General features: G+C 42.8%; 54 protein-coding genes, 1 tRNA gene and 1 pseudogene (1 of these 56 only partly in view). 13 read left to right on the top strand and 43 right to left on the bottom strand.

What is annotated here, in order from left to right; translation table 11 throughout:
* Nucleotides 1-38: 38 nt before the first annotated feature.
* Nucleotides 39-335: pseudogene (locus Q0380_RS09335) on the bottom strand (7-cyano-7-deazaguanine synthase); the annotation flags it as partial.
* Between the two features lie 54 nt (nucleotides 336-389).
* On the opposite strand from Q0380_RS09335, the gene ybeY reads away from it, so the two are divergent.
* Nucleotides 390-1,019: an rRNA maturation RNase YbeY gene (ybeY, locus tag Q0380_RS09330; protein WP_298963018.1), complete on the top strand. Its 630-nt coding sequence runs from the start codon at nucleotides 390-392 to the stop codon at nucleotides 1,017-1,019.
* Nucleotides 1,020-1,234: 215 nt separating this feature from the next.
* Here ybeY and Q0380_RS09325 read toward each other — a convergent pair whose 3' ends face one another.
* From Q0380_RS09325 to mscL, 10 genes are all read right to left on the bottom strand, one after another.
* Nucleotides 1,235-2,041, bottom strand: a complete 807-nt coding sequence (locus tag Q0380_RS09325) for a hypothetical protein (RefSeq protein ID WP_298963015.1) — start codon at nucleotides 2,039-2,041, stop codon at nucleotides 1,235-1,237.
* Nucleotides 2,042-2,049: 8 nt separating this feature from the next.
* Nucleotides 2,050-2,697: a hypothetical protein gene (locus Q0380_RS09320; RefSeq protein ID WP_298963012.1), complete on the bottom strand. Its 648-nt coding sequence runs from the start codon at nucleotides 2,695-2,697 to the stop codon at nucleotides 2,050-2,052.
* A 731-nt stretch (nucleotides 2,698-3,428) separates the two neighbouring features.
* Nucleotides 3,429-3,581, bottom strand: a complete 153-nt coding sequence (locus Q0380_RS09315; protein ID WP_298963010.1) for a hypothetical protein — start codon at nucleotides 3,579-3,581, stop codon at nucleotides 3,429-3,431.
* Between the two features lie 280 nt (nucleotides 3,582-3,861).
* The gene (locus tag Q0380_RS09310; RefSeq protein WP_298963008.1) at nucleotides 3,862-4,785 is read right to left on the bottom strand and encodes a hypothetical protein; all 924 of its coding nucleotides are present in this window, start codon (nucleotides 4,783-4,785) and stop codon (nucleotides 3,862-3,864) included.
* Nucleotides 4,786-4,904: 119 nt separating this feature from the next.
* Nucleotides 4,905-7,718: a primosomal protein N' gene (gene priA / locus Q0380_RS09305; RefSeq protein ID WP_298963005.1), complete on the bottom strand. Its 2,814-nt coding sequence runs from the start codon at nucleotides 7,716-7,718 to the stop codon at nucleotides 4,905-4,907.
* Between the two features lie 4 nt (nucleotides 7,719-7,722).
* The gene (locus Q0380_RS09300) at nucleotides 7,723-8,205 is read right to left on the bottom strand and encodes a prepilin-type N-terminal cleavage/methylation domain-containing protein (RefSeq protein WP_297945110.1); all 483 of its coding nucleotides are present in this window, start codon (nucleotides 8,203-8,205) and stop codon (nucleotides 7,723-7,725) included.
* Between the two features lie 82 nt (nucleotides 8,206-8,287).
* Nucleotides 8,288-9,250, bottom strand: coding sequence for an archaetidylserine decarboxylase (gene asd, locus Q0380_RS09295; protein ID WP_298963504.1), 963 nt, complete (start codon nucleotides 9,248-9,250; stop codon nucleotides 8,288-8,290).
* A 108-nt stretch (nucleotides 9,251-9,358) separates the two neighbouring features.
* Nucleotides 9,359-10,486, bottom strand: a complete 1,128-nt coding sequence (locus tag Q0380_RS09290) for a metallophosphoesterase (protein ID WP_298963002.1) — start codon at nucleotides 10,484-10,486, stop codon at nucleotides 9,359-9,361.
* 3 nt (nucleotides 10,487-10,489) lie between these two features.
* Complete coding sequence (locus Q0380_RS09285) at nucleotides 10,490-11,128, bottom strand: Crp/Fnr family transcriptional regulator (protein ID WP_298063325.1); 639 nt, start codon at nucleotides 11,126-11,128, stop codon at nucleotides 10,490-10,492.
* 9 nt (nucleotides 11,129-11,137) lie between these two features.
* Nucleotides 11,138-11,542, bottom strand: a complete 405-nt coding sequence (gene mscL, locus Q0380_RS09280) for a large-conductance mechanosensitive channel protein MscL (protein ID WP_298962998.1) — start codon at nucleotides 11,540-11,542, stop codon at nucleotides 11,138-11,140.
* A 114-nt stretch (nucleotides 11,543-11,656) separates the two neighbouring features.
* On the opposite strand from mscL, the gene gltX reads away from it, so the two are divergent.
* The 4 genes from gltX (at nucleotide 11,657) to Q0380_RS09260 (ending at nucleotide 15,405) form a co-directional block, all read left to right on the top strand.
* Nucleotides 11,657-12,964: a glutamate--tRNA ligase gene (gene gltX, locus Q0380_RS09275; protein WP_298962995.1), complete on the top strand. Its 1,308-nt coding sequence runs from the start codon at nucleotides 11,657-11,659 to the stop codon at nucleotides 12,962-12,964.
* Nucleotides 12,958-13,254 carry a YggT family protein gene (locus Q0380_RS09270; RefSeq protein WP_177387724.1) on the top strand — a complete coding sequence of 99 codons (297 nt, stop codon included), beginning with the start codon at nucleotides 12,958-12,960 and terminating at the stop codon, nucleotides 13,252-13,254. Before gltX ends, Q0380_RS09270 begins: the two co-directional genes overlap by 7 nt.
* A complete protein-coding gene (locus tag Q0380_RS09265; RefSeq protein WP_298962993.1) occupies nucleotides 13,251-14,915 on the top strand; it encodes a lytic transglycosylase domain-containing protein in 1,665 nt (554 codons plus the stop codon). The genes Q0380_RS09270 and Q0380_RS09265 overlap by 4 nt, the downstream gene beginning before the upstream one ends.
* Before the next feature lie 247 nt (nucleotides 14,916-15,162).
* On the top strand, nucleotides 15,163-15,405 hold the full coding sequence (locus Q0380_RS09260; RefSeq protein WP_298962992.1) for a hypothetical protein: 243 nt from the start codon (nucleotides 15,163-15,165) through the stop codon (nucleotides 15,403-15,405).
* 386 nt (nucleotides 15,406-15,791) lie between these two features.
* Here the strand turns inward: Q0380_RS09260 and Q0380_RS09255 are convergent, their stop codons facing one another.
* Nucleotides 15,792-16,748: a hypothetical protein gene (locus tag Q0380_RS09255; RefSeq protein WP_298962990.1), complete on the bottom strand. Its 957-nt coding sequence runs from the start codon at nucleotides 16,746-16,748 to the stop codon at nucleotides 15,792-15,794.
* Between the two features lie 10 nt (nucleotides 16,749-16,758).
* Entirely contained in the window at nucleotides 16,759-17,280 is a 522-nt protein-coding gene (locus Q0380_RS09250) for a hypothetical protein (protein ID WP_298962986.1), read from the bottom strand.
* Between the two features lie 100 nt (nucleotides 17,281-17,380).
* Between Q0380_RS09250 and mobB the strand changes: the two genes are divergently transcribed.
* From mobB to dapE, 5 genes are all read left to right on the top strand, one after another.
* Entirely contained in the window at nucleotides 17,381-17,869 is a 489-nt protein-coding gene (gene mobB / locus Q0380_RS09245) for a molybdopterin-guanine dinucleotide biosynthesis protein B (protein WP_298962983.1), read from the top strand.
* A 9-nt stretch (nucleotides 17,870-17,878) separates the two neighbouring features.
* Nucleotides 17,879-18,727: a class 1 fructose-bisphosphatase gene (locus tag Q0380_RS09240; protein ID WP_298962981.1), complete on the top strand. Its 849-nt coding sequence runs from the start codon at nucleotides 17,879-17,881 to the stop codon at nucleotides 18,725-18,727.
* On the top strand, nucleotides 18,727-18,936 hold the full coding sequence (locus Q0380_RS09235; protein WP_298962979.1) for a hypothetical protein: 210 nt from the start codon (nucleotides 18,727-18,729) through the stop codon (nucleotides 18,934-18,936). The genes Q0380_RS09240 and Q0380_RS09235 overlap by 1 nt, the downstream gene beginning before the upstream one ends.
* Nucleotides 18,937-19,802: 866 nt before the next feature.
* Nucleotides 19,803-20,399: a LysE family translocator gene (locus Q0380_RS09230; RefSeq protein ID WP_298962977.1), complete on the top strand. Its 597-nt coding sequence runs from the start codon at nucleotides 19,803-19,805 to the stop codon at nucleotides 20,397-20,399.
* A gap of 15 nt (nucleotides 20,400-20,414) precedes the next feature.
* Entirely contained in the window at nucleotides 20,415-21,593 is a 1,179-nt protein-coding gene (dapE, locus tag Q0380_RS09225) for a succinyl-diaminopimelate desuccinylase (RefSeq protein ID WP_298962973.1), read from the top strand.
* A gap of 240 nt (nucleotides 21,594-21,833) precedes the next feature.
* Here the strand turns inward: dapE and Q0380_RS09220 are convergent, their stop codons facing one another.
* Nucleotides 21,834-21,992 (bottom strand): hypothetical protein, encoded by a 159-nt coding sequence (locus Q0380_RS09220; RefSeq protein WP_298962971.1) that lies wholly within the window; start codon nucleotides 21,990-21,992, stop codon nucleotides 21,834-21,836.
* A gap of 22 nt (nucleotides 21,993-22,014) precedes the next feature.
* Between Q0380_RS09220 and Q0380_RS09215 the strand changes: the two genes are divergently transcribed.
* Nucleotides 22,015-22,239 carry a hypothetical protein gene (locus Q0380_RS09215; RefSeq protein ID WP_298962969.1) on the top strand — a complete coding sequence of 75 codons (225 nt, stop codon included), beginning with the start codon at nucleotides 22,015-22,017 and terminating at the stop codon, nucleotides 22,237-22,239.
* A 417-nt stretch (nucleotides 22,240-22,656) separates the two neighbouring features.
* On the opposite strand, the gene Q0380_RS09210 is transcribed toward Q0380_RS09215, so the two are convergent.
* The 3 genes from Q0380_RS09210 to Q0380_RS09200 form a co-directional block, all read right to left on the bottom strand.
* A complete protein-coding gene (locus Q0380_RS09210) occupies nucleotides 22,657-23,220 on the bottom strand; it encodes a methylated-DNA--[protein]-cysteine S-methyltransferase (RefSeq protein ID WP_298962967.1) in 564 nt (187 codons plus the stop codon).
* A 144-nt stretch (nucleotides 23,221-23,364) separates the two neighbouring features.
* A complete protein-coding gene (locus Q0380_RS09205) occupies nucleotides 23,365-25,266 on the bottom strand; it encodes a hypothetical protein (RefSeq protein ID WP_298962965.1) in 1,902 nt (633 codons plus the stop codon).
* Nucleotides 25,267-25,291: 25 nt separating this feature from the next.
* Nucleotides 25,292-26,104 carry a M23 family metallopeptidase gene (locus tag Q0380_RS09200; RefSeq protein ID WP_298962964.1) on the bottom strand — a complete coding sequence of 271 codons (813 nt, stop codon included), beginning with the start codon at nucleotides 26,102-26,104 and terminating at the stop codon, nucleotides 25,292-25,294.
* Nucleotides 26,105-26,212: 108 nt separating this feature from the next.
* Here Q0380_RS09200 and Q0380_RS09195 point away from each other — a divergent pair, with 108 nt between their 5' ends.
* Both Q0380_RS09195 and Q0380_RS09190 read left to right on the top strand, forming a co-directional pair.
* Nucleotides 26,213-27,028 (top strand): lipid-binding SYLF domain-containing protein, encoded by an 816-nt coding sequence (locus tag Q0380_RS09195; RefSeq protein WP_005872227.1) that lies wholly within the window; start codon nucleotides 26,213-26,215, stop codon nucleotides 27,026-27,028.
* A gap of 254 nt (nucleotides 27,029-27,282) precedes the next feature.
* Nucleotides 27,283-27,358, top strand: a tRNA-Lys gene (locus tag Q0380_RS09190).
* 170 nt (nucleotides 27,359-27,528) lie between these two features.
* On the opposite strand, the gene Q0380_RS09185 is transcribed toward Q0380_RS09190, so the two are convergent.
* The 26 genes from Q0380_RS09185 to Q0380_RS09060 form a co-directional block, all read right to left on the bottom strand.
* The gene (locus tag Q0380_RS09185; protein ID WP_298962962.1) at nucleotides 27,529-28,188 is read right to left on the bottom strand and encodes a hypothetical protein; all 660 of its coding nucleotides are present in this window, start codon (nucleotides 28,186-28,188) and stop codon (nucleotides 27,529-27,531) included.
* 87 nt (nucleotides 28,189-28,275) lie between these two features.
* A complete protein-coding gene (locus Q0380_RS09180; protein WP_298962959.1) occupies nucleotides 28,276-29,049 on the bottom strand; it encodes a hypothetical protein in 774 nt (257 codons plus the stop codon).
* A 973-nt stretch (nucleotides 29,050-30,022) separates the two neighbouring features.
* A complete protein-coding gene (locus tag Q0380_RS09175) occupies nucleotides 30,023-31,333 on the bottom strand; it encodes a sugar transferase (protein WP_298962957.1) in 1,311 nt (436 codons plus the stop codon).
* Between the two features lies 1 nt (nucleotide 31,334).
* The gene (locus Q0380_RS09170) at nucleotides 31,335-32,699 is read right to left on the bottom strand and encodes a mannose-1-phosphate guanylyltransferase/mannose-6-phosphate isomerase (RefSeq protein WP_298962955.1); all 1,365 of its coding nucleotides are present in this window, start codon (nucleotides 32,697-32,699) and stop codon (nucleotides 31,335-31,337) included.
* Nucleotides 32,692-33,816 (bottom strand): glycosyltransferase family 4 protein, encoded by a 1,125-nt coding sequence (locus Q0380_RS09165; protein ID WP_298962953.1) that lies wholly within the window; start codon nucleotides 33,814-33,816, stop codon nucleotides 32,692-32,694. The genes Q0380_RS09170 and Q0380_RS09165 overlap by 8 nt, the downstream gene beginning before the upstream one ends.
* Complete coding sequence (locus Q0380_RS09160) at nucleotides 33,813-34,916, bottom strand: glycosyltransferase (protein WP_298962951.1); 1,104 nt, start codon at nucleotides 34,914-34,916, stop codon at nucleotides 33,813-33,815. Before Q0380_RS09160 ends, Q0380_RS09165 begins: the two co-directional genes overlap by 4 nt.
* Nucleotides 34,913-35,998 carry a glycosyltransferase gene (locus tag Q0380_RS09155; RefSeq protein ID WP_298962949.1) on the bottom strand — a complete coding sequence of 362 codons (1,086 nt, stop codon included), beginning with the start codon at nucleotides 35,996-35,998 and terminating at the stop codon, nucleotides 34,913-34,915. The genes Q0380_RS09160 and Q0380_RS09155 overlap by 4 nt, the downstream gene beginning before the upstream one ends.
* Nucleotides 35,995-38,076, bottom strand: coding sequence for an alginate lyase family protein (locus tag Q0380_RS09150; protein WP_298962947.1), 2,082 nt, complete (start codon nucleotides 38,074-38,076; stop codon nucleotides 35,995-35,997). The genes Q0380_RS09155 and Q0380_RS09150 overlap by 4 nt, the downstream gene beginning before the upstream one ends.
* Nucleotides 38,076-39,344, bottom strand: a complete 1,269-nt coding sequence (locus Q0380_RS09145; RefSeq protein ID WP_298962945.1) for a hypothetical protein — start codon at nucleotides 39,342-39,344, stop codon at nucleotides 38,076-38,078. Before Q0380_RS09145 ends, Q0380_RS09150 begins: the two co-directional genes overlap by 1 nt.
* Before the next feature lie 127 nt (nucleotides 39,345-39,471).
* Nucleotides 39,472-40,170 (bottom strand): class I SAM-dependent methyltransferase, encoded by a 699-nt coding sequence (locus Q0380_RS09140; RefSeq protein WP_298962943.1) that lies wholly within the window; start codon nucleotides 40,168-40,170, stop codon nucleotides 39,472-39,474.
* A 1-nt stretch (nucleotide 40,171) separates the two neighbouring features.
* Nucleotides 40,172-41,263 carry a hypothetical protein gene (locus Q0380_RS09135; protein WP_298962941.1) on the bottom strand — a complete coding sequence of 364 codons (1,092 nt, stop codon included), beginning with the start codon at nucleotides 41,261-41,263 and terminating at the stop codon, nucleotides 40,172-40,174.
* An 80-nt stretch (nucleotides 41,264-41,343) separates the two neighbouring features.
* On the bottom strand, nucleotides 41,344-42,297 hold the full coding sequence (locus Q0380_RS09130; RefSeq protein WP_298962939.1) for a glycosyltransferase: 954 nt from the start codon (nucleotides 42,295-42,297) through the stop codon (nucleotides 41,344-41,346).
* Complete coding sequence (locus Q0380_RS09125) at nucleotides 42,290-43,651, bottom strand: hypothetical protein (RefSeq protein ID WP_298962936.1); 1,362 nt, start codon at nucleotides 43,649-43,651, stop codon at nucleotides 42,290-42,292. Before Q0380_RS09125 ends, Q0380_RS09130 begins: the two co-directional genes overlap by 8 nt.
* The gene (locus Q0380_RS09120) at nucleotides 43,648-45,777 is read right to left on the bottom strand and encodes a bi-domain-containing oxidoreductase (protein ID WP_298962934.1); all 2,130 of its coding nucleotides are present in this window, start codon (nucleotides 45,775-45,777) and stop codon (nucleotides 43,648-43,650) included. Before Q0380_RS09120 ends, Q0380_RS09125 begins: the two co-directional genes overlap by 4 nt.
* Entirely contained in the window at nucleotides 45,774-46,745 is a 972-nt protein-coding gene (locus Q0380_RS09115; protein ID WP_298962932.1) for an acyltransferase, read from the bottom strand. The genes Q0380_RS09120 and Q0380_RS09115 overlap by 4 nt, the downstream gene beginning before the upstream one ends.
* A 123-nt stretch (nucleotides 46,746-46,868) precedes the next feature.
* Entirely contained in the window at nucleotides 46,869-48,059 is a 1,191-nt protein-coding gene (wecC, locus tag Q0380_RS09110) for a UDP-N-acetyl-D-mannosamine dehydrogenase (protein ID WP_298962930.1), read from the bottom strand.
* Nucleotides 48,056-49,192 carry a UDP-N-acetylglucosamine 2-epimerase (non-hydrolyzing) gene (wecB, locus tag Q0380_RS09105; RefSeq protein WP_298962928.1) on the bottom strand — a complete coding sequence of 379 codons (1,137 nt, stop codon included), beginning with the start codon at nucleotides 49,190-49,192 and terminating at the stop codon, nucleotides 48,056-48,058. The genes wecC and wecB overlap by 4 nt, the downstream gene beginning before the upstream one ends.
* Before the next feature lie 138 nt (nucleotides 49,193-49,330).
* Nucleotides 49,331-50,662: a lipopolysaccharide biosynthesis protein RfbH gene (rfbH, locus tag Q0380_RS09100; RefSeq protein ID WP_298962926.1), complete on the bottom strand. Its 1,332-nt coding sequence runs from the start codon at nucleotides 50,660-50,662 to the stop codon at nucleotides 49,331-49,333.
* The gene (locus tag Q0380_RS09095) at nucleotides 50,659-51,588 is read right to left on the bottom strand and encodes an NAD(P)-dependent oxidoreductase (RefSeq protein ID WP_298962924.1); all 930 of its coding nucleotides are present in this window, start codon (nucleotides 51,586-51,588) and stop codon (nucleotides 50,659-50,661) included. The genes rfbH and Q0380_RS09095 overlap by 4 nt, the downstream gene beginning before the upstream one ends.
* Complete coding sequence (locus Q0380_RS09090; RefSeq protein WP_298962921.1) at nucleotides 51,585-52,373, bottom strand: aldolase/citrate lyase family protein; 789 nt, start codon at nucleotides 52,371-52,373, stop codon at nucleotides 51,585-51,587. Before Q0380_RS09090 ends, Q0380_RS09095 begins: the two co-directional genes overlap by 4 nt.
* Nucleotides 52,370-53,050 carry a hypothetical protein gene (locus Q0380_RS09085; protein ID WP_298962919.1) on the bottom strand — a complete coding sequence of 227 codons (681 nt, stop codon included), beginning with the start codon at nucleotides 53,048-53,050 and terminating at the stop codon, nucleotides 52,370-52,372. The genes Q0380_RS09090 and Q0380_RS09085 overlap by 4 nt, the downstream gene beginning before the upstream one ends.
* Before the next feature lies 1 nt (nucleotide 53,051).
* On the bottom strand, nucleotides 53,052-54,845 hold the full coding sequence (locus tag Q0380_RS09080) for a thiamine pyrophosphate-binding protein (protein WP_298962916.1): 1,794 nt from the start codon (nucleotides 54,843-54,845) through the stop codon (nucleotides 53,052-53,054).
* Nucleotides 54,842-55,915, bottom strand: a complete 1,074-nt coding sequence (gene rfbG, locus Q0380_RS09075; protein WP_298963503.1) for a CDP-glucose 4,6-dehydratase — start codon at nucleotides 55,913-55,915, stop codon at nucleotides 54,842-54,844. The genes Q0380_RS09080 and rfbG overlap by 4 nt, the downstream gene beginning before the upstream one ends.
* 11 nt (nucleotides 55,916-55,926) lie before the next feature.
* Nucleotides 55,927-56,700 (bottom strand): glucose-1-phosphate cytidylyltransferase, encoded by a 774-nt coding sequence (gene rfbF, locus Q0380_RS09070; RefSeq protein ID WP_297897826.1) that lies wholly within the window; start codon nucleotides 56,698-56,700, stop codon nucleotides 55,927-55,929.
* An 11-nt stretch (nucleotides 56,701-56,711) separates the two neighbouring features.
* Complete coding sequence (locus tag Q0380_RS09065; protein ID WP_298962914.1) at nucleotides 56,712-57,644, bottom strand: glycosyltransferase family 2 protein; 933 nt, start codon at nucleotides 57,642-57,644, stop codon at nucleotides 56,712-56,714.
* 1 nt (nucleotide 57,645) lies between these two features.
* Nucleotides 57,646-57,671 carry the 3' end of a GtrA family protein gene (locus tag Q0380_RS09060; protein ID WP_298962911.1) on the bottom strand. The gene runs 340 nt beyond the window's last position, so only the last 26 of its 366 coding nucleotides appear in the window; the start codon falls outside the window, past its right edge — the gene reads right to left on this strand; the stop codon is at nucleotides 57,646-57,648.

Raw genomic sequence — 57,671 nt, 5'->3', positions numbered from 1 at the left:
GCATTAATAGAATTTGTCGCGATAGAATTTTGTCCGTCTAGGCGAGCATTCTTGGAATTTGCCGCGCTGCAAAGCTCCGCCGCGCCCTTCCTGATCGGCAATGCGCCGTCCGTAAGGGCGCTGCCGCCGATCTGCGCGATGAAGTGAGCGTCTAAAACGAACCTCTTTGCGACCCCCAAATCGTCGCAAATTTTACCGAAGCACTCGCGCTCCTTACCCATCGTGCGCTGATCGTAGTCAAAGTGCAGCGCCACGATCTCGTAACCTTCACGCTTCGCGATATAGGCGCAAGTCGCACTGTCCATGCCGCCGCTGATCACGCATAAAGCTCTCATTTTCGTCCTTTTTTTGCTAAAATTATACGAAAATTTTATAAAAGAGGGGTAAAAATGATACTTTGCGAGCAGCCCTATCCCGAAATTTTGGACGCAATCGCGGCGGAGCTGGGCGGCGGGAGCGTCGAGCTAATTTTCGTGCGCGGCGAGGAGATGCGACAGCTAAACGCGCAAACGCGCGGCATCGATAAGACGACCGACGTGCTGAGCTTCCCGCTCGATCCTGCGGCGTTTGCGGGCTTCGGCAAGGATTTGAGCGAAGAGAGCTCCGCGCATGAAAACAGCGGCGATAAAATTCTAAACGCTGCGAATTCCTCTAGTGAAAATACAAGCGCCGCGAATTCTGCGAGCGAAAATTCCAATACCATAAATTCCGAAAATTCCGAGGGCGAAAATCCTAACGATGAAAATTTAAAGAGTGAGAATTTTGGCGGCGAGAATTTCGCCCCCGTGCTGCTCGGCTCGGTCGTGATAAATTTAGACCTCGTAGAGCTGAAAGCCGCGCAGCTTGGGCACGGCAGGGATGACGAGAAGGCGCTACTTTTTACGCACGGTCTGCTGCACGTGCTAGGTTACGACCACGAGAGCGACGACGGGCAGATGCGCACCAAAGAGTGCGAGATCATCGAGAAATTCCGCCTTCCAAAAAGCCTGATCGTACGAACGGAGGGAGACGAGGAGTAAGCGCTGTATATCGAAAAGGGGCGAGCAAAAGCATGTGCGGCGACGCAAAATCCGAACAAAATTTTAAAAACGCAGATTGGGAAGCAAAAACTGCAAGCCCAAAACCGCAGCGATAAAAGGATCTTTTAGGGTAAATTCGCCATGATTTCCCAACCAAAATTTCGCATGCTCAAAATTTATCAATCGCAACTGGATGCATTTGTATGATTAACTACTTAATGGTAAATTTTTGTATTTAAATACAAATTTCTACAAACGGATGTTTGCGAAACTCCGTTCTTAAATTTACTAATTTTAATAGAAATCGCTTTAATGTTGCCTACTAAATTTATGGAATCGATAAAAAGCAGATAGTCTTCGTCTTTATATTTTATCGGTCCGAAATAAATAAGGGTGTCTCCTGCGATCTTGTTTCGATAATCCTCAAAATCTGCCCTGCTATGATATGAATCGTATGAGGGGTCTTTTATAATTTTACTGCACTCTTGCGGATCTAGAATATACATAAAATTTGCAAAAGACATCTCGTATTGCCGAAAATCTCTATACGTCATAATATACAAAAGCTTATTATCAAATTTATATAACGTAAATCCTCTCCCCGTAAAGCCGTCTCTAATCGTTGTATTCATATCCATATACCAGCAATCGCCCATATTTTTCTTTAAAACGGGGTTATTGTAATCCGTCGTATCAAAAACCAGAGGCTTGATTACGCTTATATTTTTCCATTTGAACAGATCATCGTAAAAGTCGTTGCAGAAGTCTCTTTCTTTTGATAAATGCTCTTCATATTCTTTTTTGAGCGTTGCATTTCTATCTATTTGCCAAAAGCTAACGGTTTTTCCGTTGAAAGTGGTTTCTCCTTCTACCATACCGGAAGGATTGCTTCTTACTACTTTCCTATCATTAGCTTTCCATAAAGCTATTTTTAAATCAAAAGGAATTTCCGTATCGCTTACATCGTTTGCATTCGCAAATAGTACGAATGCGATCATTAAGATGAAAATATGAACCCACATAACCGCTCCTATCGATAAAGCTTCGTGTTTAAATATGAATTACTACAAACAGGCATTTGCAAAATACCGTCTTTAAATTTCCTGATTGCGACGTTGAATAGTTGTCCGCTGTGCGTATTGTCAAAATCTATGAAAAGTAGATAGTCTATATCTTTATAACGTATCGGTTCGGCATAAAACAGACGTGGTTTATATATAATATTGCCCGGAATTTCTAAATTTACCCTGCTACGAGGATCTTTTATGATTTTACTACATTCTTGCGGATCTAAAATGTAAGCAAGATTTGCGAAATCATCCGTCTGATATATATAAGGAGTGGTTTTGTAAATCATAATATACAAAAGCTTATTATCAAATTTATACAATGTAAATCCGCGTCCGATAAAGCCGTCTCTAATCGTTTTATTCATATCCATATACCAGCAATCGCCCATATTTTTCTTTAAAATGGGGTCATTGTAATCCGTCGTATCAAAAACCAGAGGCTTGATTACGCTTATATTTTTCCATTTGAACAGATCATCGTAAAAGTCGTTGCAGAAGTCTCTTTCTTTTGATAAATGCTCTTCATACTCTTTTTTGAGCGTTGCATTATCTTCTATCGTAAAGAAATAAAAACTCTTGCCGTTAAAGGTAGTTGCACCCCGGATCATAGGTTCGTGAAGAGCTTTTCTTACAACTTTTTTATCTTGAATTTTCCATAAAATAGGTTCCAGTTGCCATGGCATCGATGGATGCTTTATATCATCCGCTTTTGCGAACTATACGGCAAACAAGATCGCTAAAATAAAACGAACTTGCATCCCTCACTCCTTAAATAGGCTTTTGAAGCCTTAAAAGCGTTTTTTGTTATCGGTTGTATAAGCTTATACAACATAATTACTTAATCAAAGTATAAAATACATTATCGTATCCGCACAAATATGAATTTATGCATATACCGCCGATCTATACGGCAGGCTTTCGATGTTTAAATTACCGATCACTTTTATTCACATTCATGAATATATGGATCTTTTAGGGTAAATTCGCCATGATCTCCCAACCAAAATGTCGCATACTCAAAATTATCAATCGCAAATGTCGCATGGTGCTCGCTGTATACCCTGCGCGATCTGCATTTTTTGCCTTTGTAATCATAATGATCTGATAGTTTTTTATAAAACTCGATGCTTTCGTTATCAAAGTCGTAGCCAAGCGCGATATCCTGATTTCGCCCGTCGTAAAAATGGATATAGTCAAAATCGAGGTTGTAATAAACCTTGCAATGACCATTTTCGCCGTTTATTATGGCATCGCTGCAATATTTTTCTAGTTTTAATTTCTCTTTTTCAAACTCATGCCGTAGCTTGGTTTGCTCAGACGGGTCTAAATTTTATGTTTTCTAAGTAAAAAATTCCTCTTCATAACGAAGCGCCTTTTGCAATAAAATAGTCGCATATTCGGCTCTTTTAGAATAAAAATATAGAAAATAGGATGCGTATAACATAAAGATGAAGCCCACAAAAATCATAAAATTTCTAAGTAGTTTTTTCAAATCGTCGCCTTTCTATATTCTATATCGGTGCAAATAGTTTTACCTCTTTCAAAAAAAAGCGATGACTTATTATATCCCGTTAAGATTAAATCGCATTTGCAATTTGATATTATATTTTGATTTTAATCTGATATAAGAACGACGGGATGTAAAATTTATCGTCGTATCATGTAAATTCCGCGGGCAAAATTAGATAAATAAAATTCGCTTAACTGCGCGCCTAGCCAAAACTCACGGAATCTATATTTGTTCCTGCGAACAAACCCTCAAACGCACCGATTTAGAATTTAAATTTCTTAAATTCTATCTTTTCATCGAAAACCGACATCGTGCGCCGCAGCTCGTCTATATCGACATTTAGCACGGCTAAGAAATACTCCCGTAGCTGCACGTATTCATCCTTGTTTGCCATCAAAATATTCATTATATCAACGTTGGCGTTTTCTTTATATAGCACGAGCTGATCGTGAATACCGAAAAATCCGAGGCTGCCATTATGTAGATGCATAAATATCTTAGAGCCGTAAAGCAGGGTAAGTACCATAGTAAAAATACAAACTATATTTCTAATATTGACACTCACGCTTTCGTCGTCTCCGCCAAACTTAAGCGCGAGTAAAACCCAAACGGCGATAACGATCTTAAGGGCTAACGGCATTTGCTGCCTCCAACTCCATCTACAATCGAAGCTAACCGCCATCGCACCGATCTTTTGTAGCTCAAAAAATTTCACAATTTCGCCCTTTTTATAATACGCGACGGCAGAGTTCGTCATCACGAAATATGCTTCGCCCTCGCGCCTAGCCGCCTCTATGAGCGGTAAGGGCACTAGGATAAACATCCGCAATACGCCTAGCTCTGGCTGACCCACCACGATGATGGCAAAAAACAAAAATATTAAAAATGCGCAGCACATCGCAGGGAATTGATATTTAACGTAATCGCGATAGAGATGATCTGTGATGATTAATGGGGCTCTGTCATAATCTATGATTATGGTATTATCCTTGCTCGAAAGGCTCGCGTTCTTGTAGGTATATGTTTCTGCGCTATCATCTGCAAACTCCGAGCCATCTAGTTTTAAATCCGGTTTTAAATTCAGATTGCAAGCATCGGGCTTGTCGCTATCTGTCTGCGATCCGCAAGACGCCTTCGCGTGCTTTCCGCGTAAGGCTTCTCTTAGCTCATCTAAATTATCGCTCAAATCGTCTCCTTAAATTTTACCCGAAATTTTGCCACTATTTTTTAGCCCGCTCCGCAAACAAACGCTGCAAAAAGGCGTCCGCGGCGGATAAAATTTCGCTCGAATTTTAAAAGCTCCGTCTAGCCGAAGTTTACGGGGTCCATATCGATCTCGACGGGCAGATGCTCAAGCGCGCGCGCAGCATTAATGAGCGGCACGTGCGAGTTAGCGCGCAGCAGAATTTCAAAGCGAAATTTCGACGCGATGTAGGCGATACCCGCCTTACCGTAGCCGATGATCTCAAAGCTCTCGCTCGCCTTCTCTTTCAAATACTGCGCGGAATTTTCGGCAAGATTTTCGGCCGCTAAATTTATAAAATTTTGCGCGATCTCGTTTCTTTCAGGCTTTAAATTCACGTTGTCCGCTTCCTCGTCGCAAGCTGAAATTTGCGCGGCATTTTTTAAATTTGAAGCGTTTTTTTGGGAGCTTAAATTTACATAACTCTCGCGCAAATCCGAGCCTTGAAATTTAAAATTTGACATCTGCTTACTGCCCTGCTGCGCAGAATTTTCTAAATTTAAAGCATCTAAACTTGCTCGCTTTGAGCCTGTATCCAATCTATCATGCGATGCAAACTCGCTACCTTCCGCCCGTTTGCGGCGTAAAAGCTCAAGCGCGACATTCATTATCTCGCTCGCTGCTTTTTCGTTTTTATGCGAGACCAGCACGCGCAAAAGCCGCATATACGGCGGATAAAGCCCCTCGCGAAACTCCGCCTCGTCGCGTAAAAAATCATCGTAGTTTTCGATATAATCCCTAAAAAAGCTGCTCTGGCGCGTCTGTATGACGACCCTGCCCTGCCCCGAGCGACCCGCGCGGCCCGCCACCTGCATCGCAAGCGCTAGCGTCTTTTCGCACGCCCTAAAATCGGGATAGCTCAGATGCTCGTCGATCCCCATTATCACCGCAAGATCGACGCCATGGTAATCGTGCCCCTTGCTAAGCATCTGCGTGCCTACCAGAATGTCGATTTTATGGGCGTTGAAGTTATTGAGCAGCGCCTCGAGTTTGCGCTGCGTGGTGATCTCGTCGCGATCAAATTTAGCGATGCGAGCGCTCGGGAAATGCGCCGCAAGCTGTGCGGCAAGCTCGCCGGTGCCGATCTTGCGTGCCTGCATCACTTCGCCGCCGCAGTTTTCGCAAGACGCCCTGTAAAACGTGCTAAAGCCGCAGTAATGGCACTTCAGCGCCGCAGCGTCCGCGTGATAGCTCATCCCGACGGCGCAAAACGGGCAGCGCACGATCTGCCCGCAGTTTTCGCAAACCATATATTTGTAGTTCGCGCGCGTCGGCAAAAACACGACAGCCTGCTTGCCGGCTTCGAGGCTGCGCCCGATCTCGGTTAAAATTTTGGGGCTCAGCCCCGTTTCGCTCTCGTCGAAAATGAAGCGCTTGGCGCTGCTAAAGTAGGTGCCGCGCAGGCGGAAGTGCGGCTGCTTCGCGTAGGTGCTAAGCGCGGGCGTCGCGGAGCCCAAAATCACGCGGATGCCAAGCTTCTTGCCGACGAAAATCGCGGCGTCGCGGGCATTTAGACGCGGCGCGGCGGCGGATTTGTAGCTGTCGTCGTGCTCCTCATCCACGACGATGAGACCCAGATCGCTAAAGGGCAAAAACAGCGCCGAGCGGGCACCTGCGATGAGCCTGATCTCGCCTGCGTTAAATTTCGCTAAAATTTCGCGCTTTTTCTTGGGCGAAATTTTGGAGTGCCAGACGCCGAGCCGCTCGCCGAAATAGCTCTGTAGCCGCTTCGTCATCTGCGGCGTTAGCGAAATCTCGGGCATCAAAAACAGCGCCTGCTTGCCCGCAGCGAGCGCCTGCGCGATTAGCGCGATATAAATTTCACTCTTGCCGCTGCCCGTATCGCCGAAAATCAGCGACGTCTCGTTGGCTTCGGCAAATTTACGCGCTTGCTCTTGCGCGGGGGTGAGGTTTGGAATTTTACCTATTTGAAGCGGGGTTAGCGGCTGCGAAATGGGGCTTTGCGCGGTAGCGTCTAAATTTTGAATTAGGACGGAATTTTGCGATGAAGTAAAATTTTGAATCGAAACGGAATTCTCCCCCTTGGCAAAATCTCGCTCTTGGATAGAATTTTGCATAGTGGCGGAATTTTGTTTGTGTGCCGAACTCGGCGCAGCAGCAAAATTTATAGCGGTCTTCATAGCGACGAAATTTTGAGCCAATGTAGAATTTTGGATCGAAACGGAATTTTGCTCATCGACAAAGTCCCTCTCTTGGATAGAATTCTGTGCGGTGATAGAATTTGATGCCGAATTTTGTGAGGTAGGATTTGGTACCTGTTTTAAATTTTGCCTTTGCATGGAATTTGGCGCGATGGCGGAATTTATGACGGTAACAGAATTTTCTGAGATAGTAGAATTTCTCGTCAATGCAAAATTCTGGATTGAGGCTGAATTTTGTATGGCACTAAAGTTATCGTCGAGCGTAGAATTTTGTGTGGTGATGGAATCCTGCTCGGAAATAAAATTTTGTTCGCGGGTAGAAATTTGCTTGCAAGCGGAGGTTGGCTTAATAACGGAAATTTGCTTGCAAGCGCAATTCCGCTCGGTCGTAGGATCCTCCTGCAAATTCCGCAAATCCTGCGCCGTATCGCTCGCAGGCTCGAAAATCCCAAATGCAACGCTCTTTTCGCAGACATAGTAGTACGCGATAAAATTTGCAAGTGCGATCTGAAATGAGGTAAATTTAAGCTGCGAAATCTCTAAAATTTCCTTGGTTTTGAAGGTCGGTTTTGCAACCTCGCACAGAATCACGGCGGATTTGACGCTCGATTTTACAGGAACGGATACGATTCGATAAGCTGGAATTTTAAAATTTGAACTATAAGTAAGCGGCTTTAGGCTGGCACCCAAAACCGCAACTTCATAATAGAGCATTTAGCTATTGAGCTAAGGATTGACAAAGAGGCTGTTGATGATTGCAGTCGAACGAACCTACATTAACCGTTGAGCCTGCAGGTCTAGAAGCCGCAGTCGGATAGTAGTTAAAAGTAGTTGATTGACCGGCAACGGTAGCTGTATATGTGGACGTAGCATTAGCATTACCATTTGCAACTAAGCTCCAGCCGTTTCTGCCACCAGCTTTCATTGGATAGATGGGCTGCTGCAAAACACCTTCAAAAAGCGTACCGGCTACATCTGGATTAGCTTCTAGACCAGGCCACGTAGTCACGCCCCTCATCATATTCTCGCTTCTAACTAGCGAAAGTCCGCTTCTAATGGCAGCGATGTCTCCGCGCATCTTAGCGATCGTGGCATCATCGCGCGTAGCGGCTAATCTAGGCACCGCGATGCCCGCCAAAATACCTAAAACGACGATGACGAAAACAAGCTCAATCATCGTAAAAGCTTTTAAATTTTTCATGTTAAATCCTTTGATTTAAAGTGAGATGATTATAGCCAAATTTAAATAAAATTAATTTTAGTTAAAGAAAAAATCCTGCATTTTAAATGGAATTTTGTGAAATTTCATTAAATTCTGCGATTTTTTGTCCGAATTTTACGGACGTATCAGCCGGAGTTTCAAATTTTAAAAACTCGCTTTGCGCTACAAGTACGATCGTCGAGCCCAGCTCGAAATTTCCCAAATGATCGCCCTTTTTAAAGTTTAAATTTTCATATTCGTAAAGCGCTTCAGCTCTACTTGCGCATGCATTCGTTTGTATTCGCGCATCGAAATCAAATCTCATCTTGCCGACGTTTAAGGCACCCACGAAAACCATCCACAAAATCCCGCCGTTACGCATCTTGCACTTTAAAATCACGCGCTCGTTTTTAGCGTAGAGGTTTGGAATTTTAAGTAAAAGCTTCTTCGCCACGCTGTAAAGATCAGCAGGTATGTAAAGCGCCTGCAGCACGCTCAGATCGCACGGCGCGTGATAATGATGATAATCGCGCGGGCTTAGATAGATGTTTGCGTAGCTTAAATTTACGCCCTTTCTATTTTCGCCGCCTTGGGCGTCAATTGCACTCGTTTCGCGGCTCGCACCGCTTTTATCGCTATAAATTTCAGCTTGCACGCCGCTTGCAGAATAATTTACGCCGCTTTCGTCGCTTATGATTTTCGCTTGCGCGGCGCGAAATTTCATCCCTGCGCCGGCATCTTTTGCGCATCCGGTTCCAACCTCGCTGCTCCCGTTCGTAGCAACCGCACCGTCATCTAAATTTTTAACCGCTCCGCCGCTTTCGCTTGCCGTAAACGTCCGCCCCAGCAGCTCGCCAAGGCTATATTCGCAGCCTTTTACGCTAAAAGCTCGCAGATCGGCGCAGTATCCGCTCTCAAAGATCATGCCGTCGCTAGGGCTTATAAAAGCCGTCTTGTCTGCCGCTATCTCTCGCGGACACAGCAAGCGGCGGGTAAAAAGCGCGTTTAGGCTCGCGTAGCTTTGCGGCGGATCAAATTCGCTCATATCGATTTTAAAAAATTCCACATATTTGCGGTTGATAAAATTTTGTATAAATTTAGGAAATTTCACCGCGGCGATAATCCCGAAAATCCTCGAAATAAAACTTCTCATCTATGCCTTTCTAAGCTTAAGCAGCGCGATCTCGGCATCAGCAAAGACCCTTATCGGCGGGCCCCAAAACCCTACGCCGCTGCTTACGTAAATTTGCTTCAGCCCGTCGTTATACAGCCCGTAAAGATACTTCTGGCTAAGCAGCACCAAAAGCGTCCACGGGAAAATTTGCCCCGCGTGCGTGTGCCCGCAGATGCACAGATCGACCTCGTCGCGCACGAAATCCACGACGTATTTTGGCTGATGCGCGAGTAAAATTTTAGGCTTATCGGGATCCACCTGCACTAGCGCAGCGCCGAGATCGGGCTGCATATATCCGAAGCGAAGGCCGCTAAGATCGTGCACGCCCATTAAATTTAGCCCTTCAAATTCCACGCTTTCGTTTTGCAGCACGCGCACGCCCGCTTTTTGCATTGCCGCGATAAGCCCGCTTGCGTCGCCGCGGTAATACTCGTGGTTGCCAGTGACGAAAAAGATAGGCTTTTTGATCGCCTCAAGAGGCTGCAAAATATCCCCGAGCTCATCCGAGCGCAGATCAAACATATCGCCCACGATCAGCAGCGCATCGTAATTTAGTGAGTTTATCTGCGCTACGACGCCTTGCAAAAATTCCTTTTTCAAAAACTCGCCCAGATGCACGTCCGAGATGACGACGAAGCTTAGCTCGCGAGCTAAGTTTTTGATTTTTATTTCGCGCTCGGTGATTTTTGGAATTTTTAGTGCATTATAAAGCCCCTTAAAAATATAGCTAAACGCCATTATTACGAAGGTTATGTCGATAAAGGTTTTTAAAAATTTTCGCCTGTTTTGGCTAAATTTAACTACATGCGCAGCGGCGCTTAGCACATCGTAAGCAAGGCAGATAAAAAAGAGCGAAAAGGACGCTGCCATGCAAAATACGCAAGCTTTATAGAGCAGCTCGTTTTTAAAGCTTCCATTAAGCCCAAAACCCGCAAAAAATATCGCATCTAAAATCGCCAAAGCAACGCAAAGCAAAATCAGGACGGGGCGAAACGTAGCGAAGCCTTTATATGGCGTAAAGCGCGCGCTGATCGATCTGTAGATGTAAAGATTAAAAAACAGAAATAAAACTGTGCCGACGATTGGGAAAATATAGGCGCTTTTCAAACTCTAGCCTTGGATATACTCGTCCAGCTTATCTTTATCAAAGCCCGTGATTTCTTGCTTATCGTCTAAAATTAGCGCGCCGCTCTTTTTAAATTTAGTGATGGTGCGCGAGAAGGTCTCGGGGGTGACATTTAGAATTTTAGCTATTCTGGTGTATTTCGTGCTCATAAAAATATCGAAATTCTCGCTGATAAACTTAGCGATCTTGCCGTCGCAGTTAAGCACGACTTGATTATCAAAGACCGCATTTAGCGCTCGGATCTTCTCAGACATCGATTTTAAAAGCTCCAGGCAAATCTTTGGATCGCTCATAAACTCGTTTTTAAATTTTTCATAATCGATCTTTAGCACCTCACCGTTTGTCGAAAACACGCCGCTTGCAGGATAGCTCGTCTCTTCGAAATTTACCATCTCTGCCACGAGCGAGATGGGGCGGATCTCGCGCATATGGATCTCACGCCCCTTTGCGGAGGTTTTATAGATTTTTAAAATTCCTTTTAGCAGGATTAATAGATACTGCGAGCGCTCGCCCTCGAAAAATAAAATTTCGCCCTTTTTGTAGCTTTTATGGATGCTAATCTGTTCCAAACGATCGATTTGCGCTGCGCTTAGAGCTTTAAAATAAGGAATTCTCTCAAGCATCGCCGTAACCTATTTTTTAAGCAGGTCTCTTATCTCGGTAAGAAGTTTAATCTCTTCGCTAGGCTCGGCAGGTGCGGCAGGCTCCGGCGCAGGCTCGGCGGGCTTTTTAAGCTTATTGATCGCCTTGATCGCGCAGAATATACAAAACGCGATGATTATAAAATCGACCGTTACCTGGATAAACGAGCCGTAGTTTATCGTAACGGCCGGGGTCTGCCCTACCGCTTCTTTCAGCACGATCTTAAGATCTGTAAAATTCATGCCTCCCATAAGAAGTCCTAAAACCGGCATCATGATGTCGCTTACGAGCGAGGTTACGATCTTGCCGAAAGCCCCGCCGATGACGACGCCCACCGCCATATCGATGACGTTGCCTTTCATCGCAAATTCTTTGAATTCCTGAATGAAACTCATATTGTCTCCTTAGATAAGATGCGCCGATATTAGCCTATTTTTGCTTTGTTTTTGCTTTTTATTAGGAAGTAAAAAGTATAATCCCAGCTTAAATTTAAACCCAAAGGACCTAAATTGTATCGCTTCGCTCCGTCGCCCACCGGCGATATGCATATCGGAAATTTACGCGCGGCTATTTTTAACTACATCTGCTCGCTACAAGATAAAAGCGGCTTTATTTTGCGCATCGAGGATACCGACACTGCGCGCAATATCGAAGGCAAAGATCAAGAGATTATCGAAATTTTAAAGCGCTTCGGCATTGAATGGCAGAGCCTGTATTATCAAAGCAAAAATTTAAAATTTCATCAGCAGTTCGCTGCTAAGCTGCTCTCTGAGAAAAAGGCGTTTTGCTGTTTTTGTAGCGAGGAGGAGCTTGAGGCGAAAAAGCAAGCCGCCAAAGACGCAGGCGAGGCGTACCGCTACGACGGGCACTGCGAGCATTTAAGCGACGAAGAGGTGCTTGGCTGCGAGAGGCCCTTTACTATCCGCCTTAAAAAGCCTGATCACGCGCTGGAATTTACCGATGCGATCAAAGGCCGTATCTCATTTGAGCCGCAGAACATCGACAGCTTCGTCATCATGCGCGCGGACAAGACGCCGACCTATAACTTCGCCTGCGCCTGCGACGATATGATGCAGGGCGTGAGCTTCGTAATCCGCGGCGAGGATCACGTCTCAAACACGCCGAAGCAAAACTGGATCCGCCAAAGCCTCGGCTACGACGGCGAGATCAAATACGCGCACCTGCCGATCATATTAAATTCCGAAGGCAAAAAGATGAGCAAGCGCGAAGCTAGCTCCTCGGTAAAATGGCTGCTTCAAAGCGGCTACCTACCCGAGGCGATCGCGAATTATCTGATCCTACTGGGCAACAAAACGCCGCGCGAGGTCTTTAGCATGGATGAGGCGGTGGAGTTTTTCGATATCGCTAAAATTTCAAAAAGCCCGGCGAAATTTGACGAGGACAAACTCGCCTTTATAAACCGCGAGCATATCAAAAAAGCAAGCGAGCAGCGCCTGGCGGAGCTTTTTGAGCTTGAGCCAAAATTTGCTCCTTTGATAAAATTTTACACTCAAGAAGCGAGCCTTATCCCGCAGATCAAAGAGAAGATCGCAGCGATCTACGGCGCGAAAGATATCCCGCAGGAGTGGGCGGCGCAGGCGCAGGCGCTGCGAGAGGCGATCTTAAATTTATTAAGCTCGAACGGCGCACCGGCAGAATTTAATGATTTCAAAGCGGCGCTTTCGCAGGCTACAAGCTTAAAGGGCAAGAGCCTATTTATGCCGCTTAGGTTTTTACTAACCGGCGCGCCGCACGGACCGGAGCTTAGCGAGCTGTATCCGCTGATCCGCGCCGATCTGAAGGAGATCGTATGCTAGCAAACAGCCTGATCTACGGCGCGCTCATCACCCTACACTACGCGCTGCAAGCCTATATGATCGTGATCTTTATCGCATGCGTTTTGAGCTTCATCCGCCCAAATCCGTTCGGTAAATTTTATAAGATCTTCCGCGTCATCTCTGCGCTTACCGAGCCTGCTTTTGCGCTGGTGCGTCGCTATCTGCCTACTACTTTCGGCGGGTTTGATCTTTCGCCGCTTCTTATCCTACTCGTGCTTAACTTCTTTGACAGCGCGATAATCTATATCATCAATAGGACGGTCATTTGAAAATATTTCTGAAATTTAGCCTTGTTTTGGGACTGCTGTGCGCCGTGTCCGGCGGTAAAATTTTAAGCTACGAGGAGATCAAAAACGAGCCCAAATCCCTAGCTAAGGATTATTATATCTATCGCTTGATCGACGAGACGAAATACAACAAAGCGGAGATTAAAATTTTAAAACAGAGTATCTTCCGCTACAAAGGCAAGCTAAAAGATAAGCTCGATAGAATTTTCGGCATCGCCAAAGCTCCTAAGCGTCCGGATCGATGTGCAGGCGTTACCTCCACTAATATTTTAGATGCAAATTTAACCTGCAAAAAGGCGCGCTCCTATCCAAATTTTATCGCCAAGCTAAGCCCGTCGGTGCGCGAGACGCTCGCTTCGCAGCTTGAAAAGTACCAAGACGCGGCTTCGCGAAACGCCGTAAATTTACTGCGCGGATTTAACGACGAAAATCCAAGCGAGTATTTTATGCAAAGTCGCAACGCGCAAAACTACTTTTTATATTACGACTACTTAAAAGGTGCGGGCAAGGACGCTCTGATCGATATCGACGCCGACGCAGCCTTCGTAAGCGAACTGGCTTCGCAAAAAGGCTTCAAAGCGGTTCTCAACGATGCGCTAATCAACCGCAAATACCCACACTTGCGCCGCTCGCTCACGGGCGTCGATCCGTCGGCTGTAGAAAAGGACGTAGCGTTTATGCTGGGCGTAAATGCCGTCATGCAGGGCGACGAAGGGGTGGCGCTTGCATTTTTTAGCCGCGCGGCGGCGAGCTTTGAGAAGCCTCACGATGTGCACAATGCGAAATTTTGGATCTATCTGCTAAGCGGAGATCAAAACGTCTTAAAAGAGCTGGCTGTAAGCGAATACTACAGCCTCTACGCGCTGTACGCCAAAGAGGTCTTGGGAAATAAAAATTTAAACATCATCATCCCAAACCCCGCTAAAAATTCCATCGAAGGCTACGATATCACCGATCCTTTCGCTTGGGTTCGCACAAAAAATAGCGCTGATCGGATGTCACGCCCGCAGCTTTTGGAATTTGCCAAAAAATTCGACACCAAGCAAAGCATCGGCGAGTACTCGTACGTCATGAATAAAGCAAGCGGCGGTAAGGATAACTTCTATCCGACGCCGTTTATGGAGTATATCGGCGACGGCGATAACCGCCGCAAAGCGCTAATTTTAGCGCTCGCTCGCCAAGAGAGCCGCTTTATCCCAAGCGCCGTTTCCACCTCGTATGCGCTTGGGATGATGCAGTTTATGCCGTTTTTGGCTAACGACATCGGCAAAAAACAGCTTGCGATCGCGGGCTTCGATCAAGACGATATGTTCCGCCCCGAGGTCGCTTACCGCTTCGCCAACATCCACATCGACTGGCTGGAGCGTAAAATTTACAGTCCTGTTTTCATCGCATACGCTTACAACGGCGGGCTCGGGCTCGTCAAAAAGATGCTTCAGCGCGGCGATATGTTTAATAAGGGCAAATTTGAGCCGTGGCTTAGCATGGAGCTCGTGCCGTATGCCGAGAGCAGGGACTACGGCAAAAAGGTGCTTGCAAATTTTATCATCTACTCGCAGATCCTCGATCCGCGCGCGAAAGTCTCGGTGCAGCAGGAGCTGCAAGACCTGCTGATACCGAGTAGAAGCGACGACTTTCGCTAAGCCAGCAGCGGGCTTGAAGGATGATTTTAAGAGGCGGCGAGCGAGAAATTTTAAAAGCCGCCGCCTCAAAAGCGCGAAATTTGCCCGCCAAGAGCTTAGACTGGCAGATCAAAACGGCGAAATTTTACCGCACGAGTAGGCAATGCGTTATAAAATCGTGCGGAATTTATTTTGACTTCAGTAGTGAAATTTTATCTCTTGACGCTAACCAAAGGTTATTTCTGCTCTACACGAAAGGCTGCACGCCATGCAAATTATCGCGACCGCAGTTCTCATAGTAGCCGCCGTTTTGTGCGTATCGTCATTGAAAGACGAGAAGAAACGCTCCGCAAATTTAGCGACTTGCCTGTTTTTTATGGCGTTTGCGTATTGCGTACAATTCGGCGCAGGAGACGATAGCTACGTCCGAGCAGGCGGCGCGGCGCTGATAGTCTTTTTTATCTTTGCGCTTGCTTTTTTCGAGCTTTATTTCTGGGGCGACGAGCTTTAAAATCCAAAATTTATTGAAATTTTATCGCGGCGTTTTGTGAGCGATTAAAATTAGCGCCCGAGCATAAAATTTTAAGTAGCGTGAAATCAAATCGGGCACTTTCGGCTATGGAATTTAAACAGATAAGCTATTCGCAGATTACCCGCCGCAAAGGTTGCGGCGAGTTTAATTTAGCCGTTTTTGCGGCCCATTTGCGACGCTTTAAAGCTTTGGATATGCAAGCCGCCGTTTTAAAATTTCGGCAAGTTTTAAATTCTAAATCCGCACCTCTTTGCCACGCCGTTTTAGCTAAATTTAACCGCGCGGCACAGAGCTCGCGAGCGCGGGATGATTTAATTTTACAATCTTAACTCCGCGCGAATACTTTAAATTTAGCGATCAAATTGCTATTTAAAAAGCCCTTTGATCTTGCCGAAAAGCGACTTTTCGCCGCCTGCGGAGGTTGCGTCTTTATGATCTTCTGCGGCGGAATTTTCGCTGCCGCCCTCCATACCATCGCCGCTGCACGGGACAGAATTCTCGCTGCTTGCCTTCATTGCGCCGCCATCCGCCTTCACCACACTGCCGCCGCCCGTCGCATTGGCGCCGCGCAAGGCAAAATTCTCTCCGCCCGTCGTACCGCCTCCGCCTGCCTTATCTCGCTCTATCGCCTCGTCGATCTGCTGCGCGGCGATTTCAGCATAGATCAGCGCGCCCTGCGTATCGCAATTAAAAAGATTTGAAAACGACTCGGAGCTATTCAGATCGATCGGATTGGGCTCAACCACCTCGGTAGCCTCAAGCAGCCCTACTTCAAGCTCCGCAGCCAAATTTAGCGCGTTTAAAAACACGGGCAAATTCTGCGCATAAAACTCATCTATCGCCTCTTTTATCTCGCCGCCCGCCTCATAATCGCGCAATAAATTTTGCACTCCAGCAGCGCCAAGATACGCGCCGCAGCAGTAGTTTTCGATGATCTCGTTGTGAATTTCGCCGCTAAATTCCGCTAAAAATTCCTTCGGCAAAACCTCGCGCCAATCGCTTATGTAGGGTTTAAATTTTGGATTTTGCTCCGCTAAAAAGCTAAACGCCGTGCCGCGCGTGTAAAAATACTCTCTAAAATAGCCCTGCGCCACGGCGAGGTGAAATCCGTGCGTTTTATTAAAAATCCCCTGCGTGACGTACTGCAGCGCCGAGCGGAAGCCGTCCGCGTATTTTTCTACATAAAATTCGTCCATCCCCGCTTCGCGCGCGATTTGGGCGATAGCCTCAAAATCTCCCTTCTGCGCGAGCTTTAGCGGCTTAAAATACCACTGCGAAATTTCATCTTTGCCGATCGCGTGATAGCTTATATCGTAACCCATCTTCTTTCCTTTAATCTTTCAGATCGATCTGCGGATGCCAATACAGCGACTTTGAAATTTTACGAAATTTCATCGTGGCATCCAGATCGTTTGAGGTGCGGTAGCTAAGCACCAGCTCGTCCTTATCGCTCTTAGGCGCGGTGATCTTGTAGCGGCTCGCCCAAGCAATCTTAAAAAGCTCCTTTTGCAAAAGCGGATCGCCGTCGTTCAGCGGCACTACGTTTGCGTTTGTGCCGTTGATCTGTACCGCGCGGATCTGAATCTCTTTAGGATAGGAGGTGAGCAAAAACACCTCGTCCTCCGCGGCGTTTCTAAGCTCGGGCGCGACGGGATTTAGATAGGTCGCCACTGCCAAATAGCGATCGCCCGCGCGCACCGATTCAAATTTTTGCGTGTAGGCAAGAAACTCGTTTTTAAGCGGATCGTGACGGGGATCGTTTGCGGAGCAGGAGTTTAAAAATAGCGCTAGCGCGGCTAAGAGCGAGCCCTTCAGCAGGCCGTTTAGCGCGCCGTTAAAATAAAATTTCTTCATCGATCTTCCTTTGAAATTTTAGGCGCATTTTAACGAATTTTGCTTTTTAAAAGGCTAAATTCGCTACAATCTGCTCATCTTAAAAAGCCGGATTTTAAAAATGAAAAGACTTGTTATCGCATTTTCAGGCCCTTCCAACAGCGGCAAAACGACGCTAATCTGCAAGATCGCTAAAATTTTTATCGCTAGCGGACTACGGACTGCGATCGTAAAGCACGATCCTGGCGATAAGGCGCGCTTCGACGTAGAGGGCAAGGACAGCGCCAAATTTAGCGAGCTCGGCGCCGAAACCGTCGTGATGAGCCCGACGCGGACGAGCTATTTTTCGCAGCGCTGTATGCAGATTGACGAGGTTGTGCGGATGCTAGGCGAGTTTGATATCCTGCTCGTAGAGGGGCTAAAGACGCTGCCGCTGCCGCGCATAAGCCTATTTCGCGACAAGATCGATCCGGCGTATCTGCCATTTTCGGACGCGATCGCTTCAAATTTAAACGGCGAGCAGATGGATAAGTTTTGCCCGGTAAATTTCGACATCGACGACGCTGCGGGTATCAGCGAATGGATCTTAAAAAACGCCAAAAAAATGTAAAGGAATAAAATGCAAGAGATCGTAAAATCAATCCAAAATATCGCGCTACAAATCGCCGAGGAGCTGAAATACGCGGACTTCGGCTACACTGATCATCACAACAGCACGGGCGATACGCAGCTCAAACTCGACGTAAAAAGCGACGCCATAATCGAGGCGGAATTTCGCAAAAATCCGCTCGTACGCGCCCTAATCAGCGAGGAGAAAGAAGAAGTGCTAGAGCTGCGAGAGGACGCGCGCCTAATCGTCGCCTATGATCCGCTTGACGGCTCAAGTTTAGTAGATGTAAATTTCGCCGTGGGCTCGATTTTCGGCATTTACGAGGATCAAATTTCGCCCGCGAACTTAAAAGCAGCGATCTATTGCATCTACGGGCCGCGCCTTGAGATGGTCGTTTGCGAGGACGTGCCGAAGCTCTACCGCCTAAATCGCGAGGGCAAATTTAGCTTCGTAAAAGACTTGCGTCTAAGCGAAAAGGGTAAACTAAACGCCACGGGTGCGACGCAAAAGGGCTGGAGCGAGCCGCACCGAAAGCTCGTGCGGACGCTGTTTGACGAGGGCTACCGCCTGCGATACAGCGGCGCGATGGTAAGCGACCTGCATCAAATTTTATTAAAAGGCGGCGGGCTTTTCAGCTACCCCGCTACCAGCGATCATCCGCGCGGCAAGCTTCGCGTAACCTTCGAAGTGCTGCCGTTTGCGTTCATCTTCGAGCGCGCGGGAGGCGCCACCAGCGACGGTGCAAACGGCTCGCTTTTGCAGCTAAAAATCGAAAAGATCCACCAAAGCACCCCTTGCTTTTTCGGCTCGAAGTATGAGATCGCGAAGATGCATGAAATTTACGGCGGGAAAAACTGATGGCTGATACTGAAAGTACCGCGCCACGCGACGTTTACGACGAAATTTTGGATAAAAGCTTAGCCGCGCTGCAGGCGTGCCAGGCAGAGCACAACCTCACCAGCTGCCTGGAGTGCGAGAAGTTGCTAGATTGCGCGGTGCGCGACAAATACGTCAAGGCGGTTTATGAGAGCATGTCGCACGGCGCGACGGGGGATTTTTCGTTTTAAATTTAGCTATTGCGATCGCGGAATTTTACGAAGCAGACTGCTTAAAGCTCTTGCGGCGCAGGATTTTCACGAAGATGGCTGCGGCGCGGAATTCGCTCTGCGGCGTAAATTTAATCCATCGGCGCGCAGGTTCTTGCTTTGCAGTGTAAAATTTGCTCCGCTGCGAAACGATAAAATTTACGGTGCGTTTAGCCTTGCGGCGAGATCTGCTCTGCGGTGCGTCTGTTTTGCGTGTAGGTTTCGGCGGGCCGATAAAATTTAAAATGAGGGCGCGGCTAAATTTAAAGCGCACATACGGTTAATTCGGCACGCGGCTAATTGAAACGGATAAACGTTGATCTCGGGCTCCGCGGTCGGATCTTTAAAATTTACGGATAAAATTTTAAGATGCGAAATTTCGCTTCGCAAAATTTTATCTGCAATCATGAGCCGTTTATGAGCGCGGATACGCGAATGTTCGAAATTCCGCAAAGCAAAATTTCGGCGAGCTAAATTTTACCGCCGCGATCTTTAAATTTACGCGATTAAAATTACCGACTTGCGCGAGCCGTCGTTCGCCACCGATCTTTTGCCGGTTTAATTTTGCCTTGCGAAATTTGACTCGCAAATTTAGCGACGCGGCGAGACGGCGGATTTTGCTTCGCAAAATTCGAGCCGTAAATTTAAGCTGCAAATTTAAACCGCGATCCGTGCGTTAAAATTTAAAAGCTAAATTTAAAAACCAATCGGCGGTCGCGCAAAATTTTGGGATTAATCCATTCGCGAAGCTGTGCGCCATCGACCTATTCGTAAAGCCGCGTCCATAGGTTTTTTCGCAGCGCCGTACGCCGAAATTTTATAGCAGATTTGGGGAGTACAAGCAGAGGATGCAGCCATTCGTACAAGGGGTTTTGTTGGGGCTGGGCGTTAGCGTGCCGATCGGCCCGGTAAACGTGCTGATAATGTCCTACGCGCTGCGAAGCTACACCAAGGCGCTGTGCCTGGGCCTCGGCGCCATGAGCGCTGACATGCTCTATCTGGCGCTATCGGCGTTGGGCATATCGCAATTAGCCAAAATCCCGATCGTTTTTACCTGCATATCGGTATTTGGCGCATGCTTTTTGCTCTACACGGCGTACGCGATCTGGCAAGGCGCGACTCGCTCGGTGCGGCCTACAAGCGTCGAGGCTTGCTCGGGCGCGGCGCTTTACGGCGAAGGCTTTTTAATAAATTTACTAAATCCATACGTCATTATGTTTTGGCTCAGCGTATCTGCCGGCACCGCGCGAGCAGATTTCGCGCTTGCTCTTGCGGGGCTTGCAAGCGGAATTTTAGCTTGGATCACGCTTTTTCCGCTTGCGATATATCTAGCCCGCAGCAAGCTTCCAAACATTGTAGTGCGAGCATTTGCATATATCTCGGCGTTTATTTTGGTATTTTTTGCACTAAAGCTTTTATACGCTATAATTTTTGCTAAAATTTAAACCAAAGGATGGCTTATGAAACCGATTGAAATTCTAAAAGAGCTCATCAAATTCCGCTCGCTCACGCCTAGCGACGATGGAGCTTTTAACTACGTCTCGATGCTGCTGGCAGACTTTAGCGAGGATAGATTTGAGCTAAACGGCGTAACTAACGCGATTTTTACCAAACGCTTCGGACAGGGTCCGCATCTGTGCTTTGCCGGACACATCGACGTAGTCCCGCCGGGCGAGGGTTGGGCGAGCGATCCGTTTAAGCCGGTGGAAGCGGAGGGCTTTTTATACGGGCGCGGCGCGCAGGATATGAAAAGCGGCATCGCAGCGGCGATCTGCGCGCTAGCGGCGGCACACGATTTTAAGGGCACGCTGAGCCTACTGCTAACCAGCGATGAGGAGGGTGACGGCATCTACGGCACGCGCGAAATGCTTTCTAAATTGCGCGAGCAAGGTGCCCTACCCGACTTCGCAGTCGTTGCGGAGCCTACATGCGAAGTGCGCTTCGGAGATACCATTAAGATCGGCCGTCGCGGCTCGATTAACGGCGTACTCACACTCACGGGTATCGGCGGGCACGCAGCCTACCCAGATAAATGCATCAATCCTGTCCATATTTTAGCGCCGGTGCTTGTAAGTCTTGCGGGGCATGATCTGGATGCTGGTAGCGATGATTTCGCTCCAACCAAGATAGTCATCACCGACATTCGCGGCGGTTCGCAGGTAGTAAACGTAACGCCCAAGGACGTACGCGTGATGTTTAACGTCCGCGGCGGCGTAGGGCTGGGGCTAAAAGACGTGCGAGACTACGTACTGAGGTTATTTGAGCTAGATGCAAAAGACGCGCTGTGCAGCGAAAGCGAATCCTGCGGCAAGCTAGAAATGAGCTGCACCGCGCAGCTGCGAGCAGGCGCGTCGCTACACCTTGCGCTAAAAAGCTCCTCAAAGCCTTTTTTAACTAAGCGAAGCTCCATAATCGTGCAAAAACTAAGCGCTAGCGTGCAGCGGATCTGCGGCGCAGCAGCCGAGCTAAACACCGCAGGCGGCACGAGCGATGCGAGATACTTCGCGGAGTTTGGCGTGGAGACGGCGGAATTTGGCGTGCGAAACGACACGATCCATCAGATCAACGAACGAGTAGAGATTAGCGACGTCGAAAATTTAACTAAAATTTTTAGCGATCTGATAGAAAATTTTGGCTAATTTAGGAATTTGGCAAAGCTGCGTAGATTTTCTGCGTTCTGCCAAGCTTCGCCAAATTTGCCAGGGTTTTCGCTCGTAGTTGCTTGGCAAATTTTATCTTTACCGTGCGTATTGCGTAGAAATTTTGCCCTGCTACGCCGCTTTTGCTAAGAATTTTATCTACAGCACGCTCGCCGCTTTTACAATTACTTTGCTATGCAACGTCGATTTCGCAAGAAGCCTTAGCAAAACGACACCACCTCAAAGGCGAGCTTCGCCGACGAACGCTACCGCTACTAGGAATTTTTTAAAAGAATACTGCTTTTGCGCGAATTTCAGCAAATAGCGCGATCTTTGCGCAAAATTCATCTCGCTCTCTTTGCGTAGAATTTCATCTTCGCCAGGTGTCTCTAGCAGCATACTGCTGTACTTTGCCGCCTCCGTGAAAAATTTTATCTTTGACGTGCCCGCTGCTTACGCAAGAAGCTTGGCTAAGACAATGCCGTTTCTGCTGGGATACCGCCTGCTTCGTGGGTTTATAGAATTTTACTTAGTCACGTTGCCGCTGAGAGGAATTCCGCCTCGCTCTACCGCCTCTGCGGGAATTTTACCCTACCTCGGCAAGCGCGATTTAAGAATTTTACTTTGCTTTGATACGGCGATGTGAAATTTTGCCCGTACGGCGCGGCAGCATAGAATTTTTAGCCTCTGCAAAACTCCGCGACAAAACCTTGCTTCCTTGCCTATTTTCACGAAAGGGACTCAAAATTTTGCTGCCTTACGCGCTGCTACACTAAATGCACGCAAGATGAAAATTTATCGAAGGATTTCAGAGCGTAATTTCGCGAGGCTAAATTTTATCACTACGAAAAATTTCAACCGCTCATAGCAGGCGTCTAAGGCGTGATAAATTTAAAATTAGGGCTTTAAGTCAGCATAGCAAGTTTCGCTTCTTGCAAAATTTTAACTGCCTTGGTCGCCGCAAAACTAGAAATTTACAAAATCGCTTTATGAAATTTCGCAGCGTCGCGCGGTAAAATTTTAAAATAAGCGCCCGAGTGGCAAGGCAGAATTTAATCGAATTTTACTTGCCGAATTTGGCTAGGCTTTCTCTTTCAAAGTTTAGCAGCCACGCTTTGGTCGCTACGCCGCCCGCGCCGCTGTATCCTCCGAGCCCGCCCGAAGCTACGACGCGGTGGCACGGCACGATGATAGGGATTTTGTTTTTGCCGTTTGCGCCGCCTACTGCGCGACTTGCGTGCGGTCTGCCGATAGCCGCAGCTAGCTCGCCGTATGTCACGACCTCGCCGTAAGGGATCTCTAAAAGCGCGCTCCACACGGACTTTTGAAACTGCGTGCCATTTTGGCTCAGTTTAACGCTAAAGCTCTCAAGCTCGCCCCTAAAATAGGCGCTAAGCTCGTCGGTGCAAAGAGCCAAATTCTTTCTTAAATCACTAAGCTTTAAATCGCGTCCTTTATCATCCGTAGCACACACAAAGCCCAATTTAGGCTCTGCGTCGTGTTTTTTAAAGATCTCATCATTGGGCCCGCAGACAGAGCTTTTGACCCAGTCGATACTGCAGATCCCGATCTCGTCATCACAAATTTCAAGCATTCCAATAGGCGAATTAAAAAAGGCTTTTTGCATCTCAATCCTTTCAAATTTTTACTGGTTTGATCAAAAAATTTTAAAAAGCGCTTGCTGCCAGTGCAAGCTAAAGCTCGAAAACGATGGAATTTCATGCGGTAACGCAAAATTTTAAAAATTTATACGCAAAGCATCGCAAAGCTTCTACTCAAACCGTACGATGTTTACCAAAACCCCGTCGAAAACGTCCTGCTTAAAGAGTTTGATCTCGCGCACGATATCTGCGTTATCATCGTCGATGACGCCGTTTTTGACGAGGCTGTCCTCGATGAGCTTAAAGATAAAGGCGTGGTTGCTGACGTCGGAGATACCGCTTTTAAAGCCCATTTCAAGGCGCACCGGCACGCCTATGTGCACGCCGCGCAGGTCCTTGGCGATGTAAAGATCGGCGATCGTGCGCACCATTTTTTTCGCCATTTGGTAGCTCGCCGTGGACGATAAAATATCATTAAGACCGAAATTCTCCATCAAAAGCGGAATACGAACGCGCGCCAAAACCCCTTCGCCAGGCTCGCTCGCGCTCTTTTTCAAAAACGAAATTTTAATCCTATACGCGATGCCTATGAAGCGCGGCTTAAGCTCGATGAGCCTAGCTCTAGGCGCTTGCGGTAGCGAGATAGGACGCGAAGCGCTTGCAATAGGCAGAGCCTGCGGACGCTCTCGAAGGCTCGCGCGCTCTTTCGTAGGCGCTTTGCGCGCAGGCTTGTCATAGAAATTTACGGGCTTAGTCGCAAAAGTTGATTCGCTCGCAAAAGCAGCAAACGCGGGCTCATCACCAAGCGCCCCCTCCGCCATAGAAGAAGCAACCGTAGAATTCTCACCCGTTAACGCGGGCTGCGCTGATTGCTCAAATTCGGGCGCAAATTTATTTCCCGCTTGCGGCGGCAAATTTAAAGGGCGCCGCTCTTGTGCAGAGATTTTCTGCTCTAAATTTTGCCCGGCGGAATTTTCGGGCGCGTAATTTTGCCCTTTTGCCAAAAACATTGAATTCTCACCGACGCAATTCTCATCTTGAGGCGCGAATTCCGAGGCATTTTCTAAGGCAAAATTTGCGGCACGGCGGCTAGCGAAATTAGCGCTTTGCCCCTTGGAAAACTCGGAGCCTTGAGGCCCACAATCATTTGTGCACTTTATATCAAGCGCAGAATTTACGAAAGTGGAATTTTTTGATGCATAGCCTTGCGCCGTAGAATTTTTACTTCGTAAGTCCGCGCCCTGCTCTGCTACAAACGAATTTTCAGCCGTAAAATTCTCTGCTTGCGCCATAAAATTAGAATTTTGCGCCTCAAATACGAAATCTTTCGCAGACGCAGAGCTTTGCGCAGAAGCAAAATTTCGCGATGCAGGAATGAAGCTTTGCCCTTTGGCAGAATTCGCAGGCGCAGAGCTTTGCGGCATAAAATTTTTACTCCTCGCATTTTCGCTCTCTTCGAAACTAGCAGCAAGCCCCACGCTCATATCATCCTGCGCAGCGTCATTTTGCGAAATTAAATTCTCGCGCGTCGTATCCCACGCGGTATCTGCGCAAAATTCCGCCCGAGCTGCGCCATAAAATTCTGCTTGCGAAACATCTTGAAATTCTGCCCTAGAAGTAAAGCCTTGCGCGCTCTGAGCGCTGCGCGCAGAAAAATCTCGCTCGCCGCACCTTGCATTTGTGGCATACGAAGTCTTTGCCAAGCTGCCGCCAGCCTCGGGCAAAACCGCGCCCGAATCTCCGCCGCAAAAGCTACCAAAATCGAAGGCGTCGCCAAACTCTGCATAGCCATCTGCCGCGCGGAGACGATCTGCGCGGGCTTTCTTTTTGGGCGTAGAAGGGAGCGTGAGCCTACCTGCAAGCTCGCGTCCGCCGGAGTTTAAAATCCCAAAAATTCTAGCTCTAAAACGCTCGAACTGCTCGCCACTGAGCGAAATTTTGTCGTTTAGGCTCTGCACGCCGAAGTCTGCAGCGGTAAAATTTACGATCGCTCCGTCCCTACTCGCGACGCGTACGCGGCCTTTGACCGAGCCTTTTAGCTTAAAATCGCTGCCTGCGAGAATTTTTTTCATCAACTCCTTCGGATTGTAGGGCATTTTAGCGCTCGCCAAAAACCACTTCATTAAATTTAGCGACGAAGCTTAGCGGATTGACGCTCACGCCGTTGATCGCGATGCCGAAGTGCAGATGCGGGCCGCTGACTCTACCGCTCTCGCCCGAAAGTGCGATTTCATCGCCTTTGTGAACGTGATCGCCAAGCGCCACTTTGATCTCGCTTAGATGATAGTACTGCGAATAGATGCCGCCGCCGTGATCGATCACAACCGAACCGCCGGCGTAGTAGCGGTCTTTGGCGATGACTACGACGCCGTCATTGGCGGCGCGCACCGCAGTGCCTACTGCGGCGCGATAATCGGTGCCGCTGTGATAGCTTTTAAGCTCGCCATTAAAGGTGCGGGCATTGCCGAATGCAGAGGTTATTTTGGAGTTTAAAGGCAGCTCAAACGGCGTGGAAAAAAGATAGCGCGGCGTGGTAATCGCATAGATCGCGTTGGCTTCGTCGAGCTCTTTTTTGATACGCGCGGCGGCTTCTTTGGGCGGTTTAACTTTGCCAGGAGCGACGCTTAAGGTCTCTTTTTTGTACTCGCCCTTTTTCAAAGCGACGATCTGCTCGCGGCTGCCGCTTTGATCTACTATTCGCAGTGAGAAATCTCCCTTAGCACGGTAATTCGCTGCTAAAACGGCGATTTTATCGCTAGAATTTGGAGCCGTGATGAGAGGAATTTGCTTTAAGCCAAAGCTCAACTCGGTTGTGCTTTTATCTAATTTTAAGATAATAACATCACCATTTACTATGTCTAAAGCGAAAATTTTGATCGTCAAAAGTGCAAAAATAGCTAGAAATTTCATAAATTTTCCAAAATTCGTTATTTTTCATCAATTTTTTGTTAAAAATTAGCTAAAACAAATGAAATTGCTGTTATAATAACGAAAATTCAATTTTAAAAGGATTAAATGATGAAAAAGTTTTTGCTTCTAGCATCTGTTGCACTTTGCGGTCTTTTGCACGCGGACGTCGTGGCAAATCAAGAGGTTATAGCAGCGACTAACGTTGTTAGATCTTTCGTAGCGGCTAATAACTTCGGCACCGATGAGCGCTATCTAACCAGCGCCAAAGCCGTCGCAATCCTAACCGACGTAAAACGTTTAGCTGCGGGCGCATCGCTGCAGTACGGCGATGGAATTTTTAGCGTCAAAGGCGAGAATGGTGAGTGGAGTTCGCCGATTTTTATCAAATATAAAGGCTATGGCGTAGGCTTACAAGCAGGCTATGAGACGAGCGACATCGTGATGATCTTTCATACTACGAAGTCATATCAAGACATTTTTACTGGCACAGATACCCTTGAGATCAATGTAGGTGCTGCGGCTGGCGGCGTAGGTAGAAGAACTGGTCGAGCAACTGATCTGCCTGATATTTCTGCATGGATGGTAAGCCCGGGCGAGCAAACAGGCGTCTACCTAGGCGTATCGATTGACAACGGCAGAATCACTATCGACGATCAACTAACTAACGACTTCTATGAGAGAATTTACGACTATGAGGACATCTTAAATGACTCTCCGCGCGCGAATAAATACGCAAAAAGATGGAAAGAAGTGATGAGGAAGTATTTCACAAACGGCGAGAAATACGGTGCTAGCAGCAGTGCGGCGATACCTGTAAATCACGTGCAGAAAAAATATCCTGACGGTAAGCCGATCATCTCAAACCGCTCTCCTAGAACTCATGCTAAGGCTACGCGAAGCAAAAAGGCTAAAAAAGCAAAATAAATTATCGAGTTAAGCCCCGCTTATGGGGCTTCTTGTTTTGGACTTTGCGTTGAGTTTGCGCAAGAGCGCCTAGATGTGAAATCGAAGTGCATAGGTTATTTTAAAAAGATTTATTGGTTCTTTACTAAAGTATTTATTTAATTTTTATGAGTTATTAGGTATATAAAGACCGAATAAAATTTTATGAAATTTAACGAAATTTTTATAAAATTTAATCAGTTTTTTATATTTTTATCACTACAATTATAGTTCTTGTCTCGTTAGCTCAGTTGGTAGAGCATCTGACTCTTAATCAGGCGGCCGTAGGTTCGAATCCTACACGGGACACCATCTATCAAATTTTACCTCTATTTTTAGTTTTTTGATTTTTTTGAAAGCCCTACACTACAGCTTTTTCAAATTTTTTCAAAAAAATTTCAAATGCTAAAAACGCTAGATTATACAGGCGGTTTAAGAGAAACTACTATATATTAAAAAATATATAGTAGCTCTTAAGCTTGTTAAACTCTTTGGAAACTTTTATAATTTGTCCTACCATTTTCATATCCACCTATTAGTAAATCGCCGCCGCCTTTACCCATTAGCGTATCATCGCCATATCCGCCGAATAAAACATCGTCTTTGTAGTCGCCTGTTAAAAGTCCGCTTGGAGTTACGCCATAAGGGAAAAATGACGACGATAAAGGTCTTGCATAGACTGTTTTATCGGGCATTGTTACTTTTAGAATACCTTTTTGCAAAGCGTTCATATCAATATCTGATAGTCCGTCGCCCGTTATTTTGTCCCATAAATTTTGTACCTGTTTACGTAAATCAAATATGCCACTATCTTTTCCGTCCAACTTATCTAATAAATTTCCTATGTCATACCATAATGTTATCCAACCGACAACAGGGATAAATTTAGTAATTGCAATAAGCCCGAAATCCACAGCTGCGCCCACGACAGTATGACCGAAGCTTTGACCGTCAGCTATATCATCGACTATACCAGCCAAAGCTTTACCAATTCCTGCATATCCTGGTTTTTTACCCAATTCATCTAATTGTGCTTTTGTATATTTTTTGCCATTTATCTCAACATATTTTTCTAATCCAGTAAATGACATATCGGCACCAGAAAGTGCATCTTTCAATAATTCAGTTAATTGTCTAACCAAATCAATATTTTTTCTAAGTCTTACTTCTGCTTTGTCTAATTCTTGTTTAGCAACTAATTCTCTACTTATGTTTTTCTCCTTTTTAGGTTAAAATTTCTTTTCAACCAAATTTAAATTTATATGTTTCTTATCAGAAAAATATTTTTGTAAATCTAAATAATCTTGCTTATGAATTATATAAACCATATGAAATTTATCTTTAAGAATATCTAAACTAGACCTTCCTTTGCATATGAGTTCTCCATAATCAAATATAAAAGCAGGAAATAATGTAAAATCTTTCAAATTTCCGCCTAAAATCAAATGAAAAATAAGTTTAAACAAACAATTTAAAAGTAAATAAATGACATAATAGGCGATAAGATAATGAACCATTTTTACTAATGCAACCATAAAAAATATAAGTAGATTAAAAACAATAATTCCAATTAGCGATGATGGCGTAAGCAATCTAAATGTCCTTACTACAGGTTCTAAATCAACCAAATTCTTAACCCTTTTTGTTTCGCCATTTATGATAAATTCTATCGTTTTATTTGTGAATTTTGTTTCGCATTTGTTTTTAATAATGTAATAATAAAATGTAGCGACGATATGCAAAACGCCAATTCCAAAAAAAGCCCATAGAAAAATATTGCTAACATTTGTAATCCCCATATAATCAGCATAAACCAATAAAACAAGCACCGTTCCGCAATGAGAAAAAAAGAATAAATTTGAAAGAAAAAATTCATAAGGATTTTTAATTACTATCGGCTCTTTGTCGTAGTCTCTTTGATTGAAATCGCTTAAATTTGCGTTTTTGTTTGAGTTTAAATCCCGTTTTTTAACATTTTTATTCCAGTTTTCAAAATTTTCCAAATTTTATCCTTCCATTTTTTTGCTTTTCTCGTCATTGCGGGTAAACTTTGCAAGCGAAGCAATCTGTCGACAGTGAATGTTATAAAAATCTCAGTCCTTTTCTCGCCTTGATTTGGTTGTTTTTACGAATTCTATATCCACCTTACTTAAGTAGCTATAAATTCCCCGTGAGTCTTTAGCCGCTTCACTTACTCCAGCCCATTCGTAGATCAGCTCATCGATAAGAGAAGCCTTAGAGCCTTACTTTACGGTGTTAGAATTCTCGTCTATCGATATCTCTTTATAGTTTAGATCAATGCTTTTGATATTATTATTCGCAAGTGAGCTTAATTCTCCTTCGTCGGTAATGCCGTTAGAATTCTTATCCTTCCAAATTCTAAGCTTATTAAATATCTCGTTCTTTTCATCTATTACGTTATCGCCATTTAGATCATAGGATTTTAGGGCTCCATAGCCGTTGGTCGCTTTTTTATCTGTGTATCCGTAAGAGGTATTTTAAATAGTATGATTTCCGAATAGTTCATTTCCATTGTCTATTTTACCGGACACCATCCCCCTATCCCTCAAACAGATCAAAATTTTATCTGTCTTGTAAAAATTTTACGTCGTAGTATTCGTGCAGAAGCGGAAAGCGGCAGTAAATTTTATCGGGTAGCGCCCTTTTTTATGTGCTTAAGCAATACGATTTGTGCTAATAATTTTCCCGCGATACTACACAATCTTGGTCGTCTGCATTAAAGCATACCATTTTTGCATAGTCTTATTTTACGCAAGCATGCGATGAAATTTCAAAATTTCAAATTTTGCGCCGCAAATTCCTAGCTATTGCCGCGCGCTCGCATTGTTTGTGTATATGTATTTTAATCGTGGCGAAATTGAAACCCGGGCGATTCCAATATCTCGATCGAAGCGCCGTATTAAATTTAAAATTTATCTCAAAAGAAAGAACCTGCCTTAAGGATTCGATAACCGATCAGCTTGCCCCTTCACGTGCTAAAACGACTTTGAAGGTTTTTAAAATAATGACGATGTCGTTCCAGATCGACCAGTTTTTCATATACCACGTATCCATGCCCGCCCTGGTCGCAAAATCCACATCGCTGCGCCCGCTCACCTGCCAAAGCCCCGTGATACCGGGCTTGACGGCGAGTATGAGATCAGCGTATTCGCCCATATCTTTGCGCTCGTATTGCGCGCACGGGCGAGGGCCTACGATGCTCATTTCGCCCTTTAGGACGTTGATCAGCTGCGGAAGCTCATCTAACGAACTTTTGCGCAAAAAATCGCCCAGCTTCGTGATGCGCGGATCGTGCTCGTATTTGTGATATTTTTCAAAATACTCCACCTCTTGCGGATTTTGCTTTAGGTACTGAGATAAAATTTCATCGCCGTTTTCTTTCATCGAGCGAAATTTCAGACACCCAAACGGCTTGCCGCCAAATCCCATCCTTTGATGCGAAAAAAATATGCGCCCCGCGGGCTCTTTTAGCTTCATCATTAGCGCGATTATGCCAAAAATCGGCACCAGCAAAGGAAGTGCTAAGAAAATTAGCGCTAAATCAAGCCCGCGTTTAAGAGCTAAATTTAAAGGGCTTTTCAAAGAATTTCGTATCGCAAAGAGGCTGGTGCGCGAAGCAAAAACGCTGTAAATATCCGTCTGCGTGAAATCATATGAGCGTAACACGGGGGTGAATAAAATTTCTTTGTTTTTTCTGATATTATGCTCGATAAGCTCATTCAAGGCTTTCGCATCAAGCCTGCTTCCTCCTATAAACAACACGTCGTAATCGCCGCCAAGAGCTCTAACATATCCTAAATACGCGCTTTCTAAGACGGCGCTCTCAAACTCCTCGCCCTCGCCTAAAATTTTCGCCCTCTTTCGCCATAATCCAAATTTAAAAAGCTTCTTTTTCGTTACGAGCTTAAAAAGCGGCAAAACCACCGCCATAAAGGCAAAGCTCAAAATAAAGCTGGCGCGCGAAAATTCGTAATTGACTTTGATTAAAGCAAGTAGCGCTAGGCTTAGCAAAAGCCCCAAGAAGCAGCTTTTTACTAAAATTCTACTCTCGTGCCAAAAATCATATCGCCTCGAATAGATCCCCTGATAGAAAAATAGAAATATCATTATGACGTAGGACGGCGCGAAGCCCTGATACCTGCCGATATCCAGCAGCACGCTATCGCCATAGAGCAGATTTTTAAGCACCACGGCAAGCCCGAAGCAAAGCCAGATGCCGAAAATATCAACTGCCAAGATTATCAAAACACAGAGTTGCTTTTTCATCCTAGCTCCTATTAAAATCATCTTGCAGGCGCACGATATCGTCCTCGCCGGTATAGCTGCCAACTTGAGCTTCGATTAGCACGACGGGGATCTTGCCCTCGTTTGCGAGACGATGAACCTCGCCCATCCTAATGAACGTCGATTCATTCTCGCGCAGCAAGAAATTTCGCTCGCCCACAGTCACGGTCGCAGTGCCGCTAACGACGATCCAGTGCTCGTTGCGATGGTAGTGCTTTTGCAGCGATAGCCGCTTGCCGGGCTTAACGACGATGCGCTTGATCTTGTAGCCGCGCTCATCTTCGAGCACCGTGTAGCTGCCCCACGGGCGGTGCGTCGTTACATGCACGCGCGCTAGATCGCTATCTCCGAGCCGCTCCACCACCTGCTTTACCTTTTGGGTAGAGCCTTTTTTGCATACGAGCAGAGCGTCTTTAGTATCGACGATAGCGAGATCCTCGACGTCTACGGCGGCTATCGTGCGGCCTGAGCCGATGATGAGATTGTTTTTAGAATTTAGAGTAATATTTTGCTCGCTTGCAGTGTTGCCGTTCGCGTCTTTAGGCAGCTCGGCGTCCAAGCTATCGAAGCTTCCCAGATCGCTCCAGCCGATGTCTGCGGGCACGACCTTAGCAAGGCTCGTGCGCTCCATAACCGCGTAGTCGATGCTATCTGCGGGGATCTCTTGCATATCGCCTAGTTTAATTCTAATCGGATTTTCCGCGTTAGAATTTTCGTGTGCACGAACGCAGGCTTCGTAAATTTCGGGGCTACGCGCTTTTAGCTCGTTTAAAAATACGCCAGCTTTAAACATAAACATGCCGCTGTTCCAGTAAAAATTCCCCGCCGCTATGTAGCTTTGCGCTGCCGCAAGCTCAGGCTTTTCGTGAAATTTCAACACGTCCTCGCCGCTAGCTTCGATATAGCCGTAGCCCGTATTTGCATCCGCTGGCTTGATACCAAACGTCACCAAAAATCCCTGCTTTGCAAGCTCGCGTGCGCGCAAGACGCTGTTTTTATACGCCGCCTCATCTCTAATTAGATGATCGCTCGGCGTTACAAAAACGATCTCCTCGACCTTTAAGCTCAAACACGCAAGCGCGATCGCAGGAGCTGTGTTTCTACCGACGGGCTCGAGAAGAAATTTTACGCCGCGCGCGCCTAGGGCCTCAAGCTGATCGAGCGCCAAAAAATACTGCTGCTCGTTCGAGACGACGAGCGTGCGCTCACATAGCGGGGAGTTTCGCTCGTAGCTCATCATAAAAAGCGAGCGATCGTCAAAGAGGCGCACGAACTGCTTTGGCATAAGCGTGCGACTGATGGGCCACAACCTCGTGCCGCTGCCGCCGCTTAGGATTATATTAGTCATTTAGGCCGTCCTTAAATTCCTCATATTTTTTCTCGACGTAGCTTTTGATCTCGGCTTCAAAGCGCGCGCGCGAAAATTTTAAAGAATTTTCTCTGATTTTTGTAGGCTCAAATTTATCATAATTTTGCTCAAATTTAGCTACGGCGGCGAGCAGCTCCTTTGCGTTTTGCTCCATAAAATACAGCCCGCTCTCGCCATCGCGCACCGTCTCGCGAGCGCCGCCGCGCCCAAAGCAGATCACCGGCGTACCGCATGCCTGCGCCTCCACCGGCGTAATGCCGAAGTCCTCCTCTGCGGCAAAAACAAATGCCTTAGCCCGCCCCATAAGATCCGCCATCGTTTCATCATCTGCGAAGCCCAAAAGTTCGACATTTTTGCCCGCTTTTGATTTTATTTTTGCCATATCGGGACCATCGCCGATAACGAGCAGCTTTTTATCAGTCTGCGAAAATGCCTCTACGATAAGATCGATCTTTTTATACGGCACCATGCGCGAGGCGGTGAGGTAAAACTCCTCTTTAGCTTCGCGCAGCTTAAATTTATCCACGTCCACGGGCGGATAGATGACGTCGCTAGGCTTGCCGTAGGTTTTTTTTATACGGCGCGCGATGTAGCGGCTGTTTGCGATGTAGTGATCCACGCGGTTTGCGGTGCTCGCATCCCAAAGCCTAATTTTATGTAAAAAATACTTCGCCAGCATGCCCTTTAAACCGCGATCTAGCCCGCTTTCGCGCAAGTACTGATGATAGAGATCCCACGCGTAGCGGATCGGCGTGTGTACATAGGCAATGTGAAGCTGATTTGAGTGCGTCAGCACACCCTTTGCGACGGCGTGCGAGCTAGACAGCACGACGTCGTAGCCACTTAGATCAAACTGCTCAATCGCAAGCGGAAATAGCGGCAGGTAGTTGCGGTATTTGTCCTTTGCAAAGGGCAGCTTCTGGATAAAGCTCGTGTGAGCGTGCTTGCCTTTTAAAATTTTATCTCGGTCGGCACCCTTTAAAAAGTCGATGAGGCTGTAAATTTCAAAATCATCCCAGATATTAGTAAAACTCTCGACGCATTTCTCCGCGCCCGCATAGGTACTAAACCAGTCGTGGATAAGGGCTTTTTTCATTGCGGCTCCCTAGTTGATCTATTTTCAAATATCTGCTCGTAAATTTTTTCCACTTTACGAATCATAGCGCCGATATTAAATTTATCTTTAAAATTTAGCAATGCTTCGCCTCGCATTTTACCGTATATTTTCTCATCGTTTAATAAAATTTCTATATCCCGACACGCCTGCTGTGCGTCCTCAAACAAAAATCCGCTTTTGCCGTTTTCTACAACCTCGTTATTTCCCACAACGTTTGTCGCCACTATAGGGATACTGAGCGACTGCGCCTCTATGAGCGCATAAGGCAGCCCCTCCCACCTGGATGTAGACAGGTAGATGTCCGTAGCGGATAGATACGCGGGCACTTCGTCGGTAAAGCCCGTAAAGATTATATTTACGCCGTCTTTTTGCGCCATAGATTCAAATTTTGCCCTATCGTCGCCGTCTCCGAGCCATAAAAAAACGATACTTGATTTGTCTTTAAATTTTTTGGCTATCTCGTACGCCAAACTCATATTTTTTGCGTAGTCAAATCTCGAAATGGTCGTAACTACCCTTTTTCCTGACAGATCAAATTTTATCTTGGCGTTATCGTCTTTCAAAAGAGCTTTTATGCCGTTATATACGATCTCACTCTTGCTTTTTTTAAACAATTTAAGCTTTAAACAAACGCTATTTTCGCTATTTGACACATTTATAAATTTATCGGTAAATAGCGTTAAAAATCGCTCCAAAAAAATATACGCGCTCTTTTTTAAAAAGCCGTATTCTCCGATATGAACGCCGTGTAAAGTATGGACTATTTTTAGCCCTGGATTTAAAATTTTAAGCATCCGCGAATAGATACCAGCACCCTTACCGTGGGAATGAATTATTTTTATATCGTTATCTTTTATGAATTTATTCAGTCCAAGGAGCTTTTTCGCACTAAATTTTCTATGCGGCAGGGTAAATATATCTTTAATCTTTTTTGACTTGCTCCACAGATCATAATAGGGCCTATCTTGCGGACAAGCAAGATATATCTCTATCTCGCTAGATAAATTATTTATAAGTAGATCGACGTGTTTTGGGCCGCCGCCGTGATCAGCTCTAAGCGTGATAAATAAAATTTTCATTCTTTGATCTCAGTAGTTTTATCTATTAAAAGCGCAGAATAAATGGAATCCTGCTCGCTAATTATGCTTTCAATGTCTCTATACTCTACATTTAAAAATTTTTGATTTACGCCTATTTGGTCCAAATCATTTATAATTTTAAGTCCGCATGCCAAATATTCATTTATTTTCGTTGGAGATGCGACAAAATTTATAAGATCGTCATTTCTTATAATGACTCCAAAGTCAGCGGCATTAAGATATAGAGGCACCTTATCGTAAGGGAGACTATCAATGTAAAAATTATCTAGTTCGATATTGTTTTTATGGGAAAAATCAAATACCCACTGTTTATTATTGGTAAGGACTATAAAGAAAAATTTTGTTTTATTTTCTTTGTTTATCTTATCAAATTTTAATAAAATTTTATCTAGATTTTGCCAATAATCAACCCCACCGACATAGACATAGCACAATCTCTCAGATATTTTAAGCTGCTTTCTTATAATATTTCTTTTTTCAGAAGAAACGTAGAATAACTTCTCGTCTACAATCGTAGGAAATACTGCACTATGCTGTTTAAAGCCGTATTTGTCCATATAGTATTTTTGCATATTATGGGATACAAAAAATAGGTAATCACAATATTTAAAAACATACCTCTCTATAATTTTCGTCCGAGTACAATAAAATTTAGACAGTAGCGTTTCCCGATTTAAAAGCTCCTCGCCTATAACGCCTCTGATATCTGCAATAATAGGCTTATCTATTTTAAGCATCTTTAATAAATTAATAGCAAAGGCCGAACTGACGTGCCCTCTGCAGTGTATAAGATCTGCGCTATTTAAAATTTTATTTAAAATATTTTTTGAAGAAAATGCCCTAAGCCGATTAATTATCGGAATAAACATTTTTGGATAACGGTAAAGTTTAATTAGCTCATAAAGGGCGTCTTTCGGTTTTTCTTGTTTAATATCATGGATATTGCATAAAGCTAGAAGCGTAACATTATGTTTTTTCGAGTGATAATTACAAATTGTGTGGACTTGACTTTTAAAGACCGAAAGACTTAAATATGAATCGGAAATATACAAAATATTCATATCTTCATCAACTTCCCATATCCATTTGAATACAACTCAAATTTACTATAATAAAATTCCCTATTTGCCATATCGATAATCTCCAATCTATCCTCTTTTATCTCAAATTTTCTAAGAATTTTTACGCCCTTGTATTCTGCAGCTAGGCTTATAAAATTTTCTCCAAAATCCGCCACTTCGCACCTGCATTCCGCAAACATTCCAAATAGTCCTATCGCTCCCTCGCCCCAACTATTTTGTTCCAGATCACCGACGATCGGTACGTTGTGAGCCTTGACGCTTCTAAATTCATTTCTTCTGCCGGGGATCGGCGTATAAAGATATGTACCGGGATCTCTTGCTATATCCAGCCCGTCTATCCACAGCTCGTAGCCCAGCTTATCGTTGTGCGTATGTCCGCCGTGACCCCTTTGCCCAAGCGGCGTAGCGCAGATGGCAAGGTAAAATTTATCGGATTTGAAGATAAAAAATCCGCCGTCCGGATAAAATATATTTTTGATCTCTTGCGAATTTGGAATTTTAAATTCTATGCTTTTTCGGTGCGGCAGTTCGCTAAATTTCGCAACTGAAACGATCGGGCGTCTGTATGTTTTATCGCCTACTTGCAGCGTGCGCCCAGCAAGCGAGCGGATAAAGCTCCTCTCAAAGCAGATATCGTTTTTAAATATCTCATCATCGAAAATTCCGCCCATGCAGCTAATTAGCGTGAAGTGGTTTAAGATATTCTCGTCCCAAAACGGCTCGTCACCGCCCTCAAAGCCGCTTAAATTTAGATATTTTCGTGCGGCTTGTTTGTTGCTCAAGAACTCGCCGTTTGGGCTAAATTTAAAAAACCTACCGCTATCGTTATCGCCGAATTGCGGCACTTCGCCGTTTGGCTTTGTGATGTCGGCGGTAAACCTGCCGATTTTATACAGCCTGTCCGCGAACCACTGCGGCAACGATATTTGTCCGTTTAAAATTTTAAATTCCTGCTCCTCCGGCGGCAAAAGTTTCGGCTTTTTGCGCCAAAGCTTTGCGTCGTAATTTTGCAAAGATGAAATTTTTTCGCTTTTTAGACCCAGCATCAGAGCCGCGCTATACGCCATTAGCTCGCCGCTTAAGCGGTGATAGCTCGTAGAACTCTCGAAATTTCCGCCGTCTTCGTAAAATTCCTTTCTCATTTCACTAATTACTTCTTGCACGGCAAACGCCAACCACGCGTCTGTCTCGCCGCCGCCGTTCAAATATGCGCACGCATACAGCAGGCCCGCAATATCGCTTAGATAGTGATTTGACGTAAGATGCGGCGAATATTCCAGATTATTTACGATATGAAGCGCATGCTCGTAGACGCTATTTGAAAAGGTCTGCTTGAAATTTTGATCTAAAATTCCGCCCTCGTCCATCTGGCAAAACATATCGTAAGCCGCCAGCATGTTGGCAACCCTGATACCCACATCCATCGTGCAGGTCCAATTTACGCCCATTCTAGGCGGATTGTTGCGGATAAAATCTAAAATTTGGTTTTTAAATTCTTTTAAATTTCGCTCTTTTAAGCTTGGATCCGCCATCGCAAAAATAGCAAGTTGCGGCAGGTGCTGCAACCTCGCAAGCTCCCACGGCACCTTTATATCGCTGCCGAGCTTATGGGCTATGCGCTGATCTTTGTACCATTTTTTTTCGCTCCACCGAAAGCCACTTTTAAAATCCTTTTGCCAATCGATCGGCTCGTAGTCTTCGGGCGCGCTCGTAGGAGCTGCAACGTTCATATCGTATTTGTAGCCCTCAAGCCCGAGCGCCGCGCTATCATAGCTATTTTTTACCCAGCCGCTACCGAGCAGATCAAATTTATGCTCGATGTACATTTTAGATAGATATTTTGCGACATCCGGATCGATATTTGACAGGTCGAGTTCTTTTGTGCTTATATAGCTAGTTTTGATGATTGGAACGTTAAAATTTATGTGAGTATTTTTATTTATAAAATCAATGCAGCGATTAATAAAGTTATTTAAAAAAACAGTTATTTTATTAAATAACTTTATTAAAACTATGCGAAACGGAGTAGAATAGAGACGCTTTAAATAATATAACATTATGCTTCCCCTATGCGCGGACAGCTTTTATATTCTTTAATTGCCCTGATAGCTAACCAGCTATAAAAAATTAGAGTTAATAGAAATAGTAAAACTTCCGATAGCAAGTCAAATATTTTAAAGATATAAATTATACTAGGAAAGAATAAAAATAACAAATAATAAAAATACCCTAAAAATAATTTTGGATATATTTTTTTGGAAACTATCATATAAATAACAAATCTAAAAAATGAAATAACCGCTATACAATATATAAAGAGGTAAAAATCAAAATAATATGCACAAAGCAAAAGAGAAGATACGCTTAACACTCCTACGAATATCTCTAAATAAGAAAAATAATGACTTTTCCCAGAAATCTGGATATTTAATTCAAGAATTCTCGAAATCAATGCGCAATACCCACTGAATAAAAATATGAATAAGAAGTGTTGATACTCTATATATTTCTCTCCCGCAAATATATATACGACATAATATGAGCCCAAAATAAAAATGCACATCATAAATCCATATCCGTTAAAAATTATATTAAGCATCATCTTATAGATTCCTATAAAATTCTTTTCCTTATAAAATTTAAGGACTCTCTGAGAAAAAACTATATAAAGCGGATCAAACATAATATAAATAGTTGATGCTATTTTTTGGTAAACCGAAAAAATTCCATTAAATTCTCTATTTAAAAAAACTTTATCTATAATAAATTGTGGGCTTAATGATGATAAATATGACCCAACAATACCGGGCGCAATTTTTATGGAAAATAAAAAGGAATTCTTTGTGATGTGATAATTTACGCTAAATAGCCAACCTTTAACAAAAAAGCTAAAATAACTAACCAGAGAAACAACTGTGCTAGAAAACAGCATAGCATATATTACATTGATCGCACTATCACCCATATCGTAATTTTTTATAATAAAATAAAATATAATTGTTAAGAGTATCTTACCAATTATAATTATTCCATATTGCATATCCTTTTCTTCTAACCTTTTTTGATACTGTATAAGATATATCAGGCTATCAGAAAACGATAAAATAGCCAAAGCAATAAAAATTTTCCAACTCAATAAATTAAAAGAATTTATAATACACAATAACAATATGCCCATAATTACATGAGAAAGAAATGTAACATTAACGATACCGCAAAATAGCTTATATTTGGATTCTTCTGTATAATATTCGTAGTAATATCTTGCATATCCCGATTTAAATTCTAGCGATAGTAAAAAAGATAAAAATACATATATAGTCATGTACAGTCCATATGCACCCATATCATTCATGCTTAATGTATGAGCGATATATGAAAAAAATAGTACCGATAAAATTTTTTCAATCATCAAAAAAATAGTATATAAAGATATCGTCTTAATAAACTTTTTAAGCATTCTCTACTTTCTTAAAAATATAGAAATACCCCAAGGAATTATTTTTATATTTATTTCTAAATACCTTTAATCTACCTATCAGATCTAAAAGTCTAAAAATTACGTTTATCGGCAAGTAAAATATAGGACCCAAAAGGGGTTCTAGCCTGAGGCTACTTAGTGTATTTCGTATAATTGATATAAAACCAAAGCCTACGTTTGCAAAGTCCCCGCCATATGTATCATATCTTATAAGTTCTAAATTCACTTCTTTTGCTAGCTCAATCATGGCGTTTGGAGCAAACCTAAAAAAATCAAAAGGAGGATTATGTATGCTTGTGCTCTGCGCTTCAAAAGCAAAATAATACCCGCCGTCTTTAAGCACTCTTGAAATTTCACAAAAAGTCTTTTTAATATAAAAAGAATCATCTAAAACGAAAACCGTCATAACTGCATCGAAACTAGAATTATCGCAAGAAATACTTTCGGAATTACCTATTATATCCGGAGTAGCATATTCACACTCGCAAACATCAAGACCCACATAATCAGAATTTTTTAGTAATTTCTTATATGGTTTTTTCCCACAACCTATATCTAAAATTTTATACTTAGAATTAAAAAAAGAATCTATTGTCGTTATATATTTTATAACATCTTTTAACAAAAATCTATATCCAGTAATTAAAGAAAAATGTCTATCAAAATACATTTTACGCCCCCCTATATATTCCTTCAACTAAATTGTTAAAAAGCCACTTATCATCTTTCATAAAGCCTTCATAAATTTCTTTAGTTTGTATATTTTGTAAATATCTATGTTCCGAAATAAATGTTAGAAACATTTTCCAGTCACCTTTATATTTTATTTCGAACGCTCCATCGCCCATATCTAAAATATAGGTATTATTATAGCTCTCGTAATAATTAGCACATTCGCTAAAAGTAGCATACCAAACATCTTTGTTTCTTAGATATCCGAAAATAAAATCTAAAGAATTTATATCATCATAAACATTTGGTGTTTGCCTCTTTCCATCTGGTCTAGCATTCATAAAATGCTCCGCTATACTAATCACATATCTACTTTTCATCATTTTTTCTATCTTTACTATATTTAGCAAGTGTTTAATTTTACTTTTTATTGCGTTTCCTCCATATATAAAAGCATCGCCGCTTATATTTGACGGCATTTCTATAATCTTATCATCGCCATACTTCAAAGAAATATTATTGGTAAAAGGCTTAAAGTCAAAGGACCACCAACGAAATTTTAAGTCAATTAGTCCTACAACCAAATCTTCTCTAAAACTATAGCACGGAGTTCTCCCTCCTAAAATTTGGTAGCCAAATGTTTTTTTGAAAAGATCTAAATCATTTTTTATAATATTAAAATATTCGTTTGGAGAATACTGCTCAAATTCTCTACACCATTTTCTATCCATCAATGTAGCATTGGAATATCCATGATTATGTCCATGGTATGCTATCTCATCAGATCTATCTAGAATGGTTTGCAATAATCTTAAAAAGCCATCATTTTTATATATAGTATCGGTTTTGGCGCCATCAAGATATGCCGAGCTAGGTCCCATAACTAAAAAATATGTAACTCTAATTTCTGGGTATTTTTTTAATAGATAATTCATAAAATAATCATATATGCCATTATTATTTAGCCCAAGATAGCCGCAATCGCACTGTTCTCTTAGGAAACGCGAATGGCATATTGAATTTGTAATATCATCTATCCCCAATATGATAGGACAAATTTTATCTAGAAACCATTTTGCTTTATCAATCATGATATTTATCCATCCTTAATATAATAAAATTAATATTTTAAATAAGTAACTATTAATCAATAACCAAGTCCTTATAAAATTTACATTGCATCCAAAACCCTTTTTGTTTTATCATATAGATCATCCAAATTTCTATTCTTAAACAAAATCGTTCCTGTCGGTCTATTGCATACATCGCTTGCTATCGCAGGACATTTAAAATATAAAGCCTCTCTAATGCTAAGGGCATCGCCATCGGTATTCGTAGGTCTTATCATTAGACTAGCCTTTTTAAATATAGGCCAAAGCTCTTTTTGCCCCGTCAGAAAATAAAAATTTTCCTCTAAATTTAACTCTTTTATTCGCAGACGCATTTTATTTATATACTCCGTATTAACCTTTTCGTTTGCTAGCGCAAAAATAAATCCTAAATTTGGATAGACATTTTTTAGCTTAGCCATGAGTTCTATACATATATCAAGTCCATATAGGTCGGTATTTTTATAAAAAACCAAACTAGACGCATTTGCTACCAATAACTTATCTTTTTTTGATATAAAATCGAAAATTTCTTGCGGATAGGTTTTTAATACGCTTTCTTCATCGCATAATGCAGGCGGTAAAAAAGCATTTTTTACTATGATTTTATCATTCTCTAGCCCCAAATTAAGTAAAAATTTTACAAGATGAGAACCTACTACTTGTATATATTCTGATTTAAAAATGGTGATTTTTAATAAGAATTTCATTATAAAATTACTATTTTTATAGCTATTTTGCAAGCCTTCTCCATGAGAAACTATAATATATTTATTTCCTCTAAATATTTTTGAAAAAAGCAATGCAATTCTTTTCATCATTGATGGAGAGTGATAAATAAAAGTTTTATCACTGTTTAGAAAAATTAATTTAATAAAACCGATCCCATTAAGATTATTTTCGTTAACAAAGCCCACAGAACTATCATTGTTAGACCTTGATAATCTATATAAATAAACGGATATTCCTCCAAGTGGAGGCGGCATAGGTCCTATATGCAAAATCTTGCTATTCATAATTTTTTATCCTATTTTCTATCCATCTAAACTTACCATTTGATGTAAAATCAATTTGGTCTACATATTTTATATTTATATCTATGCTTTGCCCATATATTTTCTTTAGATCCGCGACAAGCGTGTCTACCTCTTCCTTGAAAAGTTTATCTAACAATACATTTTGATCTTTTACCTCAAGAACTAAATCAAATAATTTTAACTCATATTGAATAATTTTGGCAGCATTAATGTAAAATAAATGCTTAAATGGAAATGTAACGACCGCGGGCGGAATCAAATCCCCATTTTCATTATAAGTATAATCCTCCTGTCTGCCGATTATATCCTTAATAACTGGATATAGAGCATCGTTTGAACCACTCAAAATACCTTCAGCCACATCTGACATTTGGTATCTTATAATTGGCATAACCTCATTTATAAAACCTGTTGCAATAATTTTATTTTCACAGTCTGTTTCAAATATGCCATATGTAGGTATAAAATGATATAATCTATCATTCTTCCATGCGCCTAACGCCACTTTTTCAGTCTGACCATAATGCGAAATTTTCTGACAATGAAAAACTTCATCTATAATACTCATTTGCCAATCATATAGTACCTCTGATGCTAGCATTATTCCTTTCGGCTGATAGTGTATTTCTGATTCTTTTAATAATCTTGCAAATTTAACTATCGCCGATGGATACCCATGAACAAAATTATATCCTATTTTTAAGATACGTTTTATAATAGTATTTATATTATGGATATCCATTTTTATAATATTAATTCTTAAAACTCTTTCGTCTGGTAGAAAAATAAAATCTTTATTGTCATCTACGAAACCTCTAAATTCAATCCTGCCATCGCCAGGAACATAACCAATTCTTTTCCATTGATAAAAGATAGATGCTAATTCCCGTAGTCTAGTTTTATCATCCTCATATATCTCTAATGTTTTTCCAGTTGTCCCACTCGTATATGCTTTTTTTAAATACGATATAGAAACATCGCTACGCACCATCTTTTTAGAATTATTTCTTATTTCATCTTTTGTTAATATAGGTATTTTCTTTAAATCAGAGATATCATTTAGCATAGAAGGATGAAAGCCCGCAGAATCATATTTTTCTTTATAGAATGTTGTTTTGTAATATGCAATATCAACAATATGTTTTAATGATTCAAACTGGTATTTTTCCATATACTTGATATTCTCTATTTCGTTATTCAAGAGCAGGTTGTAGAAGTCGTAAAATTCTCTATTTAACTTTCTAATCCTATATGATATAATGGCATAAAGCCTTCTTGCAAATGCCTCTAAAATATAATTTGATTTAATAATTTTTTTTATATTGCCAATCATATCAAAAACGAAATCTCCGTCGTCTGCACCATATCCCAAAGCTCTATCGGCCAGCCTTTTTTGCTTCCTTTTAGAGCCCCAAATAGCGCCTCAAGCTCTTCAAGTTGCCCCTTTTGGCTTACGTTTGTTGAAATTTCTTTCAGCCCCACTCCATATCCTTTTAGGCTTTTATAATCGTCCAAAACGATGCTCTTGCCGTCGAAGTGGATCTCCATAAATTCCTTGCCTAGCTCCTTACTGCCGTTTGCGAAATACTCGATATTCGCCACCGAGCCGTCTTTGTATTTTAAGACGATGGATTTGTTATCCTCGGCGCTATATTTTTCATTACTCGGCGTGATCGCCTGTGAAAATACGCTCTGTATCTCGCTTCCCGTTAGTGCCGTCATCAGATCTATTATGTGACACGCTTCGCCAACCATCCTACCGCCGTTTTCATGCACCCAGTGATCCATCGGTATGTAGCCCGCGTTCATTCTATATCTAATTATCATCGGATTTATCCTAGCGCCCGTGTGCTTTTTTATCTCTTCTGCGTAGGCGCTAAATCGCCTATTAAATCCCACGAATAAAAGGGGCTTGTCGCCTCCCTCAGCGTAAAATTTCTTTATCTTTTCAAGCTCCTCTTTGTTTGTCGCAAGCGGCTTTTCTACAAATACGTTTTTGCCCGCTTCAAGCGCCTTTAAAGTAAGCTCCGCATGGCTATCGTGCCTTGTGGAGATGATCACAAGATCGACATTTTTATCATTTAAAATATCGTCTAAATTTGAAGTAGCGTAATTCGCTCCATATTGCTGCGCCACCGCCTTTGCTTTATGTCCGCTTCGGTTCATGATCGCGTAAATTTTATATTTATCCGTAAGCTTTGAGATATTAGGCAGGTGCATCCCGGTGGCAAATCCGCCGACGCCGACGAATGCGACGTTTATCACATCTCTGTTTACTGGCGCGGAGCTTATGATGATTTTTTTATCGTGATTTAGATAGCTATCAAGCTCGGTTAAATTTGCCTCCCCGTAGTCAAGCAAAACCATAAGCGGCTTATTCTGCGAAGTCTGTAGCGACTCAAACGCCTCCGTTACCTGCTCGATAGGATATTTTGCGTCTATGAGCTTATCCAGCTTTATCAAATTTTCATTTACCAGCCTTAGATACTCGCTCATATTTCGATTTTCAGTCCATCTGACGTAGCTAAACGGATAATCAAGCCCCCCCTCTTCGTAGCTCTTGTCGTAGCGACCAGGACCATAAGAAGTGGAGATGAGAAAATCAAGCTCCTTTTTATACATATCCTCTCTATTTATCTGCATACCGGCAACGCCTACAAGCACCACTCTGCCCTTTTTCTTGCACATCTGAAAACTTTGCGATAGCGGCTCACTACTGTTCGTAGCGGCGGTAAATAGCACTCCATCGGCGCCGTATCCGCCGCTCCAAGACGAAACGACATCCAGCAAATCGTCTCTTGACGGGTTTATAACAAGCTCGGCGCCATATTCCTTTGCTATCTGCAAGCGCCTATCGTCAAAATCGCTAACCGCAATCCTCACGCCTGAAATTTTAAGCATCTGCACCGCAAGAAGCCCTAAGATCCCAGCTCCCACGACTACGCAGGTCTCACCCAGCCTTAGATCGATCCGCCTAACGCCCTGCATCGCTATGCCGCCGAGCGTCACGGTGCAAGCCCGCTCAAAGTCCATATCCTGCGGCATTTTCATAACTAAATTTTTAGGCACATCTACGTATTCTGCGTGGTTTGCAAGCCCTGCACCGGCTGCGGCGACGCGCTCTCCGATCTCAAAATTTGAAACGCCCTCTCCGACTGCTATGACGACGCCGCTAAGCGAATAGCCGGTCGGGCTTCCGCTATCAAGCTTGCCCTTTACCTTAGCATAGGCGTTTGCGATGCCGTCTGATTTTATCATATTGATGACTTTTTTTACGTTCTCCGGCTGCTCTAAGGCCCTTCTGATCAGGCTCTTGCCGCTATTTGATACGCCGCTTATCTCGGTGCCCGCCGATATGCAGCTATTTACTACTTTTATAAGAACGCATCCCTTTGAAACGCTTGGAGCAGGGATCTGCTCTGCTAAAACCTTACCTTTTTTAACTATTGCTTGTATCATTTTACAACCTTTATTTGTTTTAATTTCAATGCCGGCTTTTCTATAAAATTCCAAGAAACGCAAGCTACCGTGAGCGTCACGGCCACCACTATTAGATATAGCCATAAAGAGCCGCTAAAGCCCAGACTAATTAGAATTTGAACTATCAGCATATGATAAAGATATGTACTATAAGAGAGATCGGTGCTTCTAGCTATCTTTAAATTTGTGTAGGAAAAAGCCATGCTAAAGATCACTAGCGCCAAAAGGAAAATTTGAAATACAGTAGAAATTTCCAAGCCTCTCTTATAAGCTCCAAGCCCGCTTCCAAACTCTATAGCCGCAAAACAAAATATCAAATAGAGCGCAATATAATATAAGCCGTAGCCTACGAGATATTTTTTTATATCCAGCCAATAAAGCCTCATGACCATGCCGATGATAAATATCCACAAAAACGGCAAGCATATCAGCTCGAGAAGCTTATTTAAATTTGAAGCGGAGTAAAAATTTTCATCGGCGATTGCGGGAATTATCATTGATGTAAAAAATAGGAAAACTAGTAATAAATTTCTTACAATTGCTTTTCTAATACACAAAATAAATGGAAGGACGATATAAAACGATAATTCGACGCTAAGCGTCCATAAAACACCGCTCGGATAAGAGCTAAAAAAGCCGTCATAATTATATAAAGCGTCGTTTTTTATACCGATTATAAAGCCCGCTATACCTGAAGCAGCGGTAACGACATACAGCACGAAATACTCTACGTATTTTAATACCGAGATATCATTAAAATTTTTGCCCACGTACATAGCTAGCTCAAGTACTAAAATATTTACGAATAGAGCCGGATATATCCTAAGCACTCTTTTTATAAAATACTCTTTCAAATTCCTGCTATTTAAATAACTATCGGTAATTAAAAATCCCGAAACCAGAAAAAATAATGGGACGCCGGGAAATAGCCTAAGAAACTTATCCACGTGCCCCCCCCCATAAAAGCGGTATTTTTAGCCATTCTGTTGAGTGCATATATACCACTTGCAAAGCAAAAAGTAATCTAAAAAAATTCAGATGGTTATTTCTATCTATTACTTTTTGAAAACTCATTTACAAATTCCGCAAAAATCCAAAACTTCTTTTTCTATTTTCAGCCCTTTAAATTCCTTATGTCCGACTAAAAATACGACAATGTCCGAAATTTCAATAGCTTTTTTGTAATCCGCTATCTCAAAATCTTTGTGAGCCTTGATATTGGGCTCTACGGCGAGCACATCGACGCCGTCTGCGATCAGGCGTCTAGTTATATTCAGCGCAGGCGACTCTCGCAAATCGTCGATATCAGGCTTAAAAGCAAGCCCCATGCACGCGACTTTGGGTTTTCTTCCATTTTGCAGCTCAAATTTCAAAGCGGCGTTTTTGATCTTTTCTATGCTCCACTCGGCCTTGTGGTTATTGACCTCTCTTGCGGATTTAATCAACCTCGCTTCGTAGCCGCCCGCATGTACTATAAACCACGGATCGACCGCTATGCAGTGCCCGCCTACGCCGCAGCCCGGGCTTAAAATATTAACTCGCGGATGACGGTTTGCTAACGAAATAAGCTCCCAAACGTTAATGCCGAATTTATCGCACAAAATGCTAAGCTCGTTTGCAAAGGCTATGTTTACGTCGCGAAAAGAATTTTCGGTGAGCTTCGCCATTTCGGCAGTTCTTGCGTCGGTTTTTAAAATTTCGCCTTTAACGAACGTCTTATAAAATTCCGCCGTTTTCTCGGCAGACTCCCTGCTTAGACCGCCCACGATCCTATCGTTTTGCGTGAGCTCTTTTAAAATTTTACCCGGCAAAACCCTCTCCGGGCAGTGAGCGATGTAAATTTTAGAGATATCGACGCCGCTATCTTTTAAAATTTGACCTATCTTCTCCGTCGTGCCGACCGGCGAAGTGGACTCCAAGATCACGATATTTCCTTCTTTGATATAGGGTGCTACCGCCCTGCTCGCACTTATGACGTAATCAATATTTGGCACGTATCCATCGCGAAATGGCGTAGGGACGGCTATGATAAAAACGTCTGCGAAATCAGGCTTAACGTCCGCTTTTAAATTTCCGCTTTCTACGGATTTTTTTACAAGCTCGCCGAGCTCTGGCTCTACGATATGAATTTTGCCCTGATTAATCGTATCTACGACGCTTTGCACTACATCGACGCCGTGTATTTTATAGCCCTTACTCGCTAAGAGCGCGGCCGTAGGCAGCCCGATATAGCCGAGCCCCATTATACAAACCTTTCTCACAAAGCTTCCTTTAAAAATTTAACTATCCTCTCGCACGCTTTTCCGTCGCCGTAAGGACTGATGCTTGCGCTCATTTTATCATATTCGTCTTTTAAATTTAATAATTTTTGCGCTTCTTTTACGATATTTTCTCGCTTCGTTCCGACCAGCCTCACGCATCCGGCCCCTATCCCCTCGGGGCGCTCGGTTCTGTTTCTAGTTACTAAAACCGGCTTGCAAAGGCTCGGCGCCTCCTCTTGGATGCCGCCGCTATCGGTGATGATCATATACGCTTTACTCATCAAATACACAAATGCGTCATATTCCAGCGGATCCATTAAAAAAATATTCGGTAGCCCCGATAAAATTTCCTTCACCGGCTTTTGGACGTTTGGATTAAGATGCACGGGATAGAGGATGTCCACATCGGCGTTATCGGCGGCTATTTCGCGCAGAGCCTCACAGATATTTATAAAACCTTCGCCGAAATTTTCCCGCCTATGGCCGGTTACGAGAATGAATTTTCGGTCTGCAAGGCGATATTTTAGGCCTATCGTCGATAAAATTTTATCCCGCAAGGCCGCATCGCGCTCTATCTTATCGATAGTCCAAAAAAGCGCGTCTATAACGGTGTTGCCGCTAACTACTATGCTTTCTGCGCTTTTGCCCTCTTTTAGCAGATTGCCTTTTGCGCCCGCGGTCGGTGCGAAGTGGTATTTGGCTATCAGGCCAGTGATTTGCCTATTTATCTCCTCCGGAAACGGCGAATATATGTCGTGCGTCCTAAGACCCGCTTCGACATGCGCCACGTCGATCTTTTGATAAAACGCGGCTAGAGATACCGCACTTGTCGTAGTCGTATCGCCGTGGACAAATACGACGTCCGGTTTATAGCGCTCAAATATCCCGCGCATGCCGAGCAGCACCCCCGACGTAACGTCGTACAGATCCTGAGCCTGCTTCATTAAATTTAGATCAAAATCGGGCTTGATCTCAAAAAATTCAAGCACCTGATCAAGCATCTGTCTGTGCTGCGCCGTGACGCAAACTTTCACTTCAAATTCCGCGTGCTTTTGAAATTCCTTTATCAATAGAGCCATCTTAATGGCCTCCGGGCGCGTCCCAAATACTATTAAAATTTTTCTTTTCGTCATAAACTCCCCTATATATCGATTTTTTAACCAAATTTATCGCCGTAATTTTAATTAAATTTTGCTATATCGGCGCTTAACCAAATAAAATGACGCCATTTACATTGCATATAGCTTTAAAATTTTGATCTGATTTATATTTTAGCTTTTAGTAGATACAAATCCTCTAACAGTTTTTATAATATACCCTATCTTCTCATCACTCATACCGGGATATACGCCTACCCAGAAACTATCGTTCATTATCTTATCGGTATTTTTTAGCTCGCCTGAAATTTTATAATCTACCCCGCGTTTAAGATCTGCAAATAACGGGTGCTTGATCATATTGCCCGCAAATAAATTTCTTGTTTGCACACCCGCCCTTTCTAGATGCTCGCTAAGCTCGTTTCTACTAAATTTTGCCCCGTCTGCAACCGTCATCATAAAGCCGAACCAGCTAGGCTCGGAATGCGGCTGAGCTTTAACCAAAATGAGCTCCTTTATATCTTTTAAGCCATCATAAAGCTTTTTAAAATTTTGCCTACGACGCTGCACAAAGCTAGGAAATTTATCTATCTGAGCGCATCCAACGGCAGCTTGCATATCGGAGGCTTTTAAATTAAATCCGAAGTGCGAATAAACGTATTTATGATCATATCCAAGCGGTAGCTCACCAAATTTTTGCGAAAAGCGCCTGCCACAGGTATTATCTACGCCGCTCTCACACCAGCAATCGCGTCCCCAATCACGCATACTTAGCATAATTTTTTTAAGCAGCGGATTGTTTGTATATGTGGCGCCGCCCTCGCCCATTGTCATATGATGAGGCGGGTAGAAGCTGCTTGTGCCTATATCCCCCCATGTGCCGGTTGGCTTGCCCTCATACAGCGAGCCCAGTGCGTCGCAATTATCCTCGATAAGCCACAAATCGTGCTTATCGCAAAATTCCTTCACGGCTTTTATATTAAAAGGATTTCCTAGGGTGTGAGCTACCATGACGGCTTTCGTTTTTGGGCTAAGCGCAAGCTCAAGCTTCGTATGGTCTATATTAAAATATTCAAGCTCCATATCGACAAAAACAGGAACGGCACCGTATTGCACGATAGGCGCAACCGTCGTAGGAAAGCCTGCCGCTACTGTTATGACTTCGTCGCCCTTTTTTATGCGGCGCTCTTTTAGAAGCGGCGAAGTGAGCGCAAAAAATGCAAGCAAATTTGCACTGCTTCCGCTATTTACCAAAAACGCCCATTTTACGCCAAGCATTTTAGCGAATTCCTTTTCAAATTTTTTAGAATATGTGCCGTATGTAAGCCAAAAATCAAGCGAGCTATCTACTAAATTTACCATTTCGTGCTCGTCAAAGACTCTACCTGCGTAATTCACACGACTTTTGCCAGGTTCAAATTTAGCCCTCTGCACCGGCTCATGAACCAGTCTATAATACTCTTTTGTCTTTTCTAAAATTTCTTGTTTTAATTCTTGAGGGGTCATTTTTTGCCTTTCCAAATTTCATTGATTTTTCCCAAATATGGATCTTTTTTTATGGTAGCTAAGTCTAAGCTAGTAAAATTTTGCTTAAAATATTTGCAAATTTTACCGATCGCTTCCGTATGCGGCGTAAGCTTGAATTTATCTTTCATTTCGGATTTTAATAGGCTATTGTCGGAAGTGTATTCGTTATTTAGCCCTTCATTTAGCACGCTTATCTCGGATTTAAAATCGCTCGCCTCATTTACTAGCGCAGCTAGGCTAAGCAGATCGATTTTTGTCCCGCTGCTTGCGTTGTAAATTTTATGCCGCGCGTCATTTTCTATATAAAATTCCACTGCGTTTAGCAGATCGTCAACATACATATAATCAAAAAATACGTTTTGATTGATCGTGATGGGTAGGCGCAGTAGATTTTTTACTACGGTATTTGTGATAAATTTATAGCGGTAATTCTCCATCTCGCCGTAAATTCCAAATAAACGAAGCTGGATAATGTTATCCGCGCAATCCTCAATGTAATGCGACGTGATAGCCTTGTAAAAACCGTATTCATCAAGCGGAAGCGCCTCTTTATAATCATCCTCTCGAGCATTTATTATCGGCTTGTGTTTTCCGTATTCCGCACCACTTCCAAATGATATGATCTTTACGACCTTGTTTTTTTGCTTGACGATATTGAAAAAGATTCGTAAATTATACTCAATCACATTTGTCATATCCAGCGTATCGCGACCGCCGCCGCGATTGGCGAGATGGACGATAGTATCGATTTTATGCGCACGGATAAAATCGTCAACCGCCCTTTCGTCAGTCAAATTTAACTCGCTACTTTTTGGAGCGAAAACGTTAAAATTTCCATTTAGCGCAAGACGCTTTTTTAGATGCGACCCGATAAAACCGCTACCGCCCGTGATGAATAGATTCATCTGTTACTTAGCCTTTTTTCTAAATCTTCTATACGCTGTTCATCCTCGGCTTTTATCCTTGCGTAAAATCTTCTTTTTGACTTTAGCCACAACAGTTCAAATTTTAGTGCTGTATTGATTCCTTCGCGCGGATTGGCATTAATAGAGTCTATAGCAAAAACTACTTTGCGGGTTTCATATTTATCTATTAAATTTTCTACTTTTAGAGTCTTGATAAAATCAATAGATTTAGCCGTAATATTTCCGCCTATTGCAAATTTTAAACCTTTCGCTTTTACGGCGCGAGATACTCGCTGAACAGCATTTAAAATTTTCTCATTATCTACATCTTTTTTAGCCAAACCGAATGACTGCGCAAAATCGCTTCTACCGAATGTAATGCTTCTTAGTAGCGAAATTTTTTCTAATTTTAAAATTTCATCTATATTTTCTACTGCGGTTTTTGTCTCGATATTTATAGCAAAATCTATATAATCTCGGTTGTCTGGATTTATCAAATTTTCTATAACTCCTAGATATTTATAAACAGCATACGGGGTTTCTACCATAGGCGCAATAAGCCCCTCTACGCCCAAAATGATACCATTATAAATATCCGTAACCGCCTCAGCTCCACCGATCTTTAAGATGATAGGCAAATCTGCTCGATTGGCAATATCTCGCAAACGCATCATCTCCTCCATACGACTTCCCTCGGCTTCAAACTCGGCCTTTAACTCAAATACGCCATATTCGTTTTTAAGCCTTTTAAGTACGTCTATCATCTCAAATTCATTTATATTCATACCTCTTCCTCCAATACGCTTAATATCATTTTAATATCGCCTATATACTTACTATTCCTCTCTACATATCCCCAATCTGGCTGTAATAACTTAAGTCCTTTTATGTGCTCACATTTTTTTAAATGCATTTCTGAGTCATCTATAAAAATTCCGCTATCACCATCTTTTAAAATTGAATTTATTATATTAGCTTTTGAATTAAATTTAGCAAATATATCTGCCCCCAATATATTATCGTTATTTATAAATTGAATATTAAATCTTTTGGCTAAATCCAATACAGTTTTACTATCTTTAGTAGTTACAATAAAAGTCTGCCGATTCAGTTTCATATTTGATAGCTCCAATAAAAACAGATATGGCCTATTCAAAGCCAACCAATTTTCATAGTTATTTGCTTTTAATTTTTTACGAGTCTCAAAAAAGTCTTTTTCAAATTTTTTAGCTTCATCGTTATAATCAAAAACTAAAAGCTCTTTATCGTTATTAGTTATAGCTGTCATCACGAAATAATAATTCCATGCCGGACCCACAAGAGGTCTGAATTTTAAAAATTCAGCATATTGCTTTTCATCAAATTTTTGCCTTAAAAAACTTGGCGTAGATCTACAAACCTCGTAGGCTTCACGTGCAGTATCAAAAAGGACGCCGTCAAAGTCTAAAAATAAAAATCTCATATCAATCCAAAGGCTTTACTATCATATTTTTATAAAATTCATCTCGAGGTAAAAATGGGGCAAGATCTTCCAATGGTTTTGATATCATAGTCCCATCCCGGAGCTTCATAGATGCAACTTTTGGTCCTATGGCTTCATTCGGCGGCAGCATCACTTCGCAAAACACCGGTCCCTCACATGATAAAATTTCATCTATTTTTGCATTGGCATCATCGTTATTTTTAATTTGAAATACTTTAAAGCCATAAATTTTAGCGAGCGCCTTCATATCCGGTATACTTACACCACTTATAGGACTTTCGCCGACAAAATTGTTATTGAAATAATTATGTTGAGTTATGCGTATAGAGAGGTATCCATTATTGTTATACATAAAAATTTTAACGGGAAGCCGATAATGGATAATAGTTTGCAATTCCTGGATATTCATCTGAATGCTTCCATCACCGGTTAAGCATATAGTTTGTCTTTTATTATTTGCTACGCATGCACCAATTAGTGCCGGCAAATCATAGCCCATAGAAGCACATCCGACATTTGCAAAAAGCCTATCACCTGCTCGTACCGGATAGCTCTGAAATGTTGATGTATATGCTATGCCATTACCGGTAAGCAAGAGAGAATTTTTTGGTAATTTCTCCGAAAGTAATCTTGGAAAATAATATGAACTGACATAATTCTTCTCTTTCAATACGGACTTATCAAAAACAGGATATTTCATTTTTGTTCTATTACAATATTTAAGCCAGTCTCCAATTTCTAGATTTAAATCTCTAGCTTTTTCTCCAAGATCATTTATAAAAACCTTTGCATCGGATTTAATTTTTATATCCGGAATAAAAGTTTTTTTATTAAGTTCGTTTTCATCTATATCAATCATAATTTTTTTGGCTTCTCGCGCAAAAAATTCCCAATTAAAGCTCAAAATTCTAAGATTTAATCTTGTACCCAATACTATTACCAAATCGCTATTTTGAATTACAAAATTTCCGGTCCTCTCTCCTAAAATTCCAGGTCTACCAAAAAAATACTTATTTGAAGTCTCTATTAAATCAACTCCTGAAATAGCAGTCAAAACAGGGATTTTTAGCTCGTCAATCAAGGCTCTAAAATCATCTTTTGCATTGGCTAACCTCACTCCGTTACCCACAATGATAACGGGGCGTTTAGCAGCTTTTAACGCATCTAGAACCTGCGGGATTTTTGTGTCGAATTTCGGCTCTTCTGGAATTTTAAATTCTACCAAATCCGCTTCGTCCACCATCGCGCCTTGTATGTCTAGCGGCACATCCAGCCATACGGGTCCGGGTCTGCCGTGCTTAGCCTCATAAATAGCTTTTTGCAGATGAAATTTTATGCTATTTTTATCCGTTATCATTACGGCGTATTTTGTGATAGGCCTTACGATGTCAACGATATTAACCTCTTGATCGCCGAGCTGACGTAAATTTAACTCGGGTTGCGAAGCAATGGTCGTCTGAAATTTAACCTGCCCCGATATGATCATCATAGGGATCGAATCCACCCAGGCACCGTAAACACCGGTAATCGCATTCGTTCCGCCGGGGCCTGTGGTAACATACGCGATACCGATCTTATTTGAGACGCGCGCATATCCCTCTGCGGCTATCGCGCAAGCCTGTTCGTGATGGTTACAGACATACTCTAAATTTTCATTTTTGCCAAGCGAATCTATCAGGTGCATATTGCCGCCACCCGAGACCATAAATACGGTCTTTGCGGTATCTTCGTGTTCGGCTATAAATTTTGCTATAAAATCGCTAACTTTTATCATCGCATCATCTCTTTTACGTAGTCGCTTAAATTTTGCTCGGTATCGATTGTGCCGTTTTCGTAGAAATTTTTATACCATTTTACAGTTTTTTCAAATGCCGTTTCGCTATCCCAAACTGGCTTCCAGCCAAGCAGCGCATGTGCCTTAGAGCAATCAAGCTTCAATAAATTTGCCTCATGAGGCTGGTCTATGTCGGAATTGATTTGAAATTCTATCTTATCCCAATATCGCTTGGCGCTCTTTAATACATCAAGCACCCTAATCGCGCCATCATCGCTAGGACCGAAATTCCACGCACCGCCGAATTCCTTTCGCCCTTCAAGCAACTTTTGCCCCACGAGCAAATAGCCGCTAAGCGGCTCAAGCACGTGCTGCCAAGGGCGTGTTGCATGCGGATTGCGGATCGTTACCGCTTCATTTTTAGCCGCTGCGCGCATAACGTCGCAAATCAATCTATCTTGTGCCCAGTCTCCGCCGCCTATGACGTTACCTGCGCGACACGTAGCAAGCAGCGTTTGATGCTTTGTGCCGTAATCTTTTTCATTAAAAAAGGAGTTTCGATATGAACTAGCCAGAAGATCCGCACAGCCTTTCGACGAGCTATATGGATCATATCCACCCATAGGATCGCTCTCGCGATATCCCCAAACCCACTCTTTATTTTCGTAAGCCTTGTCACTTGTGATATTTACGATCGCGCGAACGCCTGCTTTTCTGCAAGCTTCAAGGACTTTTAATGTACCGATAACATTGGTTTCGTAGGTTGTGATAGGATCGGCATAAGATGGGCGTACGAGCGCCTGAGCGGCAAAGTGAAATACAATGTCGGGCTTATAAGCCGCAAAGACTTCGTTTAATTTAGCAAGATCTCGTATGTCGGCGATTACCTGGACGATATTTAAATTTAAAAGTCCTATATGATTTGGCTCTGTAGGCACCGGAAGCGAATACCCTATCACTTTCGCGCCCAAGCGCTGCAGCCATAGACTAAGCCATGAGCCCTTAAAACCGGTATGCCCGGTAAGCAAAACTGTTTTGCCATTATAAATTCCGGAGTATAGATCCTGCATATCTTGCATTGCTACCACTTTTTCCACGGAGCGTTGCCGCTATCCCAAATTTTGTTTAACTCGAGCTTATCTCTAAGCGTATCCATCGGCTTCCAAAAGCCGCTATGTTTATATGCTAAAATTTCGCCGTCGTGGGCCAAATTCATAAGCGGCTCTTGCTCAAATATTGTCGCATCTCCATTCGTAATATAGTCAAAAACCTTGGGCTCGCATACAAAGAAACCCGCATTGATCCAATTGCCGTCTCCTTTTGGTTTTTCCTTAAACTCATGCACGCGACTTTCGTCATCTATATTTAGCGCTCCAAAGCGACCTTCCGGCTGAACGGAAGTCATAGTAAGCGATTTGCCGTGAGACTTATGAAATTTTACAAGCTCGTGGATATCTATATCACTAACACCATCTCCATAAGTAAGCAAAAACGGCTCGTCTCCCACTATGCTCTGAGCCCGCTTAATACGACCGCCAGTCATAGTGTTTAGCCCGGTATTTAACAGCGTAACGCTCCAAGGCTCGCTAAAATTGCTCAAAACTTCCATTTTGCCATTTTTCAAATCTATAGTCATATCGCTTTGATGCAAAAAATAATTGGCAAAATATTCTTTGATATAGTAGCCTTTATAGCCAAGCAGAATGACGAATTCGTTAAATCCATACAAACTATAAATTTTCATAATATGCCATAAAATCGGTTTTTCGCCGATCTCTACCATTGGCTTTGGCCTAATGCTCGTCTCTTCGGCAAGCCTAGTACCGAAACCTCCTGCTAGTATTAAAACTTTCATTAAAGCTCCCTTTAATCAAAATTTATTCTTTCTTTTTCAAATACCAATGGGCGATTTAACACTTGTGTATAAATTGCACCGATATATTCGCCTATTATACCGATAAAAAACAAAATTCCAGATGAAACGAATGAAAAAAGTATGATAAGAGGCGCGATGCCCACGCTCATCTCGTCCCAATAAATTAGCTTAAGTATAAAATACACAAGTCCTACTATTATACTTAAAATACCCGTTATCATACCTATAAAGGTTGCGAGCCGAAGTGGTACTTTGGAATTGCAGATTATACCGAGTATCCCCATATCATAAAGCGTATAAAAGTTATTTTTAGTAACTCCTCGAATTCTTATAGGTTGATCGTAAGGAATTTTGGCTACCTTATAACCAGCTTCCGCGAGCATTCCTCGAAAAAACGGATACGGATCATGCATCTGTCTAAGAGCCGCGATGACCTTTTTATCAAAAAGTCCAAAGCCGGTAAAATTCTTAAAAATTTCGATCTCAGATAGTTTTGATAAGAGCTCGTAATAACACTCTCTGATTTTAAACATCACGCCGCGCTCCTCGCTATCTCGCTTAATAGCCAAAACCAAGTCGTTGCCCTCTTGCCATTTTTCTATAAACTGCGCAATCATCTCGGGCGGATCTTGCAAATCGGCTACGATAGAGATAACAGCATCTCCGTCTGCACCCAAAAGCGCATAGGTTGGCGATTTGATATGCCCGAAGTTTCTGGAATTTACGATGATCTTTAAATTTTTATCATCCTTTGCTAGGCGTTTTAAAATTTCAACCGTCCTATCGGTCGAAGCATTATCAATAAATATATGCTCGTAGGCGTACTCCGAAAATCCTTCCATAACTTTTTTTACGCGCGCATAGACTTCCTCTACATTCTCCTCCTCGTTAAAGCAGGCAGTAACTATACTGATCTTTTTCATATCATCTCCTAAAGACGAAAAATTTAT

The sequence above is a fragment of the uncultured Campylobacter sp. genome, assembly GCF_937959485.1.
Taxonomy (GTDB): Bacteria; Campylobacterota; Campylobacteria; order Campylobacterales; family Campylobacteraceae; genus Campylobacter_B.
This window is presented reverse-complemented; position numbering and strand designations above follow the sequence as displayed.

Excerpts from the sequence above, each read along its gene's own strand:
- ybeY (WP_298963018.1), top strand. The coding sequence starts at position 390 with ATGATACTTTGCGAGCAGCCCTATCCCGAAATTTTGGACGCAATCGCG.
- Q0380_RS09325 (WP_298963015.1), bottom strand. The coding sequence starts at position 2,041 with ATGTGGGTTCATATTTTCATCTTAATGATCGCATTCGTACTATTTGCG.
- Q0380_RS09320 (WP_298963012.1), bottom strand. The coding sequence starts at position 2,697 with ATGATCCGGGGTGCAACTACCTTTAACGGCAAGAGTTTTTATTTCTTT.
- priA (WP_298963005.1), bottom strand. The coding sequence starts at position 7,718 with ATGCTCTATTATGAAGTTGCGGTTTTGGGTGCCAGCCTAAAGCCGCTT.
- Q0380_RS09300 (WP_297945110.1), bottom strand. The coding sequence starts at position 8,205 with ATGAAAAATTTAAAAGCTTTTACGATGATTGAGCTTGTTTTCGTCATC.
- asd (WP_298963504.1), bottom strand. The coding sequence starts at position 9,250 with ATGAGCGAATTTGATCCGCCGCAAAGCTACGCGAGCCTAAACGCGCTT.
- Q0380_RS09285 (WP_298063325.1), bottom strand. The coding sequence starts at position 11,128 with ATGCTTGAGAGAATTCCTTATTTTAAAGCTCTAAGCGCAGCGCAAATC.
- mscL (WP_298962998.1), bottom strand. The coding sequence starts at position 11,542 with ATGAGTTTCATTCAGGAATTCAAAGAATTTGCGATGAAAGGCAACGTC.
- Q0380_RS09270 (WP_177387724.1), top strand. The coding sequence starts at position 12,958 with ATGCTAGCAAACAGCCTGATCTACGGCGCGCTCATCACCCTACACTAC.
- Q0380_RS09260 (WP_298962992.1), top strand. The coding sequence starts at position 15,163 with ATGCAAATTATCGCGACCGCAGTTCTCATAGTAGCCGCCGTTTTGTGC.
- Q0380_RS09255 (WP_298962990.1), bottom strand. The coding sequence starts at position 16,748 with ATGGGTTACGATATAAGCTATCACGCGATCGGCAAAGATGAAATTTCG.
- Q0380_RS09250 (WP_298962986.1), bottom strand. The coding sequence starts at position 17,280 with ATGAAGAAATTTTATTTTAACGGCGCGCTAAACGGCCTGCTGAAGGGC.
- mobB (WP_298962983.1), top strand. The coding sequence starts at position 17,381 with ATGAAAAGACTTGTTATCGCATTTTCAGGCCCTTCCAACAGCGGCAAA.
- Q0380_RS09240 (WP_298962981.1), top strand. The coding sequence starts at position 17,879 with ATGCAAGAGATCGTAAAATCAATCCAAAATATCGCGCTACAAATCGCC.
- Q0380_RS09235 (WP_298962979.1), top strand. The coding sequence starts at position 18,727 with ATGGCTGATACTGAAAGTACCGCGCCACGCGACGTTTACGACGAAATT.
- Q0380_RS09230 (WP_298962977.1), top strand. The coding sequence starts at position 19,803 with ATGCAGCCATTCGTACAAGGGGTTTTGTTGGGGCTGGGCGTTAGCGTG.
- dapE (WP_298962973.1), top strand. The coding sequence starts at position 20,415 with ATGAAACCGATTGAAATTCTAAAAGAGCTCATCAAATTCCGCTCGCTC.
- Q0380_RS09220 (WP_298962971.1), bottom strand. The coding sequence starts at position 21,992 with ATGCTGCTAGAGACACCTGGCGAAGATGAAATTCTACGCAAAGAGAGC.
- Q0380_RS09210 (WP_298962967.1), bottom strand. The coding sequence starts at position 23,220 with ATGCAAAAAGCCTTTTTTAATTCGCCTATTGGAATGCTTGAAATTTGT.
- Q0380_RS09205 (WP_298962965.1), bottom strand. The coding sequence starts at position 25,266 with ATGAAAAAAATTCTCGCAGGCAGCGATTTTAAGCTAAAAGGCTCGGTC.
- Q0380_RS09200 (WP_298962964.1), bottom strand. The coding sequence starts at position 26,104 with ATGAAATTTCTAGCTATTTTTGCACTTTTGACGATCAAAATTTTCGCT.
- Q0380_RS09195 (WP_005872227.1), top strand. The coding sequence starts at position 26,213 with ATGAAAAAGTTTTTGCTTCTAGCATCTGTTGCACTTTGCGGTCTTTTG.
- Q0380_RS09175 (WP_298962957.1), bottom strand. The coding sequence starts at position 31,333 with ATGAAAAAGCAACTCTGTGTTTTGATAATCTTGGCAGTTGATATTTTC.
- Q0380_RS09170 (WP_298962955.1), bottom strand. The coding sequence starts at position 32,699 with ATGACTAATATAATCCTAAGCGGCGGCAGCGGCACGAGGTTGTGGCCC.
- Q0380_RS09165 (WP_298962953.1), bottom strand. The coding sequence starts at position 33,816 with ATGAAAAAAGCCCTTATCCACGACTGGTTTAGTACCTATGCGGGCGCG.
- Q0380_RS09160 (WP_298962951.1), bottom strand. The coding sequence starts at position 34,916 with ATGAAAATTTTATTTATCACGCTTAGAGCTGATCACGGCGGCGGCCCA.
- Q0380_RS09155 (WP_298962949.1), bottom strand. The coding sequence starts at position 35,998 with ATGAATATTTTGTATATTTCCGATTCATATTTAAGTCTTTCGGTCTTT.
- Q0380_RS09150 (WP_298962947.1), bottom strand. The coding sequence starts at position 38,076 with ATGTTATATTATTTAAAGCGTCTCTATTCTACTCCGTTTCGCATAGTT.
- Q0380_RS09145 (WP_298962945.1), bottom strand. The coding sequence starts at position 39,344 with ATGACTATATATGTATTTTTATCTTTTTTACTATCGCTAGAATTTAAA.
- Q0380_RS09140 (WP_298962943.1), bottom strand. The coding sequence starts at position 40,170 with ATGTATTTTGATAGACATTTTTCTTTAATTACTGGATATAGATTTTTG.
- Q0380_RS09135 (WP_298962941.1), bottom strand. The coding sequence starts at position 41,263 with ATGATTGATAAAGCAAAATGGTTTCTAGATAAAATTTGTCCTATCATA.
- Q0380_RS09130 (WP_298962939.1), bottom strand. The coding sequence starts at position 42,297 with ATGAATAGCAAGATTTTGCATATAGGACCTATGCCGCCTCCACTTGGA.
- Q0380_RS09125 (WP_298962936.1), bottom strand. The coding sequence starts at position 43,651 with ATGATTGGCAATATAAAAAAAATTATTAAATCAAATTATATTTTAGAG.
- Q0380_RS09120 (WP_298962934.1), bottom strand. The coding sequence starts at position 45,777 with ATGATACAAGCAATAGTTAAAAAAGGTAAGGTTTTAGCAGAGCAGATC.
- wecB (WP_298962928.1), bottom strand. The coding sequence starts at position 49,192 with ATGACGAAAAGAAAAATTTTAATAGTATTTGGGACGCGCCCGGAGGCC.
- rfbH (WP_298962926.1), bottom strand. The coding sequence starts at position 50,662 with ATGACCCCTCAAGAATTAAAACAAGAAATTTTAGAAAAGACAAAAGAG.
- Q0380_RS09095 (WP_298962924.1), bottom strand. The coding sequence starts at position 51,588 with ATGAATCTATTCATCACGGGCGGTAGCGGTTTTATCGGGTCGCATCTA.
- Q0380_RS09090 (WP_298962921.1), bottom strand. The coding sequence starts at position 52,373 with ATGAATATAAATGAATTTGAGATGATAGACGTACTTAAAAGGCTTAAA.
- Q0380_RS09085 (WP_298962919.1), bottom strand. The coding sequence starts at position 53,050 with ATGAGATTTTTATTTTTAGACTTTGACGGCGTCCTTTTTGATACTGCA.
- Q0380_RS09080 (WP_298962916.1), bottom strand. The coding sequence starts at position 54,845 with ATGATAAAAGTTAGCGATTTTATAGCAAAATTTATAGCCGAACACGAA.
- rfbG (WP_298963503.1), bottom strand. The coding sequence starts at position 55,915 with ATGCAGGATCTATACTCCGGAATTTATAATGGCAAAACAGTTTTGCTT.
- rfbF (WP_297897826.1), bottom strand. The coding sequence starts at position 56,700 with ATGAAAGTTTTAATACTAGCAGGAGGTTTCGGTACTAGGCTTGCCGAA.
- Q0380_RS09065 (WP_298962914.1), bottom strand. The coding sequence starts at position 57,644 with ATGAAAAAGATCAGTATAGTTACTGCCTGCTTTAACGAGGAGGAGAAT.